Source organism: Streptomyces sp. NPDC048257, from assembly GCF_043201855.1.
In the GTDB taxonomy this organism is placed as follows: Bacteria; Actinomycetota; Actinomycetes; order Streptomycetales; family Streptomycetaceae; genus Streptomyces.
In genome coordinates, this window is record NZ_JBICZI010000004.1 from 491,915 (window position 1) to 547,231 (window position 55,317).

At 71.8% G+C, this 55,317-nt stretch carries 53 protein-coding genes (2 of these 53 only partly in view); 24 read left to right on the plus strand and 29 right to left on the minus strand.

Annotated elements, in window-relative coordinates; genetic code table 11:
- Positions 1-1,248: the 5' portion of an ABC transporter family substrate-binding protein gene (locus ACGFZK_RS12835; protein ID WP_393848873.1), read on the minus strand. 1,080 nt of this gene lie to the left of the window's left edge; only the first 1,248 of its 2,328 coding nucleotides appear in the window; the start codon lies at positions 1,246-1,248; its stop codon lies off the left edge, out of view.
- Positions 1,249-1,595: 347 nt separating this feature from the next.
- Between ACGFZK_RS12835 and ACGFZK_RS12840 the strand changes: the two genes are divergently transcribed.
- The 9 genes from ACGFZK_RS12840 (at position 1,596) to ACGFZK_RS12880 (ending at position 11,484) form a co-directional block, all read left to right on the plus strand.
- On the plus strand, positions 1,596-1,820 hold the full coding sequence (locus tag ACGFZK_RS12840) for a hypothetical protein (protein ID WP_329099240.1): 225 nt from the start codon (positions 1,596-1,598) through the stop codon (positions 1,818-1,820).
- A gap of 102 nt (positions 1,821-1,922) precedes the next feature.
- Positions 1,923-2,747 carry a hypothetical protein gene (locus ACGFZK_RS12845; RefSeq protein ID WP_393848874.1) on the plus strand — a complete coding sequence of 275 codons (825 nt, stop codon included), beginning with the start codon at positions 1,923-1,925 and terminating at the stop codon, positions 2,745-2,747.
- Position 2,748: 1 nt separating this feature from the next.
- Positions 2,749-4,647: a fumarate reductase/succinate dehydrogenase flavoprotein subunit gene (locus ACGFZK_RS12850; protein ID WP_393848875.1), complete on the plus strand. Its 1,899-nt coding sequence runs from the start codon at positions 2,749-2,751 to the stop codon at positions 4,645-4,647.
- Complete coding sequence (locus ACGFZK_RS12855) at positions 4,644-5,423, plus strand: succinate dehydrogenase/fumarate reductase iron-sulfur subunit (protein ID WP_393848876.1); 780 nt, start codon at positions 4,644-4,646, stop codon at positions 5,421-5,423. Before ACGFZK_RS12850 ends, ACGFZK_RS12855 begins: the two co-directional genes overlap by 4 nt.
- Positions 5,424-5,565: 142 nt before the next feature.
- Positions 5,566-7,683 (plus strand): TPM domain-containing protein, encoded by a 2,118-nt coding sequence (locus tag ACGFZK_RS12860; RefSeq protein ID WP_393848877.1) that lies wholly within the window; start codon positions 5,566-5,568, stop codon positions 7,681-7,683.
- A 38-nt stretch (positions 7,684-7,721) separates the two neighbouring features.
- Positions 7,722-8,441 (plus strand): PspA/IM30 family protein, encoded by a 720-nt coding sequence (locus ACGFZK_RS12865; protein WP_393848878.1) that lies wholly within the window; start codon positions 7,722-7,724, stop codon positions 8,439-8,441.
- A gap of 159 nt (positions 8,442-8,600) precedes the next feature.
- A complete protein-coding gene (locus tag ACGFZK_RS12870; protein ID WP_393848879.1) occupies positions 8,601-9,053 on the plus strand; it encodes a hypothetical protein in 453 nt (150 codons plus the stop codon).
- An 8-nt stretch (positions 9,054-9,061) separates the two neighbouring features.
- Positions 9,062-10,945 carry an alpha/beta hydrolase gene (locus ACGFZK_RS12875; RefSeq protein ID WP_393848880.1) on the plus strand — a complete coding sequence of 628 codons (1,884 nt, stop codon included), beginning with the start codon at positions 9,062-9,064 and terminating at the stop codon, positions 10,943-10,945.
- 74 nt (positions 10,946-11,019) lie between these two features.
- On the plus strand, positions 11,020-11,484 hold the full coding sequence (locus ACGFZK_RS12880; protein ID WP_393848881.1) for a hypothetical protein: 465 nt from the start codon (positions 11,020-11,022) through the stop codon (positions 11,482-11,484).
- A gap of 69 nt (positions 11,485-11,553) precedes the next feature.
- On the opposite strand, the gene ACGFZK_RS12885 is transcribed toward ACGFZK_RS12880, so the two are convergent.
- The 7 genes from ACGFZK_RS12885 to ACGFZK_RS12915 form a co-directional block, all read right to left on the minus strand.
- Positions 11,554-14,163 (minus strand): SpoIIE family protein phosphatase, encoded by a 2,610-nt coding sequence (locus tag ACGFZK_RS12885; RefSeq protein WP_393848947.1) that lies wholly within the window; start codon positions 14,161-14,163, stop codon positions 11,554-11,556.
- A 208-nt stretch (positions 14,164-14,371) separates the two neighbouring features.
- Positions 14,372-14,800 carry an ATP-binding protein gene (locus tag ACGFZK_RS12890; protein WP_393848882.1) on the minus strand — a complete coding sequence of 143 codons (429 nt, stop codon included), beginning with the start codon at positions 14,798-14,800 and terminating at the stop codon, positions 14,372-14,374.
- A gap of 154 nt (positions 14,801-14,954) precedes the next feature.
- On the minus strand, positions 14,955-15,401 hold the full coding sequence (locus tag ACGFZK_RS12895; RefSeq protein ID WP_393848883.1) for a (deoxy)nucleoside triphosphate pyrophosphohydrolase: 447 nt from the start codon (positions 15,399-15,401) through the stop codon (positions 14,955-14,957).
- A gap of 39 nt (positions 15,402-15,440) precedes the next feature.
- Positions 15,441-15,626 (minus strand): SPOR domain-containing protein, encoded by a 186-nt coding sequence (locus ACGFZK_RS12900; protein WP_030764821.1) that lies wholly within the window; start codon positions 15,624-15,626, stop codon positions 15,441-15,443.
- Between the two features lie 442 nt (positions 15,627-16,068).
- A complete protein-coding gene (locus ACGFZK_RS12905; protein ID WP_052873914.1) occupies positions 16,069-16,821 on the minus strand; it encodes a GntR family transcriptional regulator in 753 nt (250 codons plus the stop codon).
- Positions 16,822-16,958: 137 nt separating this feature from the next.
- Positions 16,959-18,128, minus strand: coding sequence for a DUF4190 domain-containing protein (locus ACGFZK_RS12910; RefSeq protein ID WP_393848884.1), 1,170 nt, complete (start codon positions 18,126-18,128; stop codon positions 16,959-16,961).
- A gap of 143 nt (positions 18,129-18,271) precedes the next feature.
- Positions 18,272-19,843: a S8 family serine peptidase gene (locus tag ACGFZK_RS12915; protein WP_393848885.1), complete on the minus strand. Its 1,572-nt coding sequence runs from the start codon at positions 19,841-19,843 to the stop codon at positions 18,272-18,274.
- A 198-nt stretch (positions 19,844-20,041) separates the two neighbouring features.
- Between ACGFZK_RS12915 and ACGFZK_RS12920 the strand changes: the two genes are divergently transcribed.
- The 3 genes from ACGFZK_RS12920 (at position 20,042) to ACGFZK_RS12930 (ending at position 23,104) form a co-directional block, all read left to right on the plus strand.
- Positions 20,042-21,157: a threonine synthase gene (locus ACGFZK_RS12920; RefSeq protein WP_393848886.1), complete on the plus strand. Its 1,116-nt coding sequence runs from the start codon at positions 20,042-20,044 to the stop codon at positions 21,155-21,157.
- Between the two features lie 133 nt (positions 21,158-21,290).
- Positions 21,291-22,109 (plus strand): isocitrate lyase/phosphoenolpyruvate mutase family protein, encoded by an 819-nt coding sequence (locus ACGFZK_RS12925; RefSeq protein ID WP_393848887.1) that lies wholly within the window; start codon positions 21,291-21,293, stop codon positions 22,107-22,109.
- A gap of 44 nt (positions 22,110-22,153) precedes the next feature.
- The gene (locus tag ACGFZK_RS12930) at positions 22,154-23,104 is read left to right on the plus strand and encodes an EamA family transporter (RefSeq protein WP_393848888.1); all 951 of its coding nucleotides are present in this window, start codon (positions 22,154-22,156) and stop codon (positions 23,102-23,104) included.
- A gap of 34 nt (positions 23,105-23,138) precedes the next feature.
- Here ACGFZK_RS12930 and ACGFZK_RS12935 read toward each other — a convergent pair whose 3' ends face one another.
- From ACGFZK_RS12935 to ACGFZK_RS12950, 4 genes are all read right to left on the minus strand, one after another.
- Positions 23,139-23,930 (minus strand): trypsin-like serine peptidase, encoded by a 792-nt coding sequence (locus tag ACGFZK_RS12935; RefSeq protein WP_393848889.1) that lies wholly within the window; start codon positions 23,928-23,930, stop codon positions 23,139-23,141.
- Positions 23,927-25,009: an alpha/beta hydrolase gene (locus tag ACGFZK_RS12940; RefSeq protein ID WP_393848890.1), complete on the minus strand. Its 1,083-nt coding sequence runs from the start codon at positions 25,007-25,009 to the stop codon at positions 23,927-23,929. The genes ACGFZK_RS12935 and ACGFZK_RS12940 overlap by 4 nt, the downstream gene beginning before the upstream one ends.
- Before the next feature lie 164 nt (positions 25,010-25,173).
- Positions 25,174-26,439, minus strand: a complete 1,266-nt coding sequence (locus ACGFZK_RS12945; RefSeq protein WP_393848891.1) for an alpha/beta hydrolase — start codon at positions 26,437-26,439, stop codon at positions 25,174-25,176.
- 147 nt (positions 26,440-26,586) lie between these two features.
- Positions 26,587-27,024 carry a MarR family winged helix-turn-helix transcriptional regulator gene (locus ACGFZK_RS12950; protein WP_393848892.1) on the minus strand — a complete coding sequence of 146 codons (438 nt, stop codon included), beginning with the start codon at positions 27,022-27,024 and terminating at the stop codon, positions 26,587-26,589.
- A 79-nt stretch (positions 27,025-27,103) separates the two neighbouring features.
- Between ACGFZK_RS12950 and ACGFZK_RS12955 the strand changes: the two genes are divergently transcribed.
- Entirely contained in the window at positions 27,104-28,129 is a 1,026-nt protein-coding gene (locus ACGFZK_RS12955) for an SMP-30/gluconolactonase/LRE family protein (RefSeq protein ID WP_393848893.1), read from the plus strand.
- Between the two features lie 23 nt (positions 28,130-28,152).
- Here ACGFZK_RS12955 and ACGFZK_RS12960 read toward each other — a convergent pair whose 3' ends face one another.
- The 7 genes from ACGFZK_RS12960 to ychF all read right to left on the minus strand — a co-directional run bounded on the left by ACGFZK_RS12960 (position 28,153) and on the right by ychF (position 35,677).
- On the minus strand, positions 28,153-28,728 hold the full coding sequence (locus tag ACGFZK_RS12960) for a hypothetical protein (RefSeq protein ID WP_393848894.1): 576 nt from the start codon (positions 28,726-28,728) through the stop codon (positions 28,153-28,155).
- Positions 28,725-29,105, minus strand: coding sequence for a PadR family transcriptional regulator (locus ACGFZK_RS12965; RefSeq protein WP_393848895.1), 381 nt, complete (start codon positions 29,103-29,105; stop codon positions 28,725-28,727). The genes ACGFZK_RS12960 and ACGFZK_RS12965 overlap by 4 nt, the downstream gene beginning before the upstream one ends.
- 62 nt (positions 29,106-29,167) lie before the next feature.
- Complete coding sequence (locus ACGFZK_RS12970) at positions 29,168-30,559, minus strand: FAD-binding oxidoreductase (protein WP_393848896.1); 1,392 nt, start codon at positions 30,557-30,559, stop codon at positions 29,168-29,170.
- A gap of 193 nt (positions 30,560-30,752) precedes the next feature.
- Positions 30,753-32,384, minus strand: coding sequence for a LuxR C-terminal-related transcriptional regulator (locus ACGFZK_RS12975; protein WP_393848948.1), 1,632 nt, complete (start codon positions 32,382-32,384; stop codon positions 30,753-30,755).
- 1,141 nt (positions 32,385-33,525) lie between these two features.
- Complete coding sequence (locus ACGFZK_RS12980) at positions 33,526-33,780, minus strand: Txe/YoeB family addiction module toxin (protein ID WP_393848897.1); 255 nt, start codon at positions 33,778-33,780, stop codon at positions 33,526-33,528.
- Entirely contained in the window at positions 33,777-34,061 is a 285-nt protein-coding gene (locus ACGFZK_RS12985; RefSeq protein ID WP_393848898.1) for a type II toxin-antitoxin system Phd/YefM family antitoxin, read from the minus strand. Before ACGFZK_RS12985 ends, ACGFZK_RS12980 begins: the two co-directional genes overlap by 4 nt.
- A 527-nt stretch (positions 34,062-34,588) precedes the next feature.
- On the minus strand, positions 34,589-35,677 hold the full coding sequence (gene ychF / locus ACGFZK_RS12990) for a redox-regulated ATPase YchF (RefSeq protein WP_314243580.1): 1,089 nt from the start codon (positions 35,675-35,677) through the stop codon (positions 34,589-34,591).
- A 213-nt stretch (positions 35,678-35,890) separates the two neighbouring features.
- Between ychF and ACGFZK_RS12995 the strand changes: the two genes are divergently transcribed.
- Positions 35,891-36,331, plus strand: coding sequence for a DUF6542 domain-containing protein (locus tag ACGFZK_RS12995; RefSeq protein ID WP_393848899.1), 441 nt, complete (start codon positions 35,891-35,893; stop codon positions 36,329-36,331).
- A gap of 69 nt (positions 36,332-36,400) precedes the next feature.
- Here the strand turns inward: ACGFZK_RS12995 and ppgK are convergent, their stop codons facing one another.
- Positions 36,401-37,159 (minus strand): polyphosphate--glucose phosphotransferase, encoded by a 759-nt coding sequence (gene ppgK / locus ACGFZK_RS13000; protein ID WP_393848900.1) that lies wholly within the window; start codon positions 37,157-37,159, stop codon positions 36,401-36,403.
- 21 nt (positions 37,160-37,180) lie between these two features.
- The gene (locus tag ACGFZK_RS13005) at positions 37,181-38,185 is read right to left on the minus strand and encodes a 4-hydroxy-3-methylbut-2-enyl diphosphate reductase (RefSeq protein WP_393848901.1); all 1,005 of its coding nucleotides are present in this window, start codon (positions 38,183-38,185) and stop codon (positions 37,181-37,183) included.
- An 86-nt stretch (positions 38,186-38,271) separates the two neighbouring features.
- On the opposite strand from ACGFZK_RS13005, the gene ACGFZK_RS13010 reads away from it, so the two are divergent.
- From ACGFZK_RS13010 to ACGFZK_RS13025, 4 genes are all read left to right on the plus strand, one after another.
- Positions 38,272-39,654: an APC family permease gene (locus ACGFZK_RS13010; protein ID WP_393848902.1), complete on the plus strand. Its 1,383-nt coding sequence runs from the start codon at positions 38,272-38,274 to the stop codon at positions 39,652-39,654.
- Between the two features lie 33 nt (positions 39,655-39,687).
- Positions 39,688-40,974, plus strand: a complete 1,287-nt coding sequence (gene xseA / locus ACGFZK_RS13015; RefSeq protein ID WP_393848903.1) for an exodeoxyribonuclease VII large subunit — start codon at positions 39,688-39,690, stop codon at positions 40,972-40,974.
- A 54-nt stretch (positions 40,975-41,028) separates the two neighbouring features.
- Complete coding sequence (locus ACGFZK_RS13020; protein ID WP_030385819.1) at positions 41,029-41,247, plus strand: exodeoxyribonuclease VII small subunit; 219 nt, start codon at positions 41,029-41,031, stop codon at positions 41,245-41,247.
- 150 nt (positions 41,248-41,397) lie between these two features.
- Positions 41,398-41,991: a malonic semialdehyde reductase gene (locus tag ACGFZK_RS13025; protein WP_393848904.1), complete on the plus strand. Its 594-nt coding sequence runs from the start codon at positions 41,398-41,400 to the stop codon at positions 41,989-41,991.
- Positions 41,992-42,253: 262 nt separating this feature from the next.
- Here the strand turns inward: ACGFZK_RS13025 and ACGFZK_RS13030 are convergent, their stop codons facing one another.
- Positions 42,254-42,772, minus strand: coding sequence for a DUF4245 domain-containing protein (locus ACGFZK_RS13030; protein WP_393848949.1), 519 nt, complete (start codon positions 42,770-42,772; stop codon positions 42,254-42,256).
- A gap of 294 nt (positions 42,773-43,066) precedes the next feature.
- Here ACGFZK_RS13030 and glpX point away from each other — a divergent pair, with 294 nt between their 5' ends.
- Positions 43,067-44,098, plus strand: a complete 1,032-nt coding sequence (gene glpX / locus ACGFZK_RS13035) for a class II fructose-bisphosphatase (protein ID WP_393848905.1) — start codon at positions 43,067-43,069, stop codon at positions 44,096-44,098.
- Between the two features lie 107 nt (positions 44,099-44,205).
- Here glpX and ACGFZK_RS13040 read toward each other — a convergent pair whose 3' ends face one another.
- The 3 genes from ACGFZK_RS13040 to ACGFZK_RS13050 all read right to left on the minus strand — a co-directional run bounded on the left by ACGFZK_RS13040 (position 44,206) and on the right by ACGFZK_RS13050 (position 46,111).
- Entirely contained in the window at positions 44,206-44,604 is a 399-nt protein-coding gene (locus ACGFZK_RS13040; RefSeq protein WP_393848906.1) for a WhiB family transcriptional regulator, read from the minus strand.
- A gap of 132 nt (positions 44,605-44,736) precedes the next feature.
- The gene (locus tag ACGFZK_RS13045; protein ID WP_393848907.1) at positions 44,737-45,333 is read right to left on the minus strand and encodes a TIGR03086 family metal-binding protein; all 597 of its coding nucleotides are present in this window, start codon (positions 45,331-45,333) and stop codon (positions 44,737-44,739) included.
- Between the two features lie 115 nt (positions 45,334-45,448).
- Positions 45,449-46,111 carry a DUF1707 domain-containing protein gene (locus ACGFZK_RS13050; protein ID WP_393848908.1) on the minus strand — a complete coding sequence of 221 codons (663 nt, stop codon included), beginning with the start codon at positions 46,109-46,111 and terminating at the stop codon, positions 45,449-45,451.
- A 150-nt stretch (positions 46,112-46,261) separates the two neighbouring features.
- Between ACGFZK_RS13050 and ACGFZK_RS13055 the strand changes: the two genes are divergently transcribed.
- Positions 46,262-47,926 carry a fumarate hydratase gene (locus tag ACGFZK_RS13055; protein WP_393848909.1) on the plus strand — a complete coding sequence of 555 codons (1,665 nt, stop codon included), beginning with the start codon at positions 46,262-46,264 and terminating at the stop codon, positions 47,924-47,926.
- 138 nt (positions 47,927-48,064) lie between these two features.
- Positions 48,065-48,676: a hypothetical protein gene (locus ACGFZK_RS13060; protein ID WP_393848910.1), complete on the plus strand. Its 612-nt coding sequence runs from the start codon at positions 48,065-48,067 to the stop codon at positions 48,674-48,676.
- On the opposite strand, the gene ACGFZK_RS13065 is transcribed toward ACGFZK_RS13060, so the two are convergent.
- Complete coding sequence (locus ACGFZK_RS13065) at positions 48,636-49,037, minus strand: hypothetical protein (protein ID WP_393848911.1); 402 nt, start codon at positions 49,035-49,037, stop codon at positions 48,636-48,638. The genes ACGFZK_RS13060 and ACGFZK_RS13065 overlap by 41 nt on opposite strands.
- 100 nt (positions 49,038-49,137) lie before the next feature.
- On the opposite strand from ACGFZK_RS13065, the gene ACGFZK_RS13070 reads away from it, so the two are divergent.
- Positions 49,138-49,911, plus strand: a complete 774-nt coding sequence (locus ACGFZK_RS13070; RefSeq protein WP_393848912.1) for a glycerophosphodiester phosphodiesterase — start codon at positions 49,138-49,140, stop codon at positions 49,909-49,911.
- 64 nt (positions 49,912-49,975) lie between these two features.
- On the opposite strand, the gene ACGFZK_RS13075 is transcribed toward ACGFZK_RS13070, so the two are convergent.
- From ACGFZK_RS13075 to ACGFZK_RS13085, 3 genes are all read right to left on the minus strand, one after another.
- Positions 49,976-50,962 (minus strand): hypothetical protein, encoded by a 987-nt coding sequence (locus ACGFZK_RS13075; RefSeq protein ID WP_393848913.1) that lies wholly within the window; start codon positions 50,960-50,962, stop codon positions 49,976-49,978.
- A gap of 23 nt (positions 50,963-50,985) precedes the next feature.
- On the minus strand, positions 50,986-51,399 hold the full coding sequence (locus ACGFZK_RS13080) for a peptidase M23 (RefSeq protein ID WP_393848914.1): 414 nt from the start codon (positions 51,397-51,399) through the stop codon (positions 50,986-50,988).
- Positions 51,400-51,604: 205 nt separating this feature from the next.
- Positions 51,605-53,131 carry a ricin-type beta-trefoil lectin domain protein gene (locus ACGFZK_RS13085; protein ID WP_393848915.1) on the minus strand — a complete coding sequence of 509 codons (1,527 nt, stop codon included), beginning with the start codon at positions 53,129-53,131 and terminating at the stop codon, positions 51,605-51,607.
- 109 nt (positions 53,132-53,240) lie between these two features.
- On the opposite strand from ACGFZK_RS13085, the gene ACGFZK_RS13090 reads away from it, so the two are divergent.
- Both ACGFZK_RS13090 and ACGFZK_RS13095 read left to right on the plus strand, forming a co-directional pair.
- The gene (locus tag ACGFZK_RS13090) at positions 53,241-54,644 is read left to right on the plus strand and encodes a class II fumarate hydratase (protein WP_393848916.1); all 1,404 of its coding nucleotides are present in this window, start codon (positions 53,241-53,243) and stop codon (positions 54,642-54,644) included.
- A 111-nt stretch (positions 54,645-54,755) separates the two neighbouring features.
- Positions 54,756-55,317, plus strand: the 5' portion of a protein-coding gene (locus tag ACGFZK_RS13095) for a DUF402 domain-containing protein (RefSeq protein WP_393848917.1). It continues 158 nt past the right edge of the window; the window shows 562 of its 720 coding nt (coding positions 1-562); it begins with the start codon at positions 54,756-54,758; the stop codon falls past the right edge of the window.

The window sequence follows — 55,317 nt, forward strand, 5'->3', positions numbered from 1 at the left end:
CAGGTGGCTGCCGACCGGCTTCGCGGGCAGGCCGAGCGGCTTCAGCACCACCTCGGCCAGCGCCTTGCGGTCCAGCGCCCGGGCCACCGCCCGGCGGACCCGTTCGTCCGCCAGCGGGCCGGAGGCCCCGTTCATCGCGAGCTGCGTGTAGGCCGGCTCCAGGGACTTGCGGACGGTGAAGGCCCGCAGGGCCGCCTGCTCGTCCGCGTACCGCTTGACCGAGGCGAGGTGCTTCTGGCGGCTCTCCGCCTCCGCCGCGGCCTTGTCCTCGTCCGCCCCGAAGGCGATCGCCCACGACATCGTGGCCTGCGCCGGGGTCAGCGTCGCGCCCGGGCCGTGGGCCGGGGCGCCGCCCGCACCCGGGCCGTTCTTGCCGGCCGCGTCCCGGCGGGCCAGTGCGATCCGGTCGGCTCCGGTCCGGTCGATCTCGGCCAGGTCGAGCTTCCCGGCGGCCAGCGCCGCCGGGCGCTCGGCCCGGGGGACGGCCGTCAGGATCAGCGTGTCCAGCTTGGCCGGCCGGCCCCACCAGCGCGCGTTGCGGGTCAGGGCGGCGGTGCCGGTCTTCTTGTCGATGGCACCGAGCGCGAAGGGGCCGGCGGTGATCTTCAGCGCGCCGCGGGCGCCCTCGTTGAAGGCGTCCGGGGTGCCGGTGACCTGCTTGGGGTAGAGCGGGGTGAACAGGGAGCGCCAGTCGGCGTACGGCTTGTTGAAGGTGACCCTGACCTCCAGGTCGGACTTGCCCTTCTCGATCTTCTCGATGCGGTCGTAGCCGGCGTTGCGCGCCGTCCAGTACGCCGAGTCCTTGCCGTTCAGGGCCCGCCACTGCGCCACGAAGTCGGCGGCGCCGATCTCGCGTCCGTCGCTCCACACCGCCTGCTGGTTCAGCTTGTACTGGACGACCTGCTTCGGCTCCCGCTCGATGACCTCGGCCTTCTCCAGGTAGTCGGGATTGGCCACCGGCCGCCCCCGGGCGTCCAGGACGAACAGCTGCGGCAGCACGGCGCCGGCGATCCTGGCGGTGGTGGCGTCCGCATCGGCCTGGAAGGTGTTGAGGGTGTCCGGGAGCGTGTCCACCGCCCAGCGCAGCACACCCCCGTCCGCGACCTTCTCTCGGGCGGTCGTGGCGATGTCCTGCCCTGCGGCGGCCGGACCGCCCTCGTCATCACCCGCGCCGCAGCCCGTGAGCAGCGGCAGTGCGAGGACTCCCGAGGTCAGGAGCGCCAAGGACCTGCGCCTTCTCTGGGACATGGGTGGTACCTCCGGGGCGGGGCGTGGGGGAAGCATGATCACGTTCGGCGGTATATGGAGCTGATCACACCGGTTGCCGGAACCCACTGAAATAGACGGTCCGCCGCGCCCCTCGCACCCGACTCCCGCCACGCCGCGAACCCCACCCGTGCGGACCAATCCCGCTTGCACGGCAGGAGGCGTTCCCCCGGGAGAGGGATGAGAATGGGGGGCAGGGAGGGGCGCACGATTCACGCCTGCGCGCCCGCAATCGCTGCACGTCCCTTCACAACGGGGGACGGGAAGCGCGACACTCGCAGGCGCACATGAGCGTTGCCACCGCACCCTGGCGGAAATGAGGGCAAATCATGTCCCTGCAAGACGATCTGAGTGCCGTACGGCGCAACCTGGACGAGCTGACCCGCAAGGTCGAGCGGCTGGAGCAGCAGGCCGCCCGGCAGAAGCCGTCGACGACGGCGACCGGTCCGGACCCGTCCCGGATGGTGACGGTCCCGGACACCCCGTACGACAGCTCCCTGTGGACGGACTCCGACGACGAGGGGCTGGGCGCGCGCGACCGCCGCGCCCCCTGAGCCGGCCCGTCACGGACGCGCATCCACCCACGCCCCGTGCTGCCCGGCCGTCCGCGGCCGGGCAGCACCGGGCACCCCTCATCACTCCTCCCGGAGTCCTCTTTGGCCACAGGCACAGAACGACCCCAGCAGCGGCCCGGCGGCGTCCACGACGCCTCACGGGCCGCGATCGCGGCCCGGCACCTGCGGACCGACCGGTGGTGGCTGGCCCCCGCCGGCACCGCGGCCGGGCTGCTCGCCTTCATCGTCTACTCGACCTGGCGGGCCTTCGCGAACGCCGACTACTACGCGGCCCCGTACGTCTCCCCCTTCTACTCCCCGTGTCTCGCGGAGAACTGCGTCCCCATGAAGGGCGGGCCCAACTGGGAGATCTTCGGCAGCTGGTGGGGCCTCTCCCCCGCCCTGCTGATCCTGATCTTCCCGCTCGGCTTCCGGCTGACCTGCTACTACTACCGCAAGGCCTACTACCGGGGCTTCTGGGCCTCGCCGCCGGCCTGCGCCGTCGCCGAACCGCACGCGAAGTACACCGGCGAGACCCGCTTCCCGCTGGTCTTCCAGAACGTGCACCGGTACTTCTTCTACGCGGCGGTCCCGGTCGCGGGCATCCTCACGTACGACACGGTGCTGACCTTCCGCAACGAGGACTACGCCTGGGGCCACATGGGCCTCGGGACCCTGCTGTTCCTGGTCAACATCACGCTGATCTGGGCCTACACCCTGTCCTGCCACTCCTGCCGCCACATCATGGGCGGCCGGCTCAAGCACTTCTCGAAGCACCCGGTGCGCTACCGGCTCTGGGGCTGGGTCAGCCGGCTCAACACCCGCCACATGCAGCTGGCGTGGGCCTCCCTGATCAGCGTGGCCCTGTGCGACTTCTACGTGTACCTGCTGGCCAGCGGCGCCTTCACCGACCCGAGGATCTTCTGAGATGGCTCAAGTGGAACGGCAGCAGTGGGACGTGGTCGTGGTCGGTGCGGGCGGCGCCGGGCTGCGCGCCGCGATCGAGGCCCGCGAGCGCGGCGCCCGTACGGCCGTGATCTGCAAGTCCCTGTTCGGCAAGGCCCATACGGTGATGGCGGAGGGCGGGATCGCCGCCTCCATGGGCAATGTCAACGAGGGCGACAACTGGCAGGTGCACTTCCGCGACACCATGCGCGGGGGCAAGTTCCTCAACCAGTGGCGGATGGCGGAACTCCACGCGAAGGAGGCCCCGGACCGGGTCTGGGAGCTGGAGACCTGGGGCGCGCTCTTCGACCGGACGCCCGACGGGAAGATCTCCCAGCGCAACTTCGGCGGCCACGAGTACCCGCGCCTCGCGCACGTCGGCGACCGTACCGGCCTGGAACTGATCCGCACGCTCCAGCAGAAGATCGTCGCCCTCCAGCAGGAGGACCTCAAGGAGCACGGGGACTACGAGGCCCGGCTCAAGGTCTTCCAGGAGTGCACGGTCACCAGGGTCCTGAAGGACCGGGGGAAGGTCTCGGGGGCCTTCTGCTACGAGCGCGAGTCCGGCCGGTTCTTCGTCCTGGAGGCCCCGGCGGTGGTGCTGGCCACCGGCGGGATCGGCAAGTCCTTCAAGACCACCTCCAACTCCTGGGAGTACACGGGCGACGGCCACGCGCTGGCCCTGCTCGCGGGCGCGCCCCTGCTCAACATGGAGTTCGTGCAGTTCCACCCCACCGGCATGGTCTGGCCCCCGTCGGTGAAGGGCATCCTCGTCACCGAGTCCGTGCGCGGTGACGGCGGGGTGCTGCGCAATTCCGAGGGCAAGCGGTTCATGTTCGACTACGTCCCCGACGTCTTCAAGGAGAAGTACGCCGAGTCGGAGGCGGAGGGCGACCGCTGGTACGAGGACCCGGACCACAACCGGCGCCCGCCCGAACTGCTCCCGCGCGACGAGGTGGCGCGGGCCATCAACTCCGAGGTGAAGGCGGGCCGCGGATCCCCGCACGGCGGGGTCTTCCTCGACGTGTCCACCCGGATGCCGGCCGAGAGGATCAGGCGGCGGCTCCCCTCCATGTACCACCAGTTCAAGGAGCTGGCGGACGTGGACATCACGGCGGAGCCGATGGAGGTGGGCCCGACCTGTCACTACGTGATGGGCGGGATCGCGGTCGATTCGGAGTCCGCCGCCACCGTCGGGGTGCCCGGGCTGTTCGCGGCGGGCGAGGTCGCGGGCGGCATGCACGGCTCGAACCGGCTCGGCGGGAACTCCCTGTCCGACCTGCTGGTCTTCGGGCGGCGGGCCGGACTGCACGCCGCCGGGTACGCCACCTCCGCCGGACGGCCGGCGGTCTCCCAGGCGGAGATCGACGCGGCGGCGGCGGAGGCGCTGGCCCCCTTCCACGCCGCCGAGGGCGCGGAGAACCCGTACACGCTCCACCAGGAGCTCCAGACGACCATGAACGACCTCGTCGGCATCATCCGGCGCGAGGGCGAGATGGCCGAGGCCCTGGAGAGGCTCGCGACCCTGCGCGTACGGGCCTCCCGCGCCGGTGTCGAGGGGCACCGGCAGTTCAACCCCGGCTGGCACCTGGCCCTGGACCTGCGGAACATGCTGCTGGTCAGCGAGTGCGTGGCCCGCGCGGCCCTGGAGCGCACGGAGAGCCGGGGCGGGCACACCCGGGAGGACTGCCCGTCGATGGAGCGCAGCTGGCGCCCGGTGAACCTGCTGTGCCGGCCCGTGGACCCGGCCCCGGTGGACCCTGCGGCCGACCGGATCGCCTTGGTCCACACCCGCACCGAGCCCATCCGCCCCGACCTGCTCGCGCTCTTCGAGAAGGAAGAGCTGGTCAAGTACCTCGCCGAAGAGGAGCTCTACGAATGAGTACGTACGACGCGAGCTTCCGGATCTGGCGGGGCGACGCGGAGGGCGGGGAACTGCGGGACTTCACGGTCGAGGTGCACGACGGGGAGGTGGTCCTGGACATCGTCCACCGGCTCCAGGCCACCCAGGCCTCGGACCTGGCGGTGCGCTGGAACTGCAAGGCGGGCAAGTGCGGCTCGTGCAGTGCGGAGGTCAACGGCCGGCCGCGCCTGATGTGCATGACGCGCATGTCCACCTTCGAGCGGTCCGAGACGATCACGGTCACCCCGCTGCGCGCCTTCCCGGTCGTCCGCGACCTGGTGACGGACGTGTCCTTCAACTACGCGAAGGCCCGGGAGGTCCCGGCCTTCGTGCCGCCGGAGGGGGTGGCCCCGGGCGCGTACCGGATGCAGCAGATCGACGTGGAGCGCTCGCAGGAGTTCCGCAAGTGCATCGAGTGCTTCCTGTGCCAGGACACCTGCCACGTGGTGCGTGACCACGAGGAGAACAAGCCCGCCTTCGCCGGTCCGCGCTTCCTGATGCGGGTGGCGGAGCTGGACATGCACCCGCTGGACGCGGCGGCGGAGGCGGGCCTGGACCGCAAGCGCACGGCGCAGGAGGAGCACGGGCTCGGCTACTGCAACATCACCAAGTGCTGCACGGAGGTCTGCCCGGAGGGCATCAAGATCACCGACAACGCCCTGATCCCGCTGAAGGAGCGGGCGGTGGACCGCAAGTACGACCCGCTGGTGTGGCTGGGCAACAAGATCGGCCGCCGCCGGCAGGACACCCCCTAGCCCTCACCCCGCCCGCCGCCGCCCCGCCCGCCGCCCGTGACCACAGCGAACCTGTGGCCGTGGGCTCGGGCGGCGGGCGGCGGGCGGGGCACGGGGGCGACTCCGGATGCGGGAGGGTGAAGCCGCCCATACCCTCCCAATTGTGATTGCGCCGAGAAGCAGGCCGCGCCGCGGGATCTTCGTACGGACCGGGCTCGCGCTCGCGGCCGGGCTGCTGGCGGCCGGCGGCTGGGGTGCGGTCGGGGTGTCCGACGCATGGGCCGAGGATCCCGTCACCCTCTCCCAGCAGGGCCAGATCACCGACCGCGTCGGGGCCCTGGGCGACCGGCAGGGCGCCGTCGTCGCCGCGCTCGACCAGCTGTACGCCGACCGGAGGATCCAGCTCTTCGTGGCCTACGTACGGGACTTCTCCGGGCGCTCCGCCCAGAGCTGGGCCGACGCCACCGCGCAGCGCAACGGCCTCGGCCAGAACGACGTCCTGCTGGCCGTGGCGACCGGGGCCCGCCAGTACGCCTATTCGGCCGATGTCGACTCCGGTTTCACCGAGAAGCAGCTGGCCACCGTCGCGCAGACCGCCATCGAGCCCGCCCTGAAGCAGAACGACTGGGCGGGCGCCGCCATCGGCGCGGCCAACGGCTACGACGCCGTGCTCGGCGGGCAGCCCGTACCCGTGCCGACCATCACCCCGGGCCCGGCGAATCCCGGTGGCAAGGCGGGCGGCGAGAGCGGGGCCGGGGACTTCGTGCTCCCGGTGGTCGCCATCGGCGCGGCCGGGGCGCTCGCGGCGTACACGTACACCCGCCGCAAGCGGAAGGCCGCCGCCGGGGGCGGGCGCGGGACGACCACCGGGCCGGGCTGGCCCGAAGGGGCGCCGGACCGGCTCCCGCTGCCGGAGCTGGACGGCCGGGCCAAGACCCTGCTGGTGGAGACCGACGACGCGGTCCGCACCAGCACCGAGGAACTCGGTTTCGCCTCCGCCCAGTTCGGCGAGGAGGCGGCCCGCCCCTTCATCGCCGCCGTGGAGTACGCCAAGGGCGAGCTGACGCACGCCTTCCGGCTGCGCCAGCAGCTCGACGACGCCTACCCGGAGGACGACGCGACCCGGCGCCGGATGCTGGACGAGATCGTCGCCCGCTGCACCGAGGCGAACCGGCGGCTCGACGCCGAGTCGGCGGACTTCGACCGGCTGCGGGACCTGGAGAAGAACGCCCCGCAGGCGCTGGCGACCGTGGAGCAGCACTACCTGGACCTGACCGGGCGCGCCGCCACCTCCGAGGCGACCCTGACCGCGCTGGCGCGGCGGTACGCGGACTCCGCGTCCGCGCCCGTCGCCTCCCACCCCGAACAGGCCAAGGACCGGCTGCTGTTCACGGCGACCAACCTGGGTCTGGCCCATGCGGCCCTGGACGCCGGCGAGAACGGGACGGCGGCCGTGCACGTACGGGCCGCCGAGGGCGCGGTGGACCAGGCGGCGACCCTGGTCGACGCGGTCGAGCGGCGGGCGCAGGAGCTGGCGGAGGCGGCCGGGAAGCTACCGGGCGCGCTGACCGAGACGGAGACCGATCTCGCGGACGCCCGCGGACTGCTCACCGGCACCGCGGAGGGCACCTCGACGGCGGACCTGCGCGGGCGGATCGGCCGGGCGGAGGCCGTACTGGCCGACGTGCGGCAGGAGGAGGCGGCCGGCCGGTACGACCCGATCGACGCCCTGCGCCGGATCGAGGAGGCCGACGCGGCCCTCGACGAGGCCCTGGCCGGGGCGCGGGAGCGGGAGTCGGGGCGGCAGCGGGCGGCGGCCCTGCTCGACCAGGCCATGCTCGCGGCGCGCAGCGCGATCGGCGCGGCGACGGACTACATCACCACCACCCGCGGCGCGGTGGGCAGCCAGGCCCGCACCCGGCTGGCGGAGGCGGGCCGGCACCTGGAACGGGCGGTGGCCGTGGCGGCGGCCGACCCGTCGGGAGCGCTGGCGGAGGCCCAGCAGGCGGACGCACTGGCGCAGCAGGCGCAGCAGCTGGCCGAGCAGGACGTACGGGCGTACCAGGACCCGTACGCGGGCCGGCGGGCCGGCGGCGGCCAGGGCGGCGCCGTGCTCGGCGGGATCATCCTCGGCGAGATCCTGCGCGGCGGCCGGGGCGGCGGGGGCTTCGGCGGAGGCGGCTTCGGCGGCGGTTTCGGGGGCGGAGGTGGCGGCAGCGGCCCCGGTTCCTTCGGCGGCGGCGGGACCCGCGGCCGCATGGGCGGCGGCGGCCGCTTCTGAACTGCACATCCATCGGCCCTGACCAGGAGAGACCCACCATGAGCAAGCAGACCATCCTCGGCCGCGTCACCCAGCTCGCCAAGGCCAACATCAACGCTCTGCTGGACCAGGCGGAGGACCCGCAGAAGACGCTGGACCAGCTGATCCGCGACTACACGAACAACATCTCGGAGGCGGAGCAGGCCGTCGCGACGACGATCGGCAACCTCCGGATGCTGGAGGCGGACCACAAGGAGGACGTGGAGACGGCCTCCGAGTGGGGCTCCAAGGCCCTGGCGGCGAGCAGGAAGGGGGACGAGCTGCGGGCGTCGGGGGCGACGGCGGACGCCGACAAGTTCGACAACCTCGCGAAGGTGGCGCTGGGCCGGCAGCTGCAGTCGGAGAAGGAGGCGAGGACGGCGGAGCCGACGATCGCCGCCCAGACGGAGGTCGTCGGCAAGCTCAGGTCGGGACTGGACTCGATGCGGAACAAGCTGACGGAGCTCCAGTCCAAGCGCGACGAGCTGGTCGCCCGGGCGAAGACCGCCCAGGCGCAGAACACGATGCTGGACGCGGTGAAGAACATCGACGTCATGGACCCGACGAGCGACCTGGCGCGCTTCGAGGAGAAGGTGCGGCGGGAGGAGGCGATGGCGCTGGGCAAACAGGAACTGGCCGCCTCCTCGCTGGACGCCCAGTTCGAGGCCCTGGACGACCTCGGGAAGTCCTTGGAGGTCGAGTCCCGGCTCGCCGCGCTCAAGCGGGGGCGCGCCGCCTGACCGTTGCCGTAGGGAATCCGGGCGCGGCGTGACCGAACGCTACGGGCCGTGACCCGGCCGTGCCTGCCCAGCAGGGTCAACACCGCCCGGCAGGCGAGGGGCTGTCGAAGTATTAGGATCACCCGATCATTGCATTCGCAGAGTGTTACGGGGGCTCGGGTGAGCATGACGTCGTTCGACGCGGAGTGGGCAGGGCTCAAACAGGGAACCGCGGCCGGCGCCGAGATGCGGCTGGCGAGCGCCGCACCCGACGGCGGCGGCGGGGGTGGCGGTGAGGACCTCAAGTCCGACATGGCGGTCTGGAAGAAGGGCAGCCAGGACGTCGGCGAGCTGGTGACGGCCATCAGGAAGGCGCTCACCGAGTTCGAGAGCGGCCAGAAGGGCGCCGCCGTCGCCGGCGTGGAGAGCGCCACCGCCCAGGGCGAGCTGTACACGTCGTGGAAGACGTACCTGGACGGCCTGGTCGGCAAGTGCACCACGTTGCAGGGGCCGATGATCTCGGCGGGCAAGGGCCAGGTCTCCAACGACGAAACCCTGCGCGGTGACTTCGCCCGCATGACCGACACCTACAAGGACACACCCGCCACCGGCGGCAACGACGGGGGCCGGTGAGAGCGGGCATGGACTACGCAACCCTCAAAGCCCTCAAGCCCACCGAGTTCACCGAGGCGGCCGACGGATACCAGTCGGTCAGCGCGATGGCCGACCACGCCTACGGCAGCACCGAAGGACAGATCTCGGCGCGGCTGCGCGCCGGCCTCAAGGGGGCAGCGGTGACCGAGGCCCTGGTCCAGCTGCGGGACCTGGCCCAGAACTTCCACTACACGCAGGTCGAGTGCGGGCTCGCCGCCACCTCCCTCAACGCGCTCGCCGCCTCCTTCACCGAGGCGAAGCGGAAGCTCGACGCTGCCGTGAGTGACGCCGAGGCCCAGAAGTTCTCCGTCGGCGCCGACGGCTCGGTGAGCTTCCCGCCCGGCGGGACGGAGAAGGACGGCAAGCTGCCCGAGGGCGGCACGGTCAGCGGCAGCGCCAAGGGCAAGCCCTCGGGGAACGTCATCGACCCGACCAAGGACGCCAACGACCTCTCCGCCGCCCTGGAACGGCAGGCGGCGAACATCCACCCCAACCCGAACTTCGGCAAGGCGGTGGAGATAGCCAACCGGATCGCCCAGGCCGTCGCCGAGGCCACCGAAGCCGACACCCAGTGGGCCCCGCGCCTGCGCAAGCTCAAGGCGGACGACGACCTCACGGTCTCGGAGTCCGACTGGGCCGACGTCAAGGGCGACTCCGCCGCGGTCAGCAGCGGCGCCAAGGACTACCTCGACCACATCAAGCCCCCGCCGCCCAAGGGCAGCGACCCGCAGTTGAACGCCGAGTGGTGGAAGGGCCTGTCGGAGGAGGAGAGGGAGACCTACATCACCCTGAAGCCGGCGAGCGTCGGAGCACTGGACGGGCTCCCGGCGGACGTCCGCGACAGCGCCAACCGTACGGTCCTCGCGGAGACGCACGGCGCCTACAAGACCGAGCTGAACGCGATCCCCGGGGAACCGAAGCCCAAGTACCACTACGTCCAGCGCGGTCGCGCCTGGATGCGCGAAGAGACCGACGAGTGGAACGCCTGGAACGACAAGCACGGGGACCGGAGGGCCCATCTGAAGGACCGCCTGGAGGGCATGGACGTCATCCAGAAGCGCTTCGACGAGACCGGTGAGCGCGGACTGCCCCAGGCGTACCTGCTCGGTTTCGACGCCGAGGCGAACTCCGACGGACGCGTGATCCTGGCCAACGGAAACCCGGACACCGCGGACCACACGTCCATCTTCGTACCGGGCACGAAGACGACGCTGGGGACCATCTCCGACGAGGCCGCGAAGAGCGACGCCCTGTGGCGCGAGGCCTCGGCGCTGGCGCCCGGGCAGTCGGTGTCGACCATCACCTGGTTCGACTACGACGCCCCGAACACCATCCTCACCGAGGCCCCCCACGACAAGTGGGCCGAGCAGGGGGCGCCGACCCTGCGGCACTTCCTCGACGGCAACCAGGCGGCCCATCAGGCGGCCACCGGCGACACCGCGCACACGACGCTCATCGGCCACAGCTACGGATCCACGCTGATCGGCGACACGGCGAAGTACCGCAGTGACTACGCCGACAGCTGGGCCGACCCCATGCCGGTCGACGACGTGGTCGCGGTCGGCAGCCCCGGTATGCAGGCGGACCGCGCCGGAGACCTGGGCTTCCAGCCGAAGCACGTGTGGGCCATGGAAGGCGGGGGCGACGACAACGGGGTCACGCTCGGCGGCAGGCTCAGCGGTCTCGGTGACTGGGGGGTCATTCCCACGGACGAACGGTTCGGTGCCAACAAGATGCACAGTGATTCCCCGGGCCACGGGAACTTCTGGGACGAGACGGACGGTAAGCCGTCTGTCAGCCTTCAGAACCAGGCGGCTGTCATAGCCGGGCTCTACGGAGAAGTCGATCTGGACAGGAAGGCCCGTCAGTGAGTCGAAGGAACAGAAGCAACGTCACTGCACTGGCGCTCTTGGGCGCCCTGACCCTCGTATCGGGATGCACTCTCATGGACGACGAATCCTCCTCCAAGCGCACGTACGACCCGCAGCCGCGTACCCACCAAGAGGTGGAAGAGGAAGTCGGCGACCTGTCGAGCAGGGCCCTCGACATGACCCAGGTCAAGGGCAAGGTGACCGAGGGGGGACCGGCGACCTACCCCTGCGGCACGAGCGAGGAGAAGAAGCAGGGCCTCCGCAATGTCCGGCACGTCTGGTCCGTCTACGGCGTGGACCACGACACCCTCGACAAGGGCATGAAGAACCTCGCCGCGCAGCTGCCGGAGAACGGCTGGAAGGTCGTGAAGAACGGCCCGAACCTCAACACCGAGAGCAAGCGGATCGAGGTCCTGGCAGTCCACGAGGCGACCCACACCCAGCTCGAGGCCCGGTGGATGGACGGGTCCGGCGGAGGCGAGAACCTGATCAACTTCGCCGTGTACTCGCGGTGCTTCAAGGACACTGACCCGAAGTGAGCGCAGGCCCCCGGACCCGACGGGTCCGGGGGCTCCGTGGGCTCCGGGGGCAGGGGCCCGCGGCCCCGCTCAGCCGTACATGCTCAGCAGCTGCTCCGCCGAGAGTTCGGCGACGGCCTCCGCCGCCGCGCCGGGCAGCGGGAGCTCGAACCAGACCGTCTTGCCCCGGTGGGTGCGGCGCGTGCCCCAGCCAGCCGAGAGCAGGCCGACCAGCTGGAGGCCGCGGCCGCCCTCGTCCGTGTCGCGGGCACGCCGGCGCCGCGGCTGGACCAGGTTCGCGTCCCAGACCTCGCAGACCAGCGTGCGGTCCAGCAGCAACCGCAGCCGGATCTCGCCCTCCCCGTACCGCAGGGCATTGGTGACCAGCTCGCTGACCAGCAGTTCGGTCGTGTCCAGCAGGCCCTCCAGGCCCCATGCCGGGAGCTTCGCCCGGGCCAGTTCCCGGGCCCGGCCCACCGAACGGGCCTCGCGCGGCAGCTGCCAGTCGCCGACCGCGTCCACCGGAAGGCCCTGCACCCGGGCCATGAGCAGGGCGATGTCGTCCTCGCCGTGCCGGGTGTCGAGGGTGTTCAGCACGTGGTCACAGACGTCCTCCAGCGGGCGGACCGGATCGGCGAGGGCCTCGCGCAGCCCGCGCAGCCCCTCCTCCAGGGGATGGTCGCGGGACTCCACGAGCCCGTCCGTGTAGAGGGCCAGCAGGGCGCCCTCCGGCAGGTCGACCTCGACCTCCTCGAAGGGTTCGCCGCCCACGCCCAGCGGCATCCCGGGCGGCACCTCCAGGAGCAGTGCGGGCCGCGGGACGCCGGCCTCGTCCGGGGGTTCGACCAGCACGGGCGGCATGTGGCCCGCGTTGGCGATCGTGCAGCGCCGCGTCACCGGGTCGTAGACCGCGTACACGCAGGTGGCGAGGTACACCTCGGAGCGGTCCGCGTCCCGCGAGTGCAGGGCCGCCCGGGAGGCCTGCTGGGAGCCGCCGGGGGCGCCGAGGCCGCGGGCGATCTCGTCGAGGGCGGTCAGTACCTCCGCCGGTTCGAGGTCCAGCAGCGCGAGGGTCCGTACGGCGGTCCGCAGTTCGCCCATGGCGACGGCGGCCCGCAGCCCCCGGCCCATGACGTCGCCGACGACCAGCGCCGTGCGGTGCCCGGGCAGCTCGATGACGTCGAACCAGTCCCCGCCGACCTCGGTGGCCGCGTTGCCCGGCAGGTACCGGCAGGCGATGTCCAGGCCGGCCGCCTCCGGGTCGCCGGGGGGCAGCAGGCTGCGCTGCAGTATCAGGGCCCGTTCGTGCTCGCGCCGGTAGAGCCGTGCGTTGTCGATGCACACGGCGGCGCGGGCGGCCAGTTCCACGGCCACCGCCCGGTCGCGTTCGCCGAAGGGTTCGCTGCCCTTGGTGCGGGAGAACTGCGCGAGCCCGACCACGGTGTCGTGGGCGACCATCGGCACGACGAGCGTGGACTGGACGAGGTCCTCCGGTCCGCCGCCCTCGATCAGCCGCGGCCGCGCCGTACGCAGGGCCAGCGCGCCCGGTGACGCGGCCGGGTACCGGTGGATGTCGCCTACGGAGACCAGCGCGCCCGGACCGGACAGCGGGGCGTCCGAGACGGCGGAGGCGAAGGCCACCCGGCGCAGGGCGGCCGAGGGCGTACGCGCCGGGCCCTGGCCGGGCAGGCTGGGCACGCCGGGGCCCTGCGGCCGGGCGGGCCGGTCGTCGTCGCCGAGCAGCAGCCCCTGGTAGAGGTCGACGGCGGCCAGGTCGCAGAAGCCGGGGACGGTGACGTCGAGGAGTTCGCGGGCGGTGGTCTCCAGGTCGAGGGAGTTCCCGATGCGGTGCCCGGCCTCGTTGAGGAGGGCCAGATTGCGCCGGACCCCGGCGGCCTCGCGGGCGGCGAGGTGGCGGCGGGTGACGTCGGTGCCGATCCCCGCCACGCCGATCGGGCGGCCGCTGCCGCCGTGGACGCGGTAGAGGTTGATGGACCAGTGGCGGTTCTCCCGGCTGCCGGGGGCGGCGCCGGTGATGCGCAGGTCGGTCACCGAGTCCCCGGTGTCCAGCACCCGGCGCAGGGCATCGGCCATCCGGTCGGCCTCGTGCGCCGGCAGGTAATCGTGCACGGTCCGGCCGCGGTGCTCCTCGGCCGCGCCGCCGAAGACGGTGGCGAACCGGCGGTTGGCCCGCTGCACGGTGAGGTCCGTGCCGAAGAGCAGGAAGCCGAAGGGGGATTGGCCGAATATCGCTTGCGAGGCGGCCAGATCGGATTCGATCCGGCGCAGCGCGCGTACGTCGACGACGACACAGAGCGCGGCCCGTTCGGCGGTCTCGGTCTGGGTGGGCATCACATAGATCTCGGCCACGCCGTGCGCGCCGTTCCCGCCCGGGATCCGGAAGGGGATCAGGCCCGTCCATTCCTTGCCGTCGAGGATCTCGGCGACCTTGCGGTGCGCGTCGGGACGCAGCTCGGGCGGCATGAAGGCGTCGACCGGGTCGCGGCCCACGGCCTGGGAGGCCGTCAGTCCGAACAGTTCCTCGGCGCGCAGGCTCCACTGATCGATGAACCCGTCGGGCCCGATCGAGAAGGATGCGACCTTTATGTAGTCATATATAGAGCCAGGCGGACTGCTGTGCCACAGGGCGTCGTGCCATGTCTCTCGCGGCACGTCGGTCTGATGTGCCTGCGCAGGTATCTCGCTCACGCGACCGTCCCCTCCAGCTCACCGCAACCGGACCGGCCATGACCGAAGTATTCAGCACCACGGCCCCGGACGGCACGGCGTTCACGATCACAGCACGGTCTCGATGATTTCGAGCCATGTCACGCGATCTCCCCCGAGCTCCTACCCCGACTGCCGCCGGAAGACATCCCCCGAAGGTCACACGCCACCGTTCACCTTGTTACTCACCAGGAAGAGCCAACTCGAACCACACAGTCTTGCCCGACTTCCCGTGCCGGGTCCCCCAGCGCTGTGAGGAGACGGCCACCAGGTGCAGGCCGCGACCCCCCTCGTCGTCGTGGTTCGCGACCCGCTCGCGGGGCGGATCCGGAAGCGGATCAGAAACCTCCACGAGCAGGGCGGGTCCGCCCGCGGGGCTGTCGGCGGCCGGATTGCGCCGTTCCAGACGGACACCGATGGGGCCGGAGGCGTACCGCAGGGAATTGGTGACGAGCTCGCTGACCAGCAGGACGGTCACATCGCCGACGGCCTCCAGGCCCCACGCGTGCAGGGTTCCGCGCACGGCGTGGCGGGCGGTGCGGACGGCGCCGGGCTCGGCGGGGAAGGCCCACTCGGCGCACTCACCGTCTGTGTCGATCACGCCGATCACTTCCCGGGCCAGCAGCGACCCCAGTCCGGTTCGTCGGGGACGAAAGGGGGACGAGATAGGGATTAATAGCGACATACCCGATATTCGGGGCGTCGTACCACTCGCCCCCCCGCCCACCGGCGCACTGTGGCGCAGACGGCCTACACCGCGAGCGTCACGCGCCCCCGCTGCCGCGCCGGGCGCCGTCGCGACCGCCGTCACGGGCGCCGTCCCGGCGCAGTCGGCGTCCCGCCTCCGCGACCGCCGGCCGGTCCTGGTCGAGCCAGTCCACCGATTCCAGCTCCTCCGGGCCGAGCCAGCGCAGTTCGTCGTGGTCCTCCAGCGGCGCGGGCACTCCGGAGAGCAGCCGCGCGGTCCACACGTGCAGGACGAGGCCGGGCTTGAGCGGCCACTCCCCCGGGATCCGTTCCAGCGGCTCGGTCTCCACGCCGAGCTCCTCACGCAGTTCGCGCACCAGCGCCTCGGGGACGGACTCGCCAGGCTCGGCCTTCCCGCCCGGCAGCTCCCAGCGTCCGGCGAGCTCGGGCGGTGCGCTGCGGCGGGCGGCCAGCAGGCGCCCCTCATGACAAAGGGCTCCGCCCACGACCACTCGTACCGTCATGGGCGGAGCCTATGTCAGCGTCGTCAAGGGCAGCGACGCTCAGTTCATCGTGGCGGTCCGACCGATCCGCTCGACCCAGTAGAGCTGCTTGTGTCCTCGGTCCTCGAGGCTGTCGGCGACCTTCTGGGCCTCGGCCCGGGTGGCGTACCGGCCCACCCGGTAGCGGTTGCCGTTGTCGTCCTCACGTATGACCAGCCACGGGAGCAGGGCACCGCTGTCGTTCATTGCGTTTTCACCCTCCGCCGACGTACCTGTCCGGGAAACCGCATTGCGCATATGCCCGACCTTACGCCCGACCTTTACGGAGCGGATACGGTTTTTCACGAAGAGGTACCTCGCAGGCGTACGCATCCGGCCATGCGTACGAGTGGGCCGTGCGCGCCGGTTCGAACGGGGCGCACCGAGGGCCCGGGCGGGGCCACCGCGCCGCCGTACGACGGGCGTCCGCGCAGGTGGCGTCGAGCAAGCGGCACGGCGTCCCGGCCGGGCCCGGCCGCGCCGGTGGAGGCGGGGGTCCCGCCATACGGACCGAACAGTCCGGGGACGCGCGGACCGGGACGGCGCAGACGATCACCATCGCGCCGAAACCCGCCGGGCCGGCGGCGTCGCGCCGGGCGCGCGTGAACCCCCGGGCGGCGCCCGGGGGTTCACGCGCGAGCGGGAGCGGTCACCGCACGGGGAGGTGGTACGCCAGGCGGTAACGGTCCGCCGGGACCACCACATCGGCCGTCTCCACGGCCCGGCCGGAGGCGTAGTAGGTGCGGCCGATCACCAGCACCACGTGCCCCGGCACCCCGCCGAGGAGCATGATCTCCTCCGCCAGGCCGGGCCGCGCGCCGACCTCCTCGACCACGTTGTCCACGACGACGTCGATCGCGGCCATCCGGTCCACCACCCCGGAGCCGCCCAACGGCCCTTCCTCCGGCAGCATCACGGGGGTCCGGCCGGTCACGGCGAGCGGCTCCCAGGAGGTCGACAGCATCATGGCCTCCCCCGCGTCGCGGAAGACGTACCGCGTCCGCATCACGCGCTCGCCCGGCTCGATGCCGAGCCGCTTCGCGATCTCCGTGGGGGCGCCCGTCTGCTCGCTGCTCGACTCCCACGTGCCGCGCGCGCCCGCGTCGGCCTGTTCCTGCCGGAACGGCGTCGAGGCGCCGCCCGTGCGGTAGCCGGCGCGGGCGACCCGCCGCGGGACCGGCTGTTCCCGTACGTACGTACCGGATCCGGACCGGCCCTCGACCAGCCCCTCCGCCATGAGGACCTTGCGCGCCTCCAGGGCGACGGTGTCGGAGACCCCGTACTCCTCGCGGATGCGTGCCTGAGAGGGGAGCCGGGCGTGCGGGGGCAGAGAACCGTCGACGATCTTGCGTCGCAGATCCCCGGCCACGCGCAAATAGGCCGGCTGCTCACCGAAAGTCACTGGCCACTCCCATCAGGTTGACAGACAGCTACACCCTGGCAACCGACGGTTGAAGACCGCAAGCAAGGGCCAGAGTTTCACCCGAAGTGATGAAGCCAGGTCACTCAAACCCGTTACCATGCGTTACCCCGACGACGTCACACCGACTCCGACGAGGGGCCCCGGCCGGGCCCGTCCTCAAGGTCCTCCGGGTCGCCCTGGCTGTCCTCCAGCCACTGGGGAATCGCCGTCGAAAGCCCGTACGCACCGCGCAGCGCCTTCTCCGTCTCCAGGGACGGCGCGGCCGCCGCCCGGTCCCACTGCCGGTCGAACTCCGCCGGCGTCTTGGCCTGTGAGGCGCGCTGCCACTCCGCGCGCGCCGCCTCGATCTCCTTGAGCTGTGCCGGAACCACCTTCTCCAGCCCCGCCCGTGCCGCGTCCGCCTGCAGCAGCTTCGCCTCGGCGCCCAGCGCCGCGTGCACCTCGCGCGCCCACGCCCGGTACTCGGGCAGCGCGTCCTCCACGCCGCTCTCGGGAGGCCGGCTCATGACGAACTCCACGGTGTTGGCGGCCCGCAGGAAGGCCGCTTGCTCCGGCTTCAGCATGCCGGCGTCCTTGCGCAGACTGCCCCGCCACTCCTCGTCGGTGGTGCCGATCACGCAGAGCAGCTTCCGGTCCCCCTGCTGCCAGGACTCGCGCGAGGGCGCGTAGTAGAACATCTCCGCGTACTCGGGCAGCGCCCACGTGTCCATCGCGTACTCGTCCTGGGCCTTCCAGCACGCGTCCTCTGACTCGCGGCCGGACCCGCCGGGCTCCGCGACCTCCGCCGCCTCCAGGACCCTTGACGCGGTGACCTCACCGTGGTGCACCCGGGCGCAGTCGATCCGGTACGTCACGGGCCGCTCGTCGACCAGGTCCCCGCCCGGTACGTTGAAGCAGTCGCCCGCCTTCAGGTCGTCGGGGTCCGTGAGTTCGCCCTCGACGTCGGAGTACTCGGTCAGCGAGGTGAACCGGTCCTCGGCGGCGCCGAGGACCCGCCCGACGGTGAAGACCAGTCCGCCGGTCATCACCACCGACAGCACCAGGCCCACGATCGCCATCACCTTGCCGCGGTCCCCCCGCTTCTCTATCTGCACCAGGGCCGCGATGCCGAAGGCCATGCCGAGCGGCGGGAAGCACAGCAGCCCGGAGAGGAGCGAGGCGAGCGCGAAACCGTTGAGCTCCGGCGGACGCTGCTGGAAGCCCGGCGGCCGGCCCCAACCCTCCTGCGGGGACGGCGGGGGCCAGGAGTGGACCGGTCCGGGAGGAGGGCTCGGCGGGGTGCTCACGGGACGGACTCCATCGCGGGGGCGGCGCGGGGCGCGCCGCGAGGGCGCGAACGAATGCGCGAATAGTACGCAGCGGGGGCGACCGACAAGTCGGTCGCCCCCGCTGTTCTCACGGCCGGGTCACGGCCCGTGTCTCCGGCTGCTCAGAACTGGAGCGCCCAGGAGTCGATCTTCCCGGTGTCGCCGATCGCGTTGTCGTTCACGCGGAGCTTCCAGACACCGTTCGCCGTCTCCGCCGAGGCGTTCACGGTGAAGGTCCTGATGATGTTGTCGGCGCCGTCGTTGGCCCGGTTGTGCAGGGTGTAGACCGAGCCGTCGGGCGCGACCAGGTCCACCTTGAGGTCACCGATGTACGTGTGCTTGATGTCGATCGGGACCTTGAGCGCCGACGGGGCGTTGCCGATGACACCGCTGACGGTGATCTGCGACTCGGCGGTCGCGTTGTCGCCGACCGCGTGGTCCGCGGTGTTCTCGAAGCGCTTGCCCGGCGGGACGGGGCCCTGGGCGATCACGTGGAGCAGCCGGTTCGGGGAACCTGCGCCGCCGTTGGTCACCACGTTCGGGGTGGACGAGCCCACCAGGGCCGTGGCCACCTGGGTCGGCGTGCTGGCCGGGTTCTGCGAGAGGTAGACGGCGGCCGCGCCCGCGACGTGCGGCGTGGCCATCGACGTGCCGTTGATCGTGTTGGTGGCGCTGTCCCCGGTACCCCACGCGGAGGTGATGGAGGAGCCCGGCGCGAAGATGTCCAGCACGGAGCCGTAGTTGGAGTAGCTCGCCCGGGCGTCGGTGCTGGTGGTGGCGCCGACCGTGATGGCCTCGGTGACGCGCGCCGGGGACTTCCTGGAGGCGTCGACGGAGTCGTTGCCCGCGGCCACGGCGTAGGTGATGCCGGAGGCGATGGAGTTGCGGACGGCGTCGTCGAGCGCGGTGTCCGCGCCGCCGCCGAGCGACATGTTGGCCACGGCCGGCTTGACGGCGTTGCGGGTCACCCAGTCGATGCCCGCGACGACCTGGGCGGTCGTGCCGTTGCCGCTGTTGTCGAGGACGCGGACGCCGACGACCTTGGCCTTCTTGGCCACGCCGTACGAGCCGCCCGCGACGGTGCCGGCGACGTGCGTGCCGTGACCGTGGCCGTCCTGGGCGGTGTTGTCGTTGTCGATGGCGTCATAGCCGTAGGAGGCGCGGCCGCCGAAGTCCTGGTGCGTGATGCGGACACCGGTGTCGATGATGTACGCCGTGACGCCCTCGCCGGCCTTGTCCGGGTACGCGTAGCTCTGGTTGAGCGGCAGCGGGCCCTGGTCGACGCGGTCCAGACCCCAGGACGGCGGGTAGGGCTGGGTGGTGTTGACCGTGAAGGTGCGGTTCTGCACGACCGACTTGACCGCGGGGTCGGCGGCGAGCTTCTTGGCCTGCGCCTCGGAGACCTTGACGGAGTAGCCGTTGAGGGCGGCGCTGTAGGTCTTGTCTATCTTCGCGCCGTACCGCTTCGCGACGGCCTGACCGCTCGCGGCGGTCGAGCGGGCCGCGGAGTCCTTCAGGGTCACGATGTAGCTGCCGGGTATGGACCCCGGGGCTCCGGCGTTCTGGATCACACCCGGTCCGCCGGTGCCGGACGCCGATGCGGGAAGCGCGGACGACGCCGCGAGGGCGAGGGCCACGACCGCGGTCGCGCCGATGCCGGTGAATCTCCGGCGTGTGTGACGCATCACTGGCATGTGACGGGTCCTCCTCCTAGGTGGTGCACTGCGGGGGGCGCAGCGGCGCCACGCATGCGTGGCCATGACAACTCGGACGGCCCAACGGGCTGCCGCCTCCGAAAGGTTGATCCAGCCCTCGGCGCGACCACGAGGGAACAACCGACGCGTAACATCCGTGCCATCCACCGGCCATGCTTGAGCAAAGGCGCTCCACACATGACGCACGCACCCCCCGGTTACGTCTGTTCAGAGGACGGTACACGCGCGGACGTCCGGACTGCGCCTTGGGGGTGCCCTGTCTGCGGTGGGCCCTGGGACCTCGATTTCACGCCGGACCCGGCCGCGGCGCTGGACCCGTCCGCGGGACCGAATTCGCTGTGGCGGTACGGGTCCGTGCTGCCGCTGCCCGGCGCGTTCTCCCTTTCGCTGGCGGAGGGGCACACTCCGCTGGTTCCGCTGGCGGAGCGGATTCACGCCAAACTGGATTTCCTCATGCCCACCCTGTCCTTCAAGGACCGGGGCGCGGTGATGCTCGTGGAGCTCGCGCGGCGGCTCGCCCCGCAGCGGGTCGTGGCGGACAGCAGTGGCAACGCAGGGACGTCGGTGGCCGCGTACTGCGCACGGGCCGGGCTGGACTGCGAGGTCTTCGTGCCCGAGGGCACCTCGGAGAAGAAGACGGCACAGATGCGGGCGCACGGGGCGGTCGTCCGCGTGATCCCCGGCGGCCGCGAGGCCGCGGCTCTGGCCGCCCGTGCGGCGGCGGACGAGCCGGGGGTCTTCTACGCGAGCCACGTCTTCAACCCGTACTTCCTGCACGGGACCAAGACGTACGTGTACGAGGTGTGGGAGGAGCTCGGCGGCCGGCTCCCGGAGGTCCTGGTGGTCCCCGTGGGCAACGGCACCCTGCTGCTCGGAGCCGCGCTGGCCGTCGAGGAACTGGCCCGGCGCGGGGTGAAGCCGCCGGCCCTGATCGCGGTCCAGGCGGAGGCGGTGGCCCCGCTGGCCCGGGCGTTCGCCGCGGGCGCGGAGGACGCCGACCCGGTGGAGGAACGGCCGACCCTGGCCGAGGGGATCGCCATCCCGGCGCCGCCCCGCGCCCGCCAGATCCTGGCCGCGGTCCGCAAGTCCGGCGGCACCTTCCTGACCGTCCCGGACGAGCGCCTGCGCGAGGCCCAGCGGGACCTGGCCCGCCGCGGCCTCTTCGTGGAACCGACGGCGGCAGCCTGCTGGGCCGCGGTGGGCCCGTTCTCCCCCACGGACCCCTTGCAGGGCCGCACGGCCGTCCTCCCGCTCTGCGGCGCGGGCGCGAAGACGGGCCTGGCGCCCAACTGAGCCCCGCCGGCGCTTGGGGCGCTCCTCCAGCCCCGCCGGCGCTTGAGGCGCGGGGCCAGGGTGCCGGCACGCGCTCCACCCAGATGTCGGAAATCCGCGAGCCCAGGCCCATCCGGTCTGGTGAACTGACCCCATGACCACCCATGTTGATCTCCCGGCCAAGGCCACCGCGTTCGCGGCCCTGCACACCCCCACCGCCCCCCTCGCCCTCGCCAACGCCTGGGACGTCGCCGGCGCCCGCATCGTCGAGGCCGCCGGCGCCCCCGCCGTCGCCACCACCAGCGCCGGCGTCGCCTGGTCCCTCGGCTCCCCCGACGGCGACGCGCTCGCCCGCGACCGCGCCCTCGACCTCGTCGCCCGCGTGGCCGCCGCCGTCTCCGTCCCCGTCACCGCCGACATCGAGGGAGGCTTCGGCGCCGACCCGGCCGCCGTGGGCGAGACCGTCACCGGGGTCATCGCCGCCGGCGCGGTCGGCATCAACATCGAGGACGGCCACCGCGACCCCGCCGAGCAGATCGAGCGCCTCGCCGCGGCCCGCGCCGCCGCCGACGCCGCCGGGGTGCCGCTCTACATCAACGCCCGGGTCGACACCTACCTCAGGGGCTTCGGCGAGAGCGCCACCCGCCTCGACGACACCCTCGCCCGCGCCGCCGCGTACCTGCGTGCCGGAGCCACCGGCATCTTCGTACCCGGCGTCCTGGACCCGGCCACCGTCGCCGAGCTGGCCAGGGGCATCGACGCCCCCCTCAACATCCTGCTCGGCCCGGGCGCCCCGTCCGTCGCCGCCTTCGGCGCCCTCGGCGTGTCCCGCGTCAGCCTCGGCTCCTGGGTCGCCGAAGCCGCGTACGCCGTGGTCCGCCGCGCCGCCGAGGAGCTGATCTCCGAGGGCACCTACGGGGCCCTCGCGGACTCCCTCCCGTACGGCGAGCTGAACAGCCTGCTCAAGGGCTGAGACGCCCAGAAGCCTGCATGGGCCAACGACCATAGGATCCGAGCATGGACACCTCAACCCCCGTGGACGGCACGCCGGCCACGGCCGCCGCCACCGCCCCGCGCGGCAGGATCACCGGCGCCGTTTGGACCGCCCTCGTCCTCGTCTACGTGGTCTGGGGCTCGACCTACCTCGGCATCCGGATCGTCGTCGAGACCATGCCGCCGTTCCTCTCCGCCGGAGCCCGCTTCATCACCGCCGGCCTGGTGCTGGCCGCCGTCGTCGCCTGGCGCTTCGGTCCCTCCGCGCTCCGGGCCACCCGGGCACAGCTCGGCTCGGCGGTCGCCGTCGGCCTGCTGCTGATCCTCGGCGGGAACGGCCTGGTCGTCCTCGCCGAGACCTCGGTGCCGTCCGGCCTGGCCGCGCTGCTGGTGGCAGCGGTGCCGATGTGGGTGGTGGTGCTCCGGGCGAGCACCGGGGACCGGCCGCCGCTGCGCACCCTGGGCGGGGTGCTGGTGGGCCTCGCCGGGCTCGCGGTGCTGACCAGCCCCGGGCTCAGCGGGGCGGTGCGGCTGTCGGGGGTTTTGATGGTGCTGGCGGCCTCGGTCCTGTGGTCGCTGGGCTCCTTCTCGGCGTCGAAGCTGACGCTGCCGGCCAATCCCTTCACCGGCAGCGCGTACCAGATGCTCGCGGGCGGAGCGGCCGCCCTGGCCGTCGGCCTGCTGCGCGGCGAGCACCGCGGGCTGGACCCGGCGGCGTTCTCCACCGCCTCCTGGCTGGCCCTGGGTTACCTGGTCCTCTTCGGCTCGCTCGTCGGTTTCACGGCGTACGTGTGGCTGCTCCAGGCCGCCCCGCTGTCGCTGGTCTCCACGTACGCGTACGTCAATCCGGTCGTCGCCGTCGCCCTGGGCGCGCTGATCCTCGACGAGGCCCTGACCTGGCCGATCGTGGTCGGTGGTGCGGTCGTCGTGGCGGCGGTGGGCGTGATCGTCAGTACGGAGCGCAGGAAGAGGTAGGCCGGCAGGTCCCCATCGCCCGCGCGGGTGGTGCTCAGCCCCGCGCGGCCCGCTCGTACAGGGCCTTCGCGTGCTCGTCGAACAGCGCCGCCGTGGAGTCCACGTCCGTGTCCCCGCCGCTGAGCACCCCGATCAGCCGCCCGGCACGGTCCGGCCCGCCCCGGTCGGCGATCCAGGGGCTGCCGCTGGTCCCCGTCCAGAACCCGGCGCAGCTCATGTAGAGCATGTCGGGGTCGTCCTCGTCGTGGCGGGTCTGCGTCGTGCAGGAGACGGGCTTGTTCTTCGGGTTGTGTTCGGACTCCGGGTAGCCGACGACGGTCACGTCCCGGTCGTACCCGGAGGTCCATTCGGGCTTCGGGGCCTCGCCGGGGCCGCCGACCGCCTCCTGGACGCTGCGGCCGTCCTCGTCCGGTTCGATGGTGAGGAAGGCGAAGTCGGCGGTGTCCTCGCCCCACTTCGTCCAGCGGTCGTCCACGTGGATCGAACGGACCTTCCACACCCCCAGCGGCTGGGTGCCGGCGCCCTCGCCGGAGAAGGCCGGGGCGAAGGAGAGCTCGCCGATGGCCAGCCCGTCGTGGGCCACCTCGCCCGGCTGCCCGTCCTCGCCCGCGGGGGCCACGCAGTGCGCGGCGGTGGCGACGACGTTGCCCTCGGGGCTGTCGACGACGCTCGCCGTGCACCAGTGCTCGCCGCCCGCCATGAGTACTCCGACGGTGGGGAAGGGGAGCACCGGCCGCTCGCCGGGCGTCTTGAGGAAGGCGACGGCGAACACCGCCGCGATCCCCGCCGCGGCCGCCGCCGACGCCCCCCTCACCACCGTGCTCATCGCACGTCGGGATCGGGTGTCGGTGCCTTCATCACCTTGCTGATCCACTCCAGGGAGCCCTCCCTCATACCGCGCACGTACGACTTTCCGTTGTGCTCACCATCCTGGATCACCTGCAGCGCGGTGTGCACGGGGCCCTTCCCGAAGTCGTTCATGAACTTCTCGGCCTTGTCGCGGCCGCTCTCCGCGGTCCCGATCTGGAAGTTGACGTAGACGTCCGGACCGCCCGCGGCGATCAGCTTCGCGGCGAGCTTCTCCGGGTTGTCCGCGTCCATGGCCTGCGTGTTTCCCTTCCACAGCGGGGAATCGGGGACGATGTCGACCCCGCTCGCGATGGCGGCCTTGAACCGGTCGGGGTGCTTCAGGACGTGCTTGAAGGCGCCGAATCCGCCTGCGGAGGAGCCCATGAAGGCCCACCCGTCGCGGGAGGTGAAGGTCCGGAAATTGGCCTTCGTGAAATCCGGGATGTCTTCGACCATCCAGGTGCCCATCTTGGGCTGGCCGGGGATGTCCGAGGCGTCGAAGTGGTGCTTGGTGTCGGCGTTGTGCACCGGCATGATCAGGATGAAGGGCAGGCTCGTGCCGGCCTTGACCCCGTCGCTCACGGCCTGCTGGAGGCCGAGGCCGGGACCCGTACCCCAGTAGTTGGTGGGATAGCCGCGGCCGCCGGGCAGGGAGATCAGGACCGGGAAGCCGCTCTTGGCGTACCTCGGCTCGTCGTACTCCTTGGGTACCCACACCCATACGTCACCCGTGAAGCCGGACTTCTTGCCGGTGAGGGTGGTCCGGCCGATCTGCGTGCCGTCCGGCATCCGGTAGGTGCGGACGAACGAGGCGTTCGGCCCGGTCGGCATGAGGACCTCCGGCGGCACGTCGGCGGCCGCGACGGCCTTCTCCTGGGCCCTGCCGAAGGAAACCGGATCCCCTATGTCCGAGAAGAGGCCGTACTTGTACGCTGCCGCTCCGCCCCCGGTGAGGGTGAGCGCGAGCCCGGCGCCGATCAGGGCCAGGCGCAGGCGGTGGGGGCGACGGCCGCCCTGGGTCATGGGGCTGCCGTCGCCCTGCTGGTCATGCTGCACGGTTTTTGTCCCGTTCCTTCTCCGGCGCTCACCGGGAGCGCGGGTCGGACCGATCGGTCCCCCTTACACCCTTTACAGAGGTATGAACGACGGGATGGGTTGCCTGGGACGGGCGTGACGTGGCGAGCACCACGCGGGCGGCCGAAGCCGGACGACCTGCCCGGTCAGCCGGCCTCGGGCTTCGGGCCCTTGAGGACCTTGCTGACCCACTCCAGGGAGCCTTCCTTCATGCCCCGGACGTAGTGCCAGCCGTTGTGCTCACCGTTCTGGATGTCGCGGATGGTCATCTTGACGGGTCCCTTGCCGAACTGCTGCTGGAACTTCGTCATCCGCTCCTTCCCGCTCTCCTTGGTACCGATCTGGAAGTTGATGTAGACCTCGGGACCCTTGGTGTCGATCAGCTTCTGGGCGAGCTTCTCCGGGTTGTTCGCGTCCATCTCCGCCTGGTGGCCCTTCCACAGCGGGGAGTCGGGGACGATCTCGCCGCCGCTGGCGATCACGGCCTTGAACCGGTCCGGGTGCTGCAGGACGGTCTTCATGCCGACGAAGGCGCCGGAGGAGGAGCCCATGAAGGCCCAGCCGTCACGGGACTTGTACGTACGGAAGTTCGCCTTGGCGAAGTCCGGGACGTCCTCGGCGATCCACGTGCCCATCTTGGCCTGGCCGGGGATGTCGGAGCCGTCGTAGTAGTACTTGGCGTCCGGGTTGAGCACCGGCATGATCACGACGAACGGCAGGCTGGTGCCGGCCTTGGTGCCCTCGCTGATGGCCTTCTGGAGGCCGAGGCTGCGGTCGGCCCAGTAGTTGTCGGGGAAGCCGTTGCCGCCGGGGAGCGCGATGAGGACCGGGAAGCCGCTCTTGGCGTACTTCGGGTCGTCGTATTCCTTGGGCGCCCACACCCAGACGTCGCCCTCGAAGCCGGACTTCGCGCCCGCGAGGCGGGTCTTGGCGATGATCGTGCCGTCTTCGAGCTTGGCGGTCTGCCTGAAGCCGGACTTCGGGCCGGTCGGCATGAGCACGTCCGGGTCACCGGAGGGCTTGGCCTCGGTCGCGGGGGCGGTCGGGTCGGTCTTGCCCGTGGCCGGGGGCGGGGTGTTCTTGCCGAAGCTCACGGCCTCGCCGTTGCCGGAGAACCAGTCGAGCTTCCAGGCGGCGAACCCGCCGCCGCCGAGCAGGAGCGCGAGGGCGACCGTCGCGCTGATCCATATTCGGCGCCGGGAGCGCCGCGACTGCGGCTCCGGCCGCTGCGGGGGCCGCGACTGCGACTGCTGCTGATACTGGTGCTGCTGCTGGTACGGCGGCGGTTGCCGGTGCGCCGGACCCGGGTACCCGGGGAAATCCTGAGGGTGGCCCTGTTCCTGCCCCTGGGGCGGGTACTCCTGGTACGACGGCTGGTCATCAGGCCGCGGGCGCTGCGGGTACTGGTGCACGGACTTCGCTCCGAACGGTCATGACTGCCCCCGAGGGCAGAACGGCTGGGCATCCCCTACTTCTGATGTGCGAAACCCCCGCACAGTTCCAAATCAGAGCAAAATCATGCCAGGGATGCGGGCCGGATCCGGTCGGGCCTGCGGGCCTCAGCGCTGGGCGTCGAGCACCTCCGCGCACCGCCCGAGCAGCTCGATGAGCGACTCCCGCTCCTCACCTGTGAATGCGGCGGCCAGCGCGCGCTCCACCCGCACCGCCCCGGAGTCCGCCAGCTCCATCACCCGGCGCCCCTCGTCCGTGAGCCGGGTCTCCAGCACGTTGCGGTGCCACTCGTGCGGAGTCCGCTCGATGAGCCCGCGCTCCTGCAGGTTCTTCAGCACGGTGTTCATCGTCGGCGGGGTCACCCCGCACAGCCGGGCGAGCGCCGCGGCCGAGAGGCCGGGCTTCTCCGCCAGCCAGAGCAGCGCGGCGTACTGCGGAACCGTTACTGCGGCCGGCTTGCACGCCGTGTTCTTCGCCGCGAGAAGCGCCTGCTCAGCACGCTTGAGGTGAGAGCCGATGCGCTCCTCGGGGGCCATGGAGGTCATGCCCGCATCCTACGGCCACCCTTGCATCCATTAGAGCTCTAACATACATTCGCCCTCACCTACTCAGTAGAGGACGATGATGAAGACGACGTCATTCCTGGCCACTGCCCTCGCCCCCACCCTGACCGCGACCCTGGCCGTGGCCGTGGCCCTCGCCCTGGGAGCGGCCCCGGCGCAGGCGAAGGCGCACCCCCCGGCGGGCGGCGACCCCCGGATATCCACGGCCTTCGCCCTACCGGGTGCCAAGGTCTACCCGGAGGGCATCGCCACCGACCCCCGCTCGCGCACGGTCTACGTCGGCTCGTACGCGGACGGCACCGTCTACCGGGCCCGCCCCGGCCGCCCCGAGGCGGAGGTGTTCCTGCCCTCCGGCACCGACGGGCGCCACACGGCGAACGGCCTGCGGGTCGACGCCCTCGGCCGCCTGTGGGTCACCGACTCCACCGCGGGCGTGGGGGTCTACGACACCGCCGACGGGTCCCGCCTGGCCCACTTCGAGGTGGACCGGGGAGCGGGAGCCCCCGCCCACTTCATCAACGACCTGACCCTCACCCCGGACGGCACCGCCTACCTCACGGACAGCATCCGCGGGGTGATCTACCGCGTGACCCCGCAGCAACTGGCCGCCGGCAGCGGCGCCCTGACCGAGGCCTACGACCTCACCCCGGCCCTGCGCCCCCGCCCGGCGGGCGACTTCAGCCTCAACGGCATCGTCTCCGACCGGGCCGGCCGCTACCTCCTCACCGTCGACATGCCGACGGGCGACCTCTACCGCGTCGACCTGCGCACCGGCGCCGTCCGCCGCGTCGACCTCGGCGGCGGCGACCTGAAGGCCGCCGACGGCCTCGACCTCTCCCCCGACGGCACCCTGCGCGTGGCGCACAACACCACCAACACACTGACCCGCTGGCAGGTCTGCGCGGACGGCACCCGCGCACGCCTGACCCGTACGATCACGGACCCGTCCCTGCAGATCCCCACGACCCTCGCCCACACGGCGGGCCGCACGCTGGTGGTCCGCTCGCAGTTCGACAAGGGCGGCCCGATGTCCCCCGGCTCGGGCACCCCGACCACCTTCACGGTCGCCGCGGTCCGCGGTCTCTGACCGTACGCACCGTCACGCAGCGCTCAGCGAAGGCGCGTTGAATCATTCCTGGCGTTCCGGCGGGCCCGCACGTCGGAGACCGCGTACGGCGCCATGGGCAGCAGCATGACCGGCGCGGCCCACAGCGGGAGCGTGAAGAGCGCCCCGTCGCCCGCCAGCCACCTGGTGAGGAGGGCGACCGGCAGGCCGACTGCGAGCGAGAGCGCCCACCGCTGGTGCAGGCGCATCTCGCCGCGTCGCAGCTCCCAGGCGACCGTCGCCGCGCCGAGGGCCAGCCAGAAGGCCATGTGGCCGGGGGTCACGTCCAGTCGGGTGGTCCACCGCACCAGGTAGGAGAAGAGCAACAGCCAGCCGAGCACGTAGCCGGCCATGGCCAGCGTGCGCAGCGCCCGGCGGGCGAAGGGGGCGCGCGCCCGCGCCCAGGCCGCGGCGAAGGCCCGTACGTCCGGGCCCACCACGTCCTGCGCGGTGCGGCCGGCGGCCTGGGCGTCCTCCAGGTGCGCGGAGAGCTCGTCGAGCATCTCCCGCATGGCCGCGTCGTCGACCCCGCGGTACTCCCAGTTGCTGCGGCAGGCCGCGAGTATCTGCTCGTTCGTCATGGTGCGGTTTCCCCCGTGGGTTGCGTACCGGTGTCCAGGATCCGGCCCACCTGCCCGGCGAAGGCCGCCCAGTCGGCCCGGCCCCCGCCCAGCTCGGCGTGCCCCGCCTCGGTCAGGCGGTAGTACTTGCGCGGGGCGCCGCCACTGGGGGACGGGGCGCGGTACGAGGAGATGAGCCCCGCCCGCTCCATCCGTGCGAGCAGTGGATAGATGCTGCCGTCACTGACGAGGTCGAGCCCGCCCTCGGCGAGCGCTTGCGCGAACTCGAAGCCGTAACGGGGCCGTTCGGCGATGAGGGACAGCAGGCAGAGGTCGAGCACTCCGCGCAGGAGCTGACTGCGCCGCTGGTCACCGGTCGCGGTCGGCTCCTTTGTCATGCGGTACAAGATAGTCACCAACTTCCTTGTACCGCAAGACAGTCATCTGCTCCCTCCCGGCGTCACGGCGCGATGTTGTGGTTGAGGCGGAACAGGTTGCCGGGGTCGCGGCGCCGCTTGACCTCCCTCAACCGGTCGTAGTTCTGCCGGTAGTTGGCCCGGACCCGGCCCTGGTCCTGGTCGTCCCGGTCCATGAAGTTGACGTACCCGCCCGCCATCGAGTGCGGCTCCAGGGCGGCGGCGAAGCCGCGCACCCAGTCCGTGTTCGCCTCGCATCCGGCGCGCGTGGGCATCGTGGGGCTGAGGGCGGTCGCGAAATCGGCGTCGCGGTAGGCGAAGGCGGTCGCGTCGGGAGCCACCCGGTGGCAGGCCCCGTCGATCGGGAACACCACCGTCGAGCTCTGGATGGAAGGGGTCCGGGCCCCGTACTCCACGTACGCGTCGACGGCCCCGTCCGGCAGCCCGCGGCTGAAGGTGCCCTTCCAGTAGTGGAAGAGCCCCGCCGGGAGCAGCTCGTCGAACAGGGTGTTGACCACGGGGTACGGCATGCGCTCCAGATGCCGGCCGACGACCGGCCCGAGGCCGGCCAGGCGGGCACGGATCTCGTCGTCGCGCTCCTCGGGCCCGCTCCAGCAGGCGAGGACCGCGCACAGCGGCCTGCCGTGCCAGCGCTCGGGCAGGACCGGAAGGGGCGGTCCGAGCCCTACGACGGCCAGCGCGCCGAGGCTCTCGTCGGAGTCGGCGATCAGCGCGCGGTAGCGCCGCAGTACGTCGCCGTCGAGCGGGTAGAAGGTCGGGCCGCCCAGGACCGTGTCCACGGGGTGCAGCCGGTGGAGGAAGGAGGTGACGACCCCGAAGTTGCCGCCTCCGCCGCGCAGGGCCCAGAAGAGGTCGGCGTCGCGCTCCTCGCTGCAGGTCACGAAGGAACCGTCGGCGGTGACGACATCGGCCGCGAGGAGGTTGTCGCACGCCAGCCCGCAACGCCGGGCCAGGTGGCCCAGGCCGCCGCCGGTGGTGAGCCCGCCGATGCCGGTGCTGGACACCACTCCCCCGGTGGTGGCCAGACCGAAGGCGTGCGTGGCGTGGTTGAGGTCGGCCCAGGTGCAGCCGCCCTCGGCCCGCGCCGTGCGGGTCGTGGGGTCGACGCGGACCGCGCCCATCCGGGAGAGGTCGAGCACCACCCCGTCGTCGCAGGTGCCGTGGCCGCACACGCTGTGACCGCCGCCGCGGACCGCGAGCAGCAGGTCCTGCTCCCGGGCGAAGTTCACGGTGGCGATCACGTCACCGGCGTCGGCGGCCCGGACCACGGCCGCGGGCCGCTTGTCGTGCATCGCGTTGTACACCCTGCGCGCCCCGTCGTATCCGGGCTCGCCCGGCCGGATCAGGTCTCCGTGCACGGCCGCCCGCAGCTGCTCCACGCGTGCGCCGTCCAGGGCCGGTGCGAAGGTGCTCATGACCGCCACCGCCTTCTCGCTCCACTGCCCCCGAGGGCTTCGATGAGTCCGTTGTAGGCGCGGCAGGGGGTCGGGCTCATCGCCGGAACCGCCCATCCCGGCGGATCGCGCATGGGCGGAACGGCCCATGCGGCCCATGCGGCCCGTACGGCTCACGCGGCTCACGCGGTTCACGCGGCTCACGCGCCGCCCGTCAGACCAGGCCGTGCGTGTAGACGTAGGCGGTGGCGGCGGCCCGCGAGGACACGTCGATCTTGGCGAAGACGTTGTTGAGGTGCCGGGCCACGGTGTGCTCGCTGATGGTGAGCTCGGCGGCGATGGCCCGGTTGGTGCGCCCGGCGGCGACCAGACGGAGTACGTCGATCTCCCGCGCGGTGAGTCCGCCCGGAAGCCGCAGCAGGGCCGCCGCCCGGCGGGCGTCGGGGACCGCGCCCAGTGCCTCGAAGACCGTGTGGGCGGCCCGCAGTTCGAGCCGGGCGCCCTCCTCGTCCCCGCCGGCCCGGTCGGCCGCGGCCAGGACCACCCTGACCTGCGCGGCCTCGTACGGAACCCCGAGCTCCAGCCACAGCTCCAGCGCCCGGTGCAGCAGCGGCAGTGCGCGCGGCAGATCGCCCTCGGCGAAGGACACGGCGCCGCCCGCCCACGCCGCGGTCGCGTGCGGCGGGGTGCGGTCCGACTCGCACCGCCGCTGCCACGCGTCGGCGGCGGCCGCCAGCTCACCGGCCGCCTCACGGGCCCGGTCGAGCCGCCCCAGGGCGAGGGAGATCTCCACCTGGGCCGCGAGCAGCCGCTCCCGCCGGCGCTGTCCGCCCGCCGCGGCGAGGGCGACCTGCAGCGCGGCCTGCGAGGCCTCGGCCTTCCCCTGGGCGAGGAGCAACAGGGCGAGCCCCGGCTGCGGGTCCCGCCCGAGCTCGTGGGCCCGGGCGTACGAGGCCCCGGCCGCGGCCCGCTCGCCCCGCCTGCGCTGGATCTCACCCGCCAGGTACACCGCCTCCGCGGCGGTCGACGTCTCGTACGGCAGCAGCTCCTCGCAGGTCAGGGCCGCCTCCGTGACGGCCTGCGGCCAGGAGCCGCGCAGCTCCAGCACCTGGGCCCGGTGGACGCGGCACAGCCCGCGGAAGTTGTTCTCCTCGGGCATGGAGGCGCACCAGGCCATGGCCGCGTCGGTCCACTCCGCGGCCCGTTCGAGGTCGGCGCACGCCATGCACTGCTGCAGGCCGAGGCAGAGGATCCACCCGGTGAAGAAGGCACTCAGCTCGCCCGCCGTGGCCGCGCACATGGCGTCGTCGACCAGCGCGAGCCCTTCGGGAACCCGGCCCTCGGCGAGCAGTACGCCCGCCCGGGCCTGGGTGCTCATCGCCAGCAGATCCGCGCTGCCGCAGCTCCGCGCGATGCCGGCCATCCGGCGGGCCCGGTCCATGGCCTCACCGAAGGCACCGCGCGCCTGCGCCTCCTCGGTGTCGACCCAGGCGAGGTAGCACTGCTCGACGCACTCGGGCTCACCGCCCAGCTGCTCACGCGCCCGGCCCAGCCAGCCGGCGGCCGTGGCGGAGCGCCCGGCCAGCTGGTGCTCGTAGAAGAGCATCCACGCGCAGTAGCCGGCCCGCCGGGCATCGCCCCGGTGCGCGTACCCGGCGTAGGCCTTCGCCCGGGCCTCGACGGACTCGTCGACGCGGCCGGTCCACCAGGCGGCGTCGGCGAGCGCGGCGAGGTCGTCGGCGTCGAGGAGATCCGCGTCGACGCCGCTCAACGCCCGGTAGGCCTCGCCCCACGCCTCACGGGCGACGGCCTCCCTGGCCCGTTCCCCGACGCCCGGACCCTGCATCACGCGCGGCTCCTCTCCCGAGCCTGCCCGCCCCTCTCCCCAGAGTAGGTACCGCCGCCCACACGATGCCGCCTGCTTTCGCCGACCCCGGCCGCGGACCGGCCTACGGGTTCTCGGCGGTGTCGAGGTGCCTGCGCAACTCGGCCGCAACCCCTTCCTCGCCGTTCGCGACAGCGAGGCTGCTCGCGAACCGGACGAGGTGAGGCGCGGTGGAGCAGCTGAAGAGACAGCACCGCGTCAGCATGGGGAGCACAGAAGGGGCCGGCCCCAACCGAGACAGGCCCCTTCTGAGCTGCATGTTTACCGCGTCAGTGACGTGCTGTTATGTCATCCGCTCAGAAGTTGAAGCGGAACGCATGCGGCCCGACCCTGACCTGCGAGAAGCTGAACGACCTTCGCAAGGACGAGGAGATCTGGGAGTACGAGCGTCAGCACGAGCGCAACAAGCGGCGCTACCTCGGTGACGACGTGCTCAAGAGCGCGGGCAGCGCGGTGGTGTGGTGGCTCGCCCGCCACGAGAACGAAATCGAGAAGGCGGTCGACATGATCGGCCCGCCGGCCCAGGTCGCGGCGCGGCCAGCGACGAGGAGTGCCCGAGCTCTTCCGCCACCTCCTCGCCCCACCCGTGGGCGCACGGAACGAAGCGACCGTCGGGGGCCCGCTGTGGGATGGGGACGACCACGGAGGAGGGGTGGTCGACCGGCCCGGAGGACGAGCCTTCGGGCGAAGGGAACACCACCGGTCCCTGGCCGACCCGCTCCCCGGCCCCCGGGGGTCCGCCGTTCGCCGATACGGACGTGGACCCGGGTGCGAGCACGTTCACGCCGAGGACGGCGGAGAGCAGCACAAACGAATGGGAGCGGGGCCGGTATCGGTGGAAACGAGCGAGGACGACGCTCCGTCTCCCCGCTTCTGGGACCCGTCGCACAGCCCGCACCGGCCCGCCGAACCCCGCCCCGCCCATGGAACGAGGACGACGAGAACCGGATCCGATCCGGTAGACGGTCAGCTCTCCGATGCTCCCCTTCGCCGCACACCGCGGCAGGGGGGGGCCTTTCGCGGTTCTGGGACTCGGGCAAGACCGCTACCGGGCCGCCCGCTCCCGCTCCCAGTCCCCTTGGGCACAGCGAACGCTCATCTATCAATAGTGGTACCGGGCGGCGAGGATGACGATCCCCTTGTCCGTCACCAGATAGACGAGACGGTGCTCGTCGTCGATCCGCCGCGACCAAGCCCCCGGCAAGTGGTACTTCAGCGGCTCGGGCTTACCGATCCCCGTGAAGGGGTCACGCTTGACGTCCTCGATGAGCTTATTGATCCGAGCGAGCATCTTGCGATCGTTCCTGAGCCAGGACGTGTAGTCCTCCCAGCCCTGGTCCTCGAAGACGAGCCTCACTCGGCACCCTCGTGTGCCGCATCCGGCGAGTCGGGGTCGATCAGCTCTCGCTCGGACACGTTGATGTTGGTCAGGGCGTTCTCGTACGCCTTGAGCAGCCGGCGAGCGTTCGCCGGCGAGCGCAGGAGGTACGAGCCTTCGCGCAGCGCCGCATAGTCCTCGGCCGCAATGAGCACCGCATTGCCGTGCTTGGAGACGATCTCGATGGCCTCGTGGTTGTCGTTGACCTTCTTGATCAGCGGAAAGAGCGCCTTGCGGGCTTCGCTCGCAGTTATGGACATGCCCTGCCCCTTACCCATAGCGGTACCGAATAACGTACCACTTTCAGCACTTCCGGGCAGGGCAACCGCCCGACGAAGAATCGCGCCTCCCGGCCCCCTGTTTCTTTCCCAGGAGAAGCCGACCCCCTGCCGCCTGCGAACTCGACGACCCCTTACTCGCAGTAGCGAGCCACTCACACATTGAAGCGGAATGCCTGCGGCTCGATCCTGACCTGCGACGGAGCCCCGAACGGCGCCCTGACCAGCCATTTCCCCGTTGGCGAGCGTTGGGTCGCGCCGGTCGCTAACGCACGTACACGGCAACGTCTGCGCGGGAGTGCGCCTGCAGTGCGAAGGATCCTTGTGGAGGACGTGGCAGCGATGCGACTTCGCTACGTCACCGCCAGCGGAGTCGACAGACGCCGCTGGCCCGCAAGTCGTGGCGCGCTGCACCCCTCCTCGGGGGTCGAACCGTGCTGCGGACTGTTGCGGACAGCAGAACGACCTGACCCGCGTGTTCGCAGGTCAGGCCGTGTGCGGGTATACGTTTACACGTTGAAGCGGAACTCGACCACGTCGCCGTCCTGCATGACGTAGTCCTTGCCCTCCATGCGGGCCTTGCCCTTGGCGCGGGCCTCGGCCACCGAGCCGCAGGCGACCAGGTCCGCGAAGGAGATGACCTCGGCCTTGATGAAGCCGCGCTGGAAGTCGGTGTGGATCACACCGGCCGCCTCCGGGGCCGTGGCGCCCTGCTTGATGGTCCAGGCGCGGGTTTCCTTCGGGCCGGCCGTCAGGTAGGTCTGCAGGCCCAGGGTGGCGAAGCCGACGCGGCCGAGGGTGGCGAGGCCGGGCTCCTCCTGGCCGACCGACTGGAGGAGTTCGAGGGCCTCCTCGTCGTCCAGCTCGGAGAGGTCCTGCTCCAGCTTGGCGTTCAGGAAGATCGCCTCGGCCGGGGCGACGAGCGCGCTCTGCTCGGCCTTGAAGGCGTCGTCCGTCAGCTCGTCCTCGTCCACGTTGAAGACGTAGAGGAAGGGCTTCGTGGTGAGCAGGTGGAGCTCGTGGAGGAGGTCGCCCTGCTCCGTGCCCTTGGTGATGCCCTTGGAGAAGAGGGTGTCGCCCGCTTCGAGGATCTTCTTCGCCTCGACGACGGCCGCGAGGACCGCGACCTTCTCCTTCTGGAGGCGGGACTCCTTCGTCAGGCGCGGCTCGGCCTTCTCGATGGACTGGAGGTCGGCGAGAATCAGCTCGGTGTTGATCGTCTCGATGTCGTCCTTCGGCGAGACCTTGCCGTCGACGTGGACGACGTTCTCGTCCTTGAAGGCGCGGATGACCTGGCAGATGGCGTCCGACTCGCGGATGTTCGCGAGGAACTTGTTGCCGAGGCCCTCACCCTCCGAGGCTCCGCGCACGATGCCCGCGATGTCGACGAAGTCGACCGTCGCCGGGAGGACCCGCTGCGATCCGAAAATGCCCGCGAGGACGGCCAGGCGCTGGTCCGGCACGCCGACGACGCCGACGTTCGGCTCGATCGTGGCGAACGGGTAGTTGGCCGCCAGCACGTCGTTCTTGGTCAGGGCGTTGAACAGGGTCGACTTGCCGACATTCGGCAGGCCGACGATTCCGATCGTGAGCGACACGTTGGCGACTTCCCGTAGCTGGAGGGGGCGGCGGCCCGGGAGTGGGCCACCGGACAGTTTACTTTCCGATGAGTGGCACTCGTTGTACGCGTGTCCCCACACGGATACCGCGCTCGCCCCGCCTAGCGTGGAGGCGTGGAGCAATACAGGACGCGATCGGCCCCTCACCCGCAGCGACCCCCGGCCCAGCGCGGGGGACCCCGGGCCACGGCGGTGCCCGCCCAGGCAGGCGGCCCGCGGCGGCCCGCGCTCGCGCGGCGGATGCCCCGGCCCCGGTTGACCGGGCTCGGCGGCGGGCTGTTCGCGTGCGCCGCCATGGTGCTGGTGGCCGGTATCTGCTGGCTGCTCTTCGGTTCCTCGCTCTTCGTCTACGGGCTGCTCTTCCTGCCCGTAGCGGCCGCCACCGCGCTCTGGGTGCGGCCCGCCGACCTGATCACCGCGCCGATCGGCGTGCCCATCGCCTTCGCCGCCGGAGTGTGGCCCATCTCGGGCGGCTCCGGCGGCCTCGGCGGGCAGCTGATGGGGCTGGTGTCCGCGCTGTCCCTGCACGCGGGGTGGCTCTACGCCGGGACCCTGGTCGCCGCGCTGATCGCCGTCGTGCGCAAGGCCGTACTGATCGGCAGGCGGCGGATGCCCAGGCGCGTCGCCCAGTAGTCGCCCGCATCGCCCAGGGGTCGCCCAGGGGTCGCCCGGGGGGGGCACCCAGGAGACCGGCCCCGCCCCCTACTTCTTCGTCTCCGCCTTCGCCGCCCTCGCCGCCATCGCCGCTCCCACGATGCCCGCGTTGTTCTGCAGCTTCGCCGGGACGATCTCGGCCCGCACGCCCTCGATCAGCGGCAGGAACTTCTCGGGCTTGCGGCTGACGCCGCCGCCGATGATGAAGAGGTCCGGGGAGAACAGCATCTCCACGTGCTGGAGGTACTTCTGCACGCGGTGCGCCCAGTGCTCCCACGTGAGGTCGTGGTCCTCCTTGGCCTTGACCGACGCCCGCGTCTCCGCGTCGTGGCCCTTCAGCTCCAGGTGCCCGAGCTCCGAGTTCGGGACCAGCCGCCCGTCCGTGAACAGGGCGCTCCCGATGCCCGTCCCCAGGGTGAGCAGGAGGACCGTGCCGCCCCGCCCGCGCCCGGCCCCGTACGTCATCTCCGCGACGCCCGCCGCGTCCGCGTCGTTCAGGACCGTGACCGGCATGCCGCCCAGCTCGCGCGAGAGCAGCGCCGCCGTGTCGACGCCGATCCAGGACTTGTCCATGTTGGCCGCCGAGCGGGTGACGCCGCCCGTGACCACGCCCGGGAAGGTGACCCCGAGCGGTCCGTCCCAGCCGAAGTGGCGCACCACCTCGCCGACGCATCCGGCCACCCCCTCGGGGCTGGCCGGATGCGGTGTCAGTACTTTGTGACGCTCCTGCGCCAGGTCGCCGCGCTCCAAGTCCACGGGAGCGCCCTTGATCCCGGTTCCGCCGATGTCCACGCCGAAGATCTGCATGGACATACCGTACGAAACGAGTTACTTGTCGGCGACCAGTTCCGCAGCCTCGGCACGCAGATCGCGGCGAAGTTCCTTCGGCAGCGAGAAGACGATCGACTCCTCGGCGGTCTTGACGATCTCCACGTCCGCGTAACCGCGCACCGCCAGCCACTCCAGGACCTCCTCGACCAGGACCTCCGGCACCGAGGCGCCCGAGGTGAGGCCGACCGTGGTGACGCCCTCCAGCCAGGCCTCCTCGATCTCGCTCGCGAAGTCGACCAGGTACGCGGCCTTGGCGCCGGCGTCCTTGGCGACCTCGACGAGCCGGATCGAGTTCGAGGAGTTCTTCGAGCCGACCACGATGACCAGGTCGGAGTCGCCGCCCATCACCTTGACCGCCGCCTGGCGGTTCGAGGTGGCGTAGCAGATGTCGTCGCTCGGCGGGGAGACGAGCAGCGGGAACTTGGTCTTCAGCGCGTCGACCGTCTCCATGGTCTCGTCGACCGAGAGGGTGGTCTGGGAGAGCCAGACGACCTTGGACTCGTCGCGGACGGTGACCTTGTCCACGTCGTGCGGGCCGTCGACGATCGTGATGTGGTCCGGGGCCTCGCCGGAGGTGCCGATGACCTCCTCGTGGCCCTCGTGGCCGATGAGGAGGATGTCGAAGTCCTCGTTCGCGTACCGGATGGCTTCCTTGTGCACCTTGGTGACCAGCGGGCAGGTCGCGTCGATCGTCGCGAGCTTGCCGCGCGCGGCCTCCTCGTGCACCACCGGCGCCACGCCGTGCGCGGAGAACATCACGATGGAGCCCTCGGGCACCTCCTCCGTCCGCTCGACGAAGATGGCGCCCTTCCGCTCCAGCGTCTGGACGACGTACTTGTTGTGCACGATCTCGTGGCGGACGTAGACCGGCGCACCGTACTGCTCAAGGGCTTTCTCGACGGCGATCACGGCTCGGTCCACGCCCGCGCAGTAGCCGCGGGGCGCGGCGAGCAGGACACGGCGGGAAGCGGGAGCGGGGGCGGGAGCAGTCATGTGCTCCATCGTACGGGGGTCTCCAGCAGGCCGGACGTCCCCCGTACGACACACACTTGCCCGACAGCCTGTCCCGCCCACACCCCGGAGGACGGATGGCTTCCGTTACGGATTCCAGTGCGACGGCGCCCACGGCGTTGCGGCGGAGCCTCGGCTTCCGGGACCTGGTCGTCTACGGGCTGCTGTTCATCGCCCCCATGGCCCCGGTCGGGATCTTCGGCACGCTCGACGCCAAGTCGCACGGAGCCGTCGCCCTCGTCTACCTCTGCGCGACCGTGGCGATGGCCTTCACGGCCTTCTCGTACGCGCAGATGGTGCGGGTCGCCCCGCAGGCCGGCTCGGTCTTCACGTACGCCCGAAAGGGGCTCGGCGAGGGCCCCGGGCTGATCGCCGGGTGGATGGCGATGCTCGACTACCTGCTGATCCCGGCGGTCGCGTACCTCTTCTCGGGGATCGCGATGAACGCGCTGGTGCCGGAGGTCTCCCGGTGGGTGTGGACGGCCCTGGCCGTCGTGATCACCACCCTGCTCAACCTGTGGGGCGTACGGGCGGCCGCGCGCGTGGGCTTCGCCGTACTGGCCATGGAGATCCTGGTCCTGCTGGTCTTCCTGGTCGCCGCGGTGACCGTGCTGGTCCAGGGCGGGGCGCGGCGCGGCTGGCTGTCGCCGCTGACCGGTGACGGCTCGCTCGGCTTCAGCACGGCCGCGGTGCTGGGCGCGGTGTCGGTCGCGGTCCTGTCCTACCTGGGCTTCGACGCCATCGCCTCCTTCGCCGAGGAGGTGACGGGGGGATCGCAGCGGGTGGCGCGGGCGGTCCTGTTCTGCCTGGCGCTGGCCGGGTTCCTGTTCATCGCCCAGAGCTATCTGGCGGCGCTGCTCATGCCCGTGTCCGCGGCGGAGCTGGCGGCGGATCCGGCGCAGCAGGGCCCGGCCTTCTACAACGCGGTGGAGTCCGCGGCCGGCTCCTGGCTGCACGACCTGGTGGCCGCCGGCAAGGCGATCGGGGCGGCCTTCGCGGCGCTGGCCGGGCAGGCGGCGGCCGGGCGGCTGGTGTTCGCGATGGCCCGGGAGCGGCGGCTGCCGCGGGTGCTCGCCCGCACCTCGGACGGCACCCCGCGGCCCGCCCTGCTGGTGGCGGCCACCATCACGCTGGTCGCGGCCGTGTGGGCGGCCCGCCGCGACGACGGGCTCGACCAGCTGGTGTCGGTCGTGGACGTCGGGGCGCTGGTGGCCTTCACCCTGCTGCACGCCTCGGTGGTGGGCTGGTTCGTGGTCAAGCGGCAGGGGGGCGCGCCGAACTGGTGGAAGCACCTGGTGGTGCCGGTGCTGGGTGCGGCCGTGACCGTCGCGGTGATCTTCGAGGCGTCCTGGACGGCCCGGCTGGTGGGGGCGGTGTGGCTGGCGGCGGGCCTGGCGGTGCTGGCCGTCCAGCGCGGGCGGCGGCGGGACGTCCCCGACGACACCGGCGCCGGAGCCTGACGCGCTGTCGGCGGCGCCGGATAGCCTGCGTGCATGGGTCTGAATACGTCGGCCGAGGCGCCGCTGCCGGTAGGCCAGGTGTCCCGGCTCATCGGGGGCTGGATCGATCGGCTCGGTCAGGTGTGGGTGGAGGGGCAGATCACGCAGCTCTCGCGGCGGCCGGGGGCGGGGGTGGTCTTCCTGACGCTGCGCGACCCCTCGCACGACATCTCGGTCAGCGTGACCTGCTTCCGCCAGGTCTACGACGAGGTCGCGGACGTGGTCTCGGAGGGTGCCCGGGTCGTCCTGCTGGCCAAGCCCGAGTGGTACGCCCCGCGCGGGCAGCTGTCCCTGCGGGCCACGGAAATACGGCCCGTCGGCATCGGGGAGCTCCTCGCCCGGCTGGAGCGCCTCAAGCGGTCCCTTGCCTCCGAGGGGCTCTTCGCACTGGAGCGCAAGAAGCCTCTGCCCTTCCTGCCGCAGCTGATCGGGCTGGTGGTCGGGCGGGCCTCGGCGGCCGAGCGCGACGTCCTGGAGAACGCCCGGCGCCGCTGGCCGGCGGTCCGCTTCGAGGTGCGCAACGTGGCCGTCCAGGGGGTGCACGCGGTGCCCCAGGTGGTCCAGGCGGTCAAGGAGCTCGACGCCCTGGACGAGGTCGACGTGATCATCGTGGCGCGCGGCGGCGGCAGCGTGGAGGACCTGCTGCCGTTCTCCGACGAGGAGGTCGTCCGGACGGTCGCGGCGGCCCGCACCCCGGTGGTCTCGGCGATCGGCCACGAGCCGGACTCCCCGCTGCTGGACCTGGTCGCGGACGTACGGGCCTCCACGCCCACGGACGCGGCGAAGAAGGTGGTCCCGGACGTCGGCGAGGAGCTGGAGCGGGTACGCCAGCTGCAGGCCCGGGGGCGGCGCGCGGTCACCGGGCTGCTCGACCGGGAGGAGCGGGGCCTCGCGCACGCCCTGGCCCGGCCGGTCTTCGTCCACCCCCAGCGGATGGTGGAGATCCGCGAGGACGAGCTGGACGCCCTGCTGGCCCGCGCCCGGCGCACGCTGGGGCACCTGCTGGACCGGGCCGACTCGGAACTGGCCCACACCCTCGCCCGGGTGGTGGCGCTGTCCCCGGCCGCGACCCTGGAGCGGGGGTACGCCGTACTGCAGCGGGCCGACGGGCATGTGGTGCGCTCACCGCAGGAGGTGGCGCCGCGCGAGGTGCTGCGCGCACGGGTGGCGGAGGGCACGTTCTCGGTGGAGGTCGCCTCGGTGGAGCCCCCGGAGGCCGCGCACTCCCCGGAGGCCGCGGAGCCGACGGACCCCTCCGCCGCAACAGTCGCTTCGGAGTAGCGACACACGCTCGCGATCACGTGGTCGCACGACACACAGAGGATGGATACGGGAATGACAGAGGCCGGAACGGCGCTGGGGTACGAGCAGGCCCGCGACGAGCTCATCGAGGTCGTCCGCAAGCTGGAGGCCGGCGGGACCTCGCTGGAGGACTCCCTCGCGCTGTGGGAGCGCGGCGAGGAGCTGGCGAAGGTCTGCCGGCACTGGCTGGAGGGGGCGCGCGCCCGGCTGGACTCGGCGCTGGCGGCGCGCGAGCCGGCCGAGGAGGAGTGACCCGGGAGGGCGGCGGGAGCGACCGGGGAGGGGCCGGGGGCCCCGGAAGTGATCCCGGTCACCAGGAGGCAGATTTAGTTGAAAATTCATCTACTTTCGCCGTAGAGTCTGGGACATCGCTTCACCTCCGTACGGAAGAAGGCTTTCCCGATGTCTCTCGTTCTTGACTCCGCCGCGCAGGACCTGCTGTTCCGCGAGGCCCGCACCGCCAACTCGTTCTCCGACGAGCCGGTCACCGAGGAGCAGGTCCAGGCGATATACGACCTGGTGAAGTTCGGCCCCACCGCCTTCAACCAGACCCCGCTGCGCATCACCCTGGTCCGCTCCCCCGAGGCCCGCGAGCGCCTCGTGCAGCACATGGCCAAGGGCAACGACGCCAAGACCGCCACCGCTCCGCTGGTCGCGATCCTCTCCGCGGACAACGAGTTCCACGAGGAGCTCCCGCAGCTGCTGCCGCACTTCCCGCAGGCCAAGGACGCGTTCTTCTCCGAGCGCCCGGTCCGCGAGCAGTCCGCGCTGCTGAACTCCGCGCTGCAGGCCGCGTACTTCATCATCGGCGTCCGCGCCGCCGGCCTGGCCGCGGGCCCGATGACCGGCGCCGACTTCGCCGGCATCCAGAAGGAGTTCCTGGACGCCGACCACACGCCGATCATGGTCATCAACATCGGCAAGCCGGCCGCCGAGGGTGCCTGGTTCGACCGTTCCCCGCGCCTGGCCTTCGACGAGGTCGTCACGACCGTCTGATCGCCGCCGCAGCACACGCGAACAGGGCCGTGGGGGGGGGGGGGGGGGGGGGGGGGGGGGGGGGGGGGGGGGGGGGGGGGGGGGGGGGGGGGGCGGGGGGGGCCGGCCCCCCCCGCCCCCCCCCCCCGCCCCCCCCCCCCCCCCCCCCCCCCCCCCCCCCCCCCCCCCCCCCCCCCCCCCCCCCCCCCCACGGCCCTGTTCGCTTACGTGGCCGGGGCTGCTCGCCCCGCTTGACCCACGCGCCCTACTCGCCCCACTTGCCTTACTTGCCCTGCTTGAACTCCAGCGTCGCCGCCAGCGTGCCCAGCTGCTCGAAGGGGGCCGTTCCGGTCACCACCGTGACGTAGCCCTGCTCCTGCCGCACGAGGGCGTCGTACTTCTCGCCGTCCCAGCGCTCCCACGTGGTGTCGCCGACCTGCTGCGTCCGGCCGGTGGCCGTCGCGTGCTGGGTGACCTTGGCGAGGTACTTGGCCGAGGTGTCCGTGGACTGCTCCACCGCCACGTACTGCTGCTCCGGGTCGAGGAAGCCCAGGTGCCAGGCGTTGGCGTTCTTGCGCTCGTACGTCACCGAGGTCGCCCGCCACTGCTCCTGGAGCCCCACGGGGGCCGCGACCGGGTACGGGGCCGCGCGCCGGGCCGTCAGGGTCTCCACCCGGTAGTCGACCGCGATCGTCGGGTCGGCCTTCTCGTCATGCGGGACGAAGAGGTAGATCCCGGCGACGACGATGCCGATCACCCCCAGCGACCGGACCATGTCCCAGACCGTCTGCTTGCCTTTCATACCTGCCACGCGACCCATCGTCCCGCATCACGGGGCGGCGATCACCGCCGGGGTCGCGGTGCGGCCCGTGTCGGCGGACCCTGAGAGTCCCGGAAGGGCCGCACATCGTCCGCGAGACATCGGGCAGGACAGCGGACAAGACAGCGGAACGTCACCCGCAAGACGTCCGCTCAGGACAATCGATTGACCGATATGCCGCTCATACGTGACCCGCCCTGCTCAATATGTCGACGTACCGATAGAGTTCCAGCACCCTCACTTCCCGGCCGTCGCCGTACAGAAAGGTGCGCTCCGATGACCGAGCACAACCTGCCGCCCCAGCTCGAAGTCTCTCCGGAGGCCCCCGACCGCAACCTCGCACTGGAACTCGTACGGGTCACCGAGGCCGCCGCCATGGCCGCGGGCCGGTGGGTCGGACGCGGCGACAAGATCGGCGCGGACGGTGCCGCGGTCAACGCGATGCGCACCCTGATCTCCACCGTCTCGATGAACGGCGTCGTCGTCATCGGCGAGGGGGAGAAGGACGAGGCCCCCATGCTCTTCAACGGCGAGCGGGTCGGCGACGGCACGGGCGCCGAGGTCGACATCGCCGTGGACCCGATCGACGGCACCACCCTGAACGCCAAGGGCATGCCGAACGCCATCGCCGTCCTGGCCGCCGCCGACCGCGGCACCATGTTCGACCCGTCCGCGGTGTTCTACATGGAGAAGCTGGTCACCGGCCCCGAGGCCGCCGACTTCGTCGACATCAACGCACCCGTCTCGGTGAACATCCGCCGGGTCGCCAAGGCCAAGAACATGGCCGTCGAGGACGTCACCGTGGTCATCCTGGACCGCCCCCGCCACGAGGGCATCGTCAAGGAGATCCGCGAGACCGGCGCCCGCATCAAGTTCATCTCCGACGGCGACGTCGCGGGCTCGGTCATGGCCGTGCGCGAGGGCACCGGCGTCGACCTGCTCCTCGGCATCGGCGGCACCCCCGAGGGCATCATCTCGGCGTGCGCCATAAAGTGCCTCGGCGGCACCATCCAGGGCAAGCTCTGGCCGAAGGACGAGGCCGAGCGCCAGCGCGCGCTCGACGCCGGCCACGACCTGGACCGCGTCCTGACCACGAACGACCTGGTGTCCGGCGACAACGTCTTCTTCGTCGCCACCGGCATCACCGACGGCGAGCTGCTGCGCGGCGTCCACTACCGCTCGGAGACCGCGACCACGTCCTCGCTGGTCATGCGCTCGAAGTCGGGCACGATCCGGCAGATCGACTCCACGCACCGCCTGTCGAAGCTGCGCGCGTACAGCGCGATCGACTTCGACCGCGCGCAGTAGGCAGCACCGCGGGAAACGGGAGGGGCGGTCACCGCGTGCGGCGGTGACCGCCCCTCCCGCACATCCGCATGCGGTCGGGCGTCGGCCACCGGCGGGCGGCGACCGGCTCAGCCCGCCGCGGCGATCGGCCCGGCCCCCGGGGCCTGGCGCAGCTCGGCGGCCCTGCGCCGCATCCGCGCCAGCACCACCCGGCGCTCGGCCGCGGTGAGCCCGCCCCACACCCCGTACGGCTCGGGCTGCAGCAGTGCGTGCTCCCGGCAGGCGACCATCACGGGGCAGCGGGCACAGACGCGCTTGGCGGCGTCCTCGCGGGAGAGCCGGGCCGCGGTCGGCTCCTTGGACGGCGCGAAGAAGAGCCCCGCCTCGTCGCGGCGGCACACCGCCTCCGCGTGCCATGGGCCGTCTTCCGCCCTTGCCGGCACCCGCGGCTTCGGCACGGCCGCCGTCCGCCCCGGAAGACCCTGGACGGCGGCTACCTGCAAGGACTGATGCGGCGGATGCGGCACGGTCTACTCCTGACGACGTATACGTGAGCGAGAGACGACGCACCTGTCCCTACCCGCTGTACGCGCCCCTATGCACCACGCGCCACGCGCCGACGGGGGTTCGGCCGAAACGAACCCCCGCCGGGCGGCCCGTCACGCCCCGGGCGCGGCCCATGCGGGATCGCGCCCCAGGAAGGCCAGGAGGTCCGCGGCGGCGCCGTGGCCGGCGCCGGGCCCGAGGGGGAACACCGGGCCGTAGGCGAAGCCGCGCAACGGCTCGGCGAGGGCGTCGGCGGCCGGGCGCAGGGCGGCGGCCAGAGCGTCGGTCAGGGCGGGCGGGCGGCCCGTGGCGACGGCGATGTCCCACGCGTGCACGGCAGCGTCGAGGGCGGCGGCGCCGACGGCCGTCTCGGCCGGTACGGCGAAGGGCGGCAGCGGCACCGCCACGTCGAGGTCGCCGGGAGCGACGGCGGAGAAGGCCTCGGCCGCGGCCGCGAGCGCCGGGTCCAGCAGGCCCGCAGGAGGACCGGCCAGGGTGCCGGAGGGCGCGAAGGGGTCCTCCGCGGGGCCGGGCCCGCCGGTCAGGCGGGCGGCGTACGCGAGCTGGTCGCCCGCGGCGTGCTGGAGGACCTGGGTGACGTTCCACTGGGCACACGGGGTCGGGCGGTCCCAGCCGTCGGCGGGCACCCCCGCGACGGCCTCGCGCAGCGTCGCGTACGCCTGGTCGAGCAATTCCCACTTGGAGGTCATGACGCGGACTCTAGGGGGTGCCTGTGGTCCCCTGTAGGCCGAAATTGGTTGGATCGGCGGCGTGTTGGGACTGGGGCCCTTCGGTCTGGGCGGTCCCGGCCGGTCCCGGCCGGTTTCAGCCCTCCAGGCGCTTGCGCAGCTTGCGGGCCAGATCCACCAGACGGGCACCCGGCTTGGGCCGCGCCTCGATGTTGCCGAGCAGGGCGAAGCCCCGGACGATCACCACCGGCGCCTGCGGGTCGCTCTCCCCGCGGCCCTCCCCGCGCACCTCGAAGTTGCCGAGGACCCCGCTGCCGTAACCGCGCAGGGTGACGTTCTCCGGGACCAGGACCTCGACGTTGCCGAGGACACAGGTCACGTTGATCTCGGTGACCTGCTGTTCGAAGACCGCCTCGGTGAGGTCGATGGTGATGTCGCCCATGACCGAGACGGCGCGGGTGTGCGCGCCCGGGCGCCAGCGGCCCTTGCGGGCGGAGCTGCTGCACACGGCGACGATGGTCTCCGCGGGACCGGCGGAGCCGGTGGAGTGGGCCGCGTACGCGGGCGGGGCATGGACGCCGCCGGGCGCGGGCAGATCCCGTACGAGGACTTCCAGCTCGCCGACGGTCTTGACCGCGTACAGCGTGTCCAGGCGGTCGGAATGCTCCTCGGCCGTCAGCCGGCCTTCGGCGAGGGCATCGCCGAGGATCTGCGCGATGCGGTCCCGGTCCGCGTCGGAGGCGCGCAGCTCGGCGGCGGCGGGTGCGGGGGCGGCGGCGGGGTGCTTTTCCAGGTCCACGACGCCCAGCATAGCCAGACACGATAGATCGCGATACTGCCGAGTGAGCCTTACCTCACAGACAAGCCACCGGCGAGAGGTCCTACGCTGGTTAACCGCGCTGCCAATTGGTCGCCAGCGCCGTCTGCCGAGTGAGGAATGACTGCCGTCATGCCAGAGTTTGCGTACACCGACCTGCTGCCCCTGGGCGAGGACACCACCCCCTACCGGCTGGTGACCGCCGAGGGCGTATCCACCTTCGAGGCGGACGGCCGTACGTTCCTCAAGGTGGAGCCGGAGGCGCTGCGCAAGCTCGCCGAAGAGGCCATCCACGACATCCAGCACTTCCTGCGCCCCGCGCACCTCGCGCAGCTGCGCCGCATCATCGACGACCCCGAGGCCTCCTCGAACGACAAGTTCGTGGCCCTGGACCTGCTGAAGAACGCGAACATCGCGGCGGCCGGCGTCCTGCCCATGTGCCAGGACACCGGCACGGCGATCGTCATGGGCAAGCGCGGCCAGAACGTACTGACTTCAGGTGGCGACGAGGCGGCCCTGTCGCGCGGCATCTACGACGCCTACACGCGGCTGAACCTGCGCTACTCGCAAATGGCCCCGATCACCATGTGGGAGGAGAAGAACACCGGCTCGAACCTGCCCGCGCAGATCGAGCTCTACGCGACCGACGGCGGCGCGTACAAGTTCCTCTTCATGGCCAAGGGCGGCGGCTCCGCCAACAAGTCCTTCCTCTACCAGGAGACCAAGGCGGTCCTCAACGAGGCCTCCATGATGAAGTTCCTGGAGGAGAAGATCCGCTCGCTCGGTACGGCGGCCTGCCCGCCCTACCACCTGGCGATCGTGGTCGGCGGCACCTCCGCCGAGCACGCGCTGAAGACCGCCAAGTACGCCTCGGCGCACTACCTGGACGAGCTGCCCCGCGAGGGCTCCCCGCTGGGCCACGGCTTCCGCGACGAGGCCCTGGAGGAGCAGGTCTTCGAACTGACCCAGAAGATCGGCATCGGCGCGCAGTTCGGCGGCAAGTACTTCTGCCACGACGTCCGCGTCGTGCGCCTCCCGCGCCACGGCGCCTCGCTGCCCGTCGCGATCGCCGTGTCCTGCTCGGCGGACCGCCAGGCCACCGCGAAGATCACCGCCGAGGGCGTCTTCCTGGAGCAGCTGGAGACGGACCCGGCGCGCTTCCTGCCGGACACGACGGACGAGCATCTGAGCGAGGCGTCGGACGTGGTCTCCATCGACCTGAACCAGCCGATGGACGACATCCTGGCGACGCTGACCAAGCATCCGGTCAAGACCCGGCTCTCGCTGACCGGCCCGCTGGTCGTGGCGCGCGACATCGCGCACGCCAAGATCAAGGAGCTGCTGGACTCGGGCGCGGAGATGCCGCAGTACCTGAAGGACCACCCGGTCTACTACGCCGGCCCCGCGAAGACCCCCGAGGGCTACGCGTCGGGCTCCTTCGGCCCGACCACGGCCGGCCGCATGGACTCCTACGTCGAGCAGTTCCAGGCGGCGGGCGGCTCCAAGGTCATGCTGGCCAAGGGCAACCGCTCGCAGCAGGTGACGGACGCGTGCGGCACGCACGGCGGCTTCTACCTGGGCTCGATCGGCGGCCCGGCGGCGCGCCTGGCCCAGGACTGCATCAAGAAGGTCGAGGTCCTGGAGTACGAGGAGCTCGGCATGGAGGCGGTCTGGAAGATCGAGGTCGAGGACTTCCCGGCGTTCATCGTCGTGGACGACAAGGGCAACGACTTCTTCCAGAACCCGGCCCCGGAGCCGACGTTCACCCACATCCCGGTCCGCGGCCCGGGTCTGTAGCGCGACGGCCTGAGGGTCTCTCCCCCGAACGGGGGAGAGACCCTCAGGCATATCCGCCCATCGGCAGATGGAGCCGGGGGCGCCCGGCGGCGAGGCTTTACCCGTACCCAAACACCTCTTGGAACACGGGAGTTCACGATGAAGAACCGCAAGCGCGCCCTCATTCTGGCCGGCACCGCCGCCGCTCTGGTGGCGACGCTGATCGGCGCGGCTCCGGCCCCTGCCGCTCCGGCCGCGCCGAAGCTCGCCTCGGTGCACGGCGGCGGGACGGTGCTCTACCCCTACGCCCCGAGGGCGGACGACATCCGCTTCACCGTCGATGCCGAGGCCGCCCCGTGGAGCAGGCCCTTCCCGGCCGAGGGCGGGGAACAGGGCCTGCCGGTGGACGCGCGCGGCCGGGTGACCGTCTACCACGCGATGCCGGACAGGGACTTCACGGGCGTCGCCGAGGCGGAGGTGGACTGCATGGTCACCGCCGGCAAAACGGCCACGATCACCGCAGTGGTGACCTCCTCGAACGTCGGCTGGGAGGGCAAGCGGATCGGGATCAGCGTCCAGGACGGCGAACGCGGTGGGCCCGACCGGGTGGGCTTCTCGTGGGGCATCGCCAACGTCGACGTGCAGCCCGACGGCTCGGTGTCCGAGCCCCGCGTGGGCACGTGCATGGCCCCGGCCCCGTTCACCGAGGTCACCAAGGGCGGCTTCAAGGTCACCCCGGCCCCGCTGGCCCCGCGGCCGTCCACCCCGTGATCAGCCGCGTCATCAGCTCCGCCTCGACCGGGGTGGCCCGGTAGCCGTCCCGTACGGCGGCGTGCAGCTCCGCCAGGGTCAGTCCGAGCACCTTCCGGACGGCCCTCAGGGCGGGCACGCCGCCGCCGCGGAGGTTCACGGGGACCGTCCCCTCGGCCGCGACGACGGCCGCACGGACGTACTGGGGCGCCGGCCCCCGTCCTTCGTCACGGTTGCAGACGTCCGGGGCGCCGAACGCGCAGGTGTCGCACTCCCACTCCGCCTGCCAGCAGAGCCCGTCCCCGTCGATCAGCTGCCACGCGTGGAACACGCAGCGCCGGCACGGCTCGCACACCAGGGACATCGACGTCGGCTCCGGCATGGCACCACCATGCCCGCCCCGCAGGGGCCACCGCATCCGGTTAACGTCGGGGACACGGCTCCACACCTGCACGTTCACACCGGTTTGCAAGGATTTCCGTATGACTGCTGCGTCCCCCCTCCGTACCGCCCGCGCCGTCCGCGTGGTGGCCCATCGCGGGGCCTCCCACGAGCACCCCGAGCACACCCTGGCCGCCTACCGGCAGGCCATCGCCGACGGGGCCGACGCGCTCGAGTGCGACGTCCGGCTCACCGCCGACCACCGGCTGGTCTGTGTGCACGACCGCCGGGTCGAGCGGACCTCCGACGGGCGCGGGGTGGTCTCCGAGATGACCTACGAGGAGCTGTCCGCCCTCGACTTCGGGGCGTGGAAGGGGACCGCGCACACCGGGGCCCGGGTACTGCTCTTCGAGGACCTGCTCCGGGAAGCGCTGGCCGCGCCCCGGCCGGTCGGGCTCGCCGTCGAGACCAAGCACCCGACCCGTGCGGGCGGCCGGCTGGAGGCCGAGCTGGTGCGGATGCTCCGGCAGTACGGCCTGGCCGACGGCTCGGCCGGGCTGGTCGAGGTGATGAGCTTCTCGCGCGGCGCCCTGACCCGGCTGCACCGGCTCGCGCCCGGTCTGCCCGCCGTCTACCTGATGGAGCGGCGGCTGCGCCCGGTGCGCCCGCCGTACGCGACCCACGCGGGCCCGGGCATCGACCTCGTACGCCGGGACCCGGGGCTGGTGGGCCGGCTGAAGGCGAAGGGGCTGTCGGTCCGGGTCTGGACGGTGGACGAGCCGCAGGACGTGGAGCTGTGCCTGCGGCTCGGCGTGGACACCCTGATCACCAACCGGCCGCGCGAGGTGCGCGAACAGCTGGAGGCGCTCCGCTGACCTCCGCGGGTGCGGGTCCGGCCCGGCCCCGGCCCCGCACGGGCGGAGCCGGGCCGGACCTCGCTCAGGAGGCGCCCTGGGCCTTGCTCAGGGCGGTCTGCTTCGCCTTCTTGATCGCACCCATCTCGTTCGCGCGGGCGTCGATCATCTTCTGCTGGATCTGGGCCTCGGCCGCGTGCCAGACGTCGACCAGCTTCGTCTTGTTCTTGCAGGCCACGTCCGCGGTCGCCACGGCGATCTCCTGCGCGGAGACCGTCGGCACGGAGAACTTCGGGTCGTCGTTGGCCTGCATGGGGTTCTTGTAGTCGTACCCCTTGCCCTTCATGCAGGCGGACCAGGCCGCGAAGACCTTGGTGACCCGGGGGTCCTTGAGGGACTCCTTGTAGGACTGGCCGTTGATGTCCTGGGCGAGGTCCGCGTACAGCTGCTCGCCGCCGCCCGTGAGGGTGCGCGTGGACTCGGCCACGCAGCCGCCCGGCGGGATGTCCTTGCCCTGGACCTGGCTCGGTGCCGCCTGCTTGGCCTTGGCGGTGTCGCCGACCTCCTTGGTGGTGCCGGTCATCGCGAGCCACTCCGCGTCGCCCAGCACCGGCTGGACCGCTGCGGACGGGGCCGGGCCGTCGGCCGCGGCTGCCGCGGACGCTCCGCCCGCCTTGGCCGTGCGCGCGGAGCCCGCGAACTCGGGCTTGTAGCCGGAGCGGGCCGCCTGGGCGGCGTCCACGGTGCCGTAGCGCAGGTCGGTGAAGGTCTCGCGCGGGTCTGCCGGGGCCTGCTCGGGAGCCTGGAAGGAGGCGAAGCCGAGGCCCTGCATGCACTTCTGCTGGAGTGCTCCGCCGGCCTGGCTGAGCTTCGCGTACTCGGCCGGGGTCGGCAGGTACTGCTCGATCGGCAGCGTACGGACCTTCGCGGAGCCGGCGATCGCCGTCGCGTCGGCACCGGCGGCGGAGGCGGCACCGGCGTCCGTACCGGCGGAGGCCGCGTAACCCGCCATCACCGCTCCGGAAGCCACGGCCATCGCGAGGAGGGAAATACGAGTGCGCTTCTTGTTCATTTCGCTCGGCATTCTCTCGGCCCTCAGACGGCGTTCGGGTGGTAGTTCCAGGACGCGTTGTTGTTGTACGTCGCGTTGAGATTCCGCCTCGTCTGGGGCTCGACCACGTCGTAGGGGCCCTTGTACCAGCTGTTGAAATGAACGCGAACGGCCTGGTTCGTGTAGCGGCTGTCCGCCGAAGCGGCGTTGTTCTTGAGCGCGACGCCCTCCCCGTTCCCGGTGCCGCGGTTGAACACCACCCCTGCGAAGTCGTAGGCCGGCCAGTTCTCGATGTGGTACATCTGCGACAGGGCGCCCGCCTGGTTCGAGTTGTAGTACAGGCAGGCCATGTCGGGATAGCAGCGGTTGGTGGGCGCGGCCTGGGCTGCGGAAGGCAGCGCGAGAACCAGCACTCCGGATGCCGCGACCGCCGCGACGGCAGCACGCATGGACTTCATGGAATCAATCCCCCTTGAATGGCACTCCCGGGGGACGGTCAGACCCCCGAAAGTGCGACAACCACAAGATCGTATGCACGGAACGAGGGACGGGAAACCCAATAAGTTACCGATGGGTACCTTTTCGGCCATGGCTGAAGCCGTGCACGAATACACCCGGCCGGGGTGCGCCGGCCGGGCGTGGGGGTCCGGTGGTGCGGGGCGGTTACACGAAGCGCTGGTTCGCGGAGCCGTTGCAGGTCTGCAGGCGCAGCGGCTCGTGGGCGGCGGCCACCGTCAGGCACATGCCCGGGGCGGCGGCGGGGCGGAGGGTGGCACCGTCGCGGACGAACTGCTGGTTCGCGCCACCGTGGCAGTTCCAGATGATCAGGCCGGTGCCGGAGCCGTAGTCGGCGCCGGGGGCGTCGAGGCAGCGGTCCTGGGTCAGCTCGGTGTGGACGGACTTGCGGGCACTGTCGTACCACCAGCCCTGGTTGCGGCCGCCGTGGCAGTCCCATCCGACGATCTTGGTCTCATTGGCGCTGGACCCGCCGAAGGAGTCGAGGCAGTTGCCGGTCGCCTCGTTCTTCAGGGGCTTGAACTTGTCGTCCCAGGCGCCGGCCTGCAGGACGGGCGTCCCGGTGCTCGCGGGGTCGGCGCAGGAGGCCTCGCGCAGGCCCGAGTTGTAGAGCTGGGTCAGACAGGACGCGAAGGCGCCGTGGCCGCGGTAGTTGGGGTGGAAGGACTGGCGGGCGGTGTTCTCGTCCCACGGGAAGTGGTCCCCGAGGTCCAGGTAGAGGCCGCGGGCCCAGGTGTCCTCCATGCAGACCTCGTGGCCGTGGAAGAGCCGCGAGTTGTCCAGGTAGACCGCGCCGGAGGCGAGGGCCGCCGCGCGCATGCCCTTCTCGAAGGTGGGCACCGCGTAGTTGCGGCCCCAGGCGGCGTCGGAGTCGTAGCCGGCGCAGCCGCCGGGCAGCTTGCCGGGGAAGCCCGGGTTGTCGTAGAAGTCGGGGCCGATGGGGCTGGGGTAGCCCATCACGACCAGCTTGTAGTCGGAGTCGGCGTATCCGGCGTCGCGCATGACCGTCTTGAGGTCGGCGACGGTGGCCTCGACCTTGGGCTTGAGTCCGTCGACGCGCGCCTGCCAGCCGGGCCCGTACTTGGGTTCGCAGGTGCCCTGGCTGAGGACCCAGCGGGTCACGCAGTCGGTCATGACGGGGCCGAACTGCAGGTCGTCGTTGGCTCCGGCGACCAGCAGGACCATCTTGATCTTCGTGTTGCGTGCTTTGATGGCCAGGCTGTCGCTCTGCACCAGCTCGTCGGCGTACTGCTTGCCGCCGCCGATCCTGATGTTGCCGGTGTAGCCGCCGGAGCAGGCGACGTTGAAGGTCAGATCGGCCGGGATGCCGGTGCGGTGGATCGCCGAGTCCGGCGATCGGTGGCACTGGTTGTTCGGCGTGTTGGTCGCGGGGTCGTAGTTGCCGACGCCCTCGCCCGAGATCTCGCTGTCACCCAGCGAGATCAGGCCGGTCTTGCGCTCGTTCAGCGGGCGCACGACCGGGTCGCCGTAGATCCTGGTGGCCTCCGCGGCGCGGATGGCCTCCAGCTCGGGCGACAGGGGTGCGACGGCCCCGGAGGGGGTCGCCGCCTGGGCCATGGGGGTGATGGCGGTGACGCCCCCCAGGGCTGCCGCGATCGCCGCAACGACGGCGAAGGTAGATCTGAGCACGGGTTTCGTACGGGCACGAGCCATGAAACGCCTCCCCGGATGTCGGTGTTACCCCCGGTATTTACTGGCCGGTAGGGGAGTTGGGAACACTTCGAACAAGACAATTGCTCAACTTTTTGAGGAGGCCACGAAAATGACGGACGACCAGCAGGCCGACGCCTACCGGATCGAGCACGACTCCATGGGCGACGTACGGGTGCCCCGGGATGCCAAATGGCGCGCCCAGACCCAGCGCGCGGTGGAGAACTTCCCCATCTCCGGGCAGCGGTTGGAGCGCGCCCACATCGAGGCCCTCGCCCGGATCAAGGCCGCCGCCGCCGTGGTGAACGCGAAGCTCGGCGTCGTGGACCAGGACATCGCCGACGCGATCCGGGCCGCCGCCGCCGAGGTCGCGGACGGCCGCTGGGACGACCACTTCCCCGTGGACGTCTTCCAGACCGGCTCCGGAACCTCGTCCAACATGAACACCAACGAGGTGATCGCCACCCTGGCCACCGAGCGCCTGGGCCGGGAGGTCCACCCCAACGACCACGTCAACGCCTCGCAGAGCTCCAACGACGTGTTCCCCTCCTCCATCCACATCGCCGCCACCGCCGCCGTCACCGGAGCGCTCATCCCCGCCCTGGAGCACCTGGCCGCCGCGATGGAGCGCAAGGCCGCCGAGTTCGAGCACGTCGTCAAGGCCGGGCGCACGCACCTGATGGACGCCACCCCGGTCACCCTCGGCCAGGAGTTCGGCGGATACGCCGTGCAGATCCGCTACGGCGTCGAGCGGCTGCGGGCGGCCCTGCCCCGCCTGGCCGAGCTGCCGCTGGGCGGCACCGCGGTGGGCACCGGCATCAACACCCCGCCCGGGTTCTCCGCCGCCGTGATCGCCGAGGTGGCCGGGACGACCGGACTGCCGCTGACCGAGGCCCGCAACCACTTCGAGGCGCAGGGCGCGCGGGACGCCCTCGTAGAAACCTCCGGGATGCTCCGTACGATCGCCGTCTCGCTCACCAAAATCTCCAACGACCTGCGCTGGATGGCTTCCGGGCCGCGCACCGGTTTGGCCGAAATCAATCTCCCGGATCTCCAGCCGGGCTCCTCGATCATGCCCGGGAAGGTCAATCCGGTGGTTCCGGAGGCCGTCCTGATGGTGGCCGCCCAGGTCATGGGGAACGACGCCGCCGTCGCCGTGGCGGGCGCGGCCGGCAACTTCGAGCTCAATGTGATGCTCCCGGTGATGGCCAGGAACCTCCTCGAATCGATCCGGCTGCTCAGCAGCGCGAGCCGTCTGCTGGCCGACCGCACGGTCGACGGGATCACCGCCAACGAGGCGCGGGCCAGGGAATACGCCGAGTCCTCGCCCTCCGTCGTCACCCCGCTCAACCGCTACATCGGCTACGAGGAGGCCGCCAAGGTCGCCAAGCGGTCCCTCGCCGAGCGCAGGACGATCCGGGAGGTGGTCCTGGACTCCGGTTACGTGGAACGGGGCGACCTCACCCTGGAACAGCTCGACGAGGCCCTGGACGTGCTGCGCATGACGCATCCCTGACCCGCCCGGCCGGCCCCCTCGCGGGGGTCGGTTTCGGCCGATTCTCGTCCCCCGAGCACCCGGTGGCCTGCGCCGCAGCGGGCGCCGGGACCCCCGCCCTAAGATCTGCGCATGACAGGTACTTTCAAGCCCGGGAGCGGCGCGGCGCAGAGCGCGCCGCCGGGCCCCGCGCAGGGCCCGCGCTGGACGCCCGGGGAGCAGATCCTCTGGCGCTACCGCGACCACGCCCCGGGACTGAAGGGCCCCGTGCACATCTGCCGCCCGGTGACCGTGGTCCAGGACACCGACGAGCTGCTGGCGGTGTGGATGGCGCCCGGCACCGAATGCGTCAAACCGGTCCTCGCCGACGGCACCGCCGTCCACGAGGAACCGCTCGCCACCCGCTACACGGCGGCGCGGACCACCGTACGGTCGCGCTGGTTCGGCACCGGTGTCCTGAAACTGGCCCGGCCCGGGGAACCCTGGTCGGTGTGGCTGTTCTGGGGACCCGGCTGGCAGTTCGAGAACTGGTACGTGAACCTGGAGGAGCCGCGCTCGCGCTGGGCCGGCGGGGTGGACTCCGTGGACCACTTCCTCGACATCGCCGTCCACCCCGACCGCAGTTGGAAGTGGCTGGACGAGGACGAGTTCGCGCAGGCCCAGCGGTCCGGCCTGATGGACCGTGAGCAGGCCG

What these genes read in the sequence shown, in the direction of transcription:
- ACGFZK_RS12840 (WP_329099240.1), top strand. Translation starts at nt 1,596, where the DNA reads ATGTCCCTGCAAGACGATCTGAGTGCCGTACGGCGCAACCTGGACGAG.
- ACGFZK_RS12850 (WP_393848875.1), top strand. Translation starts at nt 2,749, where the DNA reads ATGGCTCAAGTGGAACGGCAGCAGTGGGACGTGGTCGTGGTCGGTGCG.
- ACGFZK_RS12855 (WP_393848876.1), top strand. Translation starts at nt 4,644, where the DNA reads ATGAGTACGTACGACGCGAGCTTCCGGATCTGGCGGGGCGACGCGGAG.
- ACGFZK_RS12865 (WP_393848878.1), top strand. Translation starts at nt 7,722, where the DNA reads ATGAGCAAGCAGACCATCCTCGGCCGCGTCACCCAGCTCGCCAAGGCC.
- ACGFZK_RS12875 (WP_393848880.1), top strand. Translation starts at nt 9,062, where the DNA reads ATGGACTACGCAACCCTCAAAGCCCTCAAGCCCACCGAGTTCACCGAG.
- ACGFZK_RS12880 (WP_393848881.1), top strand. Translation starts at nt 11,020, where the DNA reads ATGGACGACGAATCCTCCTCCAAGCGCACGTACGACCCGCAGCCGCGT.
- ACGFZK_RS12895 (WP_393848883.1), bottom strand. Translation starts at nt 15,401, where the DNA reads ATGACGGTACGAGTGGTCGTGGGCGGAGCCCTTTGTCATGAGGGGCGC.
- ACGFZK_RS12900 (WP_030764821.1), bottom strand. Translation starts at nt 15,626, where the DNA reads ATGAACGACAGCGGTGCCCTGCTCCCGTGGCTGGTCATACGTGAGGAC.
- ACGFZK_RS12915 (WP_393848885.1), bottom strand. Translation starts at nt 19,843, where the DNA reads ATGCCAGTGATGCGTCACACACGCCGGAGATTCACCGGCATCGGCGCG.
- ACGFZK_RS12920 (WP_393848886.1), top strand. Translation starts at nt 20,042, where the DNA reads ATGACGCACGCACCCCCCGGTTACGTCTGTTCAGAGGACGGTACACGC.
- ACGFZK_RS12925 (WP_393848887.1), top strand. Translation starts at nt 21,291, where the DNA reads ATGACCACCCATGTTGATCTCCCGGCCAAGGCCACCGCGTTCGCGGCC.
- ACGFZK_RS12930 (WP_393848888.1), top strand. Translation starts at nt 22,154, where the DNA reads ATGGACACCTCAACCCCCGTGGACGGCACGCCGGCCACGGCCGCCGCC.
- ACGFZK_RS12935 (WP_393848889.1), bottom strand. Translation starts at nt 23,930, where the DNA reads ATGAGCACGGTGGTGAGGGGGGCGTCGGCGGCGGCCGCGGCGGGGATC.
- ACGFZK_RS12950 (WP_393848892.1), bottom strand. Translation starts at nt 27,024, where the DNA reads ATGACCTCCATGGCCCCCGAGGAGCGCATCGGCTCTCACCTCAAGCGT.
- ACGFZK_RS12955 (WP_393848893.1), top strand. Translation starts at nt 27,104, where the DNA reads ATGAAGACGACGTCATTCCTGGCCACTGCCCTCGCCCCCACCCTGACC.
- ACGFZK_RS12960 (WP_393848894.1), bottom strand. Translation starts at nt 28,728, where the DNA reads ATGACGAACGAGCAGATACTCGCGGCCTGCCGCAGCAACTGGGAGTAC.
- ACGFZK_RS12965 (WP_393848895.1), bottom strand. Translation starts at nt 29,105, where the DNA reads ATGACAAAGGAGCCGACCGCGACCGGTGACCAGCGGCGCAGTCAGCTC.
- ACGFZK_RS12970 (WP_393848896.1), bottom strand. Translation starts at nt 30,559, where the DNA reads ATGAGCACCTTCGCACCGGCCCTGGACGGCGCACGCGTGGAGCAGCTG.
- ACGFZK_RS12975 (WP_393848948.1), bottom strand. Translation starts at nt 32,384, where the DNA reads ATGCAGGGTCCGGGCGTCGGGGAACGGGCCAGGGAGGCCGTCGCCCGT.
- ACGFZK_RS12985 (WP_393848898.1), bottom strand. Translation starts at nt 34,061, where the DNA reads ATGTCCATAACTGCGAGCGAAGCCCGCAAGGCGCTCTTTCCGCTGATC.
- ppgK (WP_393848900.1), bottom strand. Translation starts at nt 37,159, where the DNA reads ATGCAGATCTTCGGCGTGGACATCGGCGGAACCGGGATCAAGGGCGCT.
- ACGFZK_RS13005 (WP_393848901.1), bottom strand. Translation starts at nt 38,185, where the DNA reads ATGGAGCACATGACTGCTCCCGCCCCCGCTCCCGCTTCCCGCCGTGTC.
- ACGFZK_RS13010 (WP_393848902.1), top strand. Translation starts at nt 38,272, where the DNA reads ATGGCTTCCGTTACGGATTCCAGTGCGACGGCGCCCACGGCGTTGCGG.
- xseA (WP_393848903.1), top strand. Translation starts at nt 39,688, where the DNA reads ATGGGTCTGAATACGTCGGCCGAGGCGCCGCTGCCGGTAGGCCAGGTG.
- ACGFZK_RS13020 (WP_030385819.1), top strand. Translation starts at nt 41,029, where the DNA reads ATGACAGAGGCCGGAACGGCGCTGGGGTACGAGCAGGCCCGCGACGAG.
- ACGFZK_RS13025 (WP_393848904.1), top strand. Translation starts at nt 41,398, where the DNA reads ATGTCTCTCGTTCTTGACTCCGCCGCGCAGGACCTGCTGTTCCGCGAG.
- ACGFZK_RS13030 (WP_393848949.1), bottom strand. Translation starts at nt 42,772, where the DNA reads ATGAAAGGCAAGCAGACGGTCTGGGACATGGTCCGGTCGCTGGGGGTG.
- glpX (WP_393848905.1), top strand. Translation starts at nt 43,067, where the DNA reads ATGACCGAGCACAACCTGCCGCCCCAGCTCGAAGTCTCTCCGGAGGCC.
- ACGFZK_RS13045 (WP_393848907.1), bottom strand. Translation starts at nt 45,333, where the DNA reads ATGACCTCCAAGTGGGAATTGCTCGACCAGGCGTACGCGACGCTGCGC.
- ACGFZK_RS13055 (WP_393848909.1), top strand. Translation starts at nt 46,262, where the DNA reads ATGCCAGAGTTTGCGTACACCGACCTGCTGCCCCTGGGCGAGGACACC.
- ACGFZK_RS13060 (WP_393848910.1), top strand. Translation starts at nt 48,065, where the DNA reads ATGAAGAACCGCAAGCGCGCCCTCATTCTGGCCGGCACCGCCGCCGCT.
- ACGFZK_RS13065 (WP_393848911.1), bottom strand. Translation starts at nt 49,037, where the DNA reads ATGCCGGAGCCGACGTCGATGTCCCTGGTGTGCGAGCCGTGCCGGCGC.
- ACGFZK_RS13070 (WP_393848912.1), top strand. Translation starts at nt 49,138, where the DNA reads ATGACTGCTGCGTCCCCCCTCCGTACCGCCCGCGCCGTCCGCGTGGTG.
- ACGFZK_RS13075 (WP_393848913.1), bottom strand. Translation starts at nt 50,962, where the DNA reads ATGAACAAGAAGCGCACTCGTATTTCCCTCCTCGCGATGGCCGTGGCT.
- ACGFZK_RS13080 (WP_393848914.1), bottom strand. Translation starts at nt 51,399, where the DNA reads ATGAAGTCCATGCGTGCTGCCGTCGCGGCGGTCGCGGCATCCGGAGTG.
- ACGFZK_RS13085 (WP_393848915.1), bottom strand. Translation starts at nt 53,131, where the DNA reads ATGGCTCGTGCCCGTACGAAACCCGTGCTCAGATCTACCTTCGCCGTC.
- ACGFZK_RS13090 (WP_393848916.1), top strand. Translation starts at nt 53,241, where the DNA reads ATGACGGACGACCAGCAGGCCGACGCCTACCGGATCGAGCACGACTCC.